The organism is Vibrio sp. 10N.247.310.23, assembly GCF_041467155.1.
Taxonomy (GTDB): Bacteria; Pseudomonadota; Gammaproteobacteria; order Enterobacterales; family Vibrionaceae; genus Vibrio; species Vibrio crassostreae_C.
Window position 1 is genome coordinate 57,672 of the sequence record NZ_JBFSTZ010000019.1, and the last position, 57,671, is coordinate 115,342.

The window sequence follows — 57,671 nt, forward strand, 5'->3', positions numbered from 1 at the left end:
AAGCGCATGTGGCGGTGGGGAAGGTGGAGGTGATAACACCCCGCCAGCAAGGAATACCGGAAGCATCTCAGGTAACGTTTTTGACGCTCCTGTGAGCGGTGCGAAAATTGAGGTGTTTGAATACAAGGATGGAAACCTAGGTAGGAAGTTAGCAAGTACGACTTCCGATGCTTTTGGTGACTACAAGGTTGAATTTGAATCTTCATCGATGCCACTTTTCATCGTAGCTAAAGAAGGCAGTTATACCGATCCCTTAACGAAAAATACAGTGTCTGTCAGTAACGGCAAAACACTGCGTTTAGAAGCCATGCTCAATTACAAAGAAGGGCGTGATCAAAACTTAGTGCTGACCCCTTTGACGAACATTGTTTCAGGCTTAACTCAATACAAAGTAGGCAGGGGAGTGTCAGACTCTACTGCTATATCGGAATCACTAAATAGCATTAACGATATGTATGGTTTCGATGTCAATGAAACTACTCCGATAGACATTACTAAAGGTGGTCAAAGTAGTTTTGCTACATCCGGTCACCAATATGGTGCATTGTTAACCGCTTATTCTTCTTATTCGTACGACCTAATTCAAAAATACGGTGATACTCAGAGTAATATTTACACATCGATGCATTTGGCTGATATCCAATATCGAGATGTCATTGCCGATGGTCTTCTTGATGGGCTGGAAATAAGTACTGTGTCGGGAGGGGTAACCCCTTTAACCTTCGGTCAACAAAAAGTCTCTAGTGATATTTACACTCACGATTTGGCACAGCATGTTCTAATTGTCGTCAATGATCCTAACTTAAATATTTCAGGAACAGACGCAGACGACTATGTTGAGTTTAGCCGTAAGATTAACGACCAAGGCACCAATAGCGGTACTGCCGGTGTGATCCCACCTCGCGACGAAACCGAAATTGATACCGAAGCGCCTACAGTGTCTAGAACAGACAGTGATGTATTGGTAAGCCTCGATAAAGTGGATATTAAGCTCAATGATGAAATTGGTGTTCAAGGTGTCTCAGCGTACCTTGAATACCAACTGGATGGTGTCTGGTCTCTCGAGAGTCAGTGTGACGATGAACAAACTGCGGGTAGTGAGTTTTGTTTCTTGGAATTCGACGGCTTTGAATCTGGTCTTAGAGAAACAAGTATTAAAGTAAGTGTAGACACAAAAGCCATTGACGCGGTAGAAGTTGATTCGGATACGGGACTCTCAAATGTAACTGCGGCACGTTTGGTTTTTTATACGACTGACGTCTTAGGTAACGAATTAGTTCAAGGGCGAGATGTTGGCCATTATGTAAACTTTGAATGGGACAACAATGCGCCGGTAATTGAAGTAACCTCGGCTAGTTCTATAAACAACAGTGCAAAAGAGTATGTGCTTAAAGGCACTGTAAAAGAAGACTCGCAAGAGATTGATTCGGTAACGGTTTCATTTAAAGGCGGTTTAGATGATAGCGTTTCTTGTGGTCATATAACTTTAGAGTCAGGCAGTGCCTGTGAATTCAGTAAGGGATATTCAACCGATGAATTCGTATCGATAACAACATTTGAAATTAAAGCCACCGATAGCAACGGGAATATTGGTAAGGAAGTTCACGAAGTCGTTCGTGATGATCAAGCGCCGGCGCAAGTGATTAGCTACCCAGAGAATGCTCCAATGAATTATGTCAACGTTAGTGTTGATGGGGAACGCGTAACTAAAGAAGATGTTTATACGCAAGACACCTACACATCAGAAACGGTTCAATCCACTCGTGATTATTTGAAGATTGATTACATTTACGCGAGCAAGGGGATTTTAAACTCAATTCCCGATGTCGATTTTAGTGACTTTAATGTCAACGACCTCAAAGATAACAAAATTCCATATGTTCGTGTCAGAGTCTCAGATGGCAACGGGGATATGGGGTTAGGATCTAGTGCCGACAAACTTAAGCTAGTTGTTAAGTATTTAGTAAGCGCAAACAATGATAATAACTACGTGCTTCAGAAGGTAACCGATACCGTAGCCTCTGCCGCTAACATACCCCACGAAACTATCTCTGATACTGAAGGACACGTAAATGAGGTTATCTATTATGTTCCTTTTGTAAAAGAAATACTTGGTGACAACTTCGCTTCGACGTCCGAGAACAGCAGTCAAAAACTAGTGATTCAAACTATTGACGAGTCTGAAAATGAAAGTGCTGAGCAAGAAGTTTATTTTCGTAGTAGCTTCGACTTGCCGACAATGACGATCGTTACTCCATTTATCGGGGCTAGTGTGCAATTGGAGGGATTAAACTCGAAGGGAGAGTTTACCTCGCTAGGAAGATGTACCACGATTCAGCACTTAGAAAGTGATGGAACAAATAAAGCACTCGATGTTGCTGGATGTGAAACAACAACTGATGTAGTTAACTACGACTTTATGCGAGTGCGGTTAATCGGTATTGATGGTAATACGCAACCGTATTACTACAAGTGGGAGAGTGATCCAGGTACACAATCAGAACAAGTGAACCTAAATAGCGCGAATATAGGTGCCTACTTTAAACTTAATGGTTCTAAGACTTTTTATATTACCGAGCTAGCAACATACCAAACCGGACTGTTTGACTCTCAATGGAATCAAGTTGAAGCTGGAAACAAGACTCCAGAGAATGCCGCACGAATTTTAGACGACGTACAATATGCTCTCGCTGGTGGAAGCGATTCATTCTTTGGTTTCGACCCAACGATCGTTTCGTATGCAACGAATGAAATATTGAAAGGTGCTATTCCGGAAAAACTGCCTAATAATTATATTCATCGGTTTTTAGTAGAAGCGATTTATGACATTACCCAAATAAACAATATGCTACTAAGTAACTCTGTTGATTTTGCTTCCGCTATCTATGATGACTTGCAGTACGATGGCCAAGCTAACGGTATTGGTAGTGGGGGTGAAAAAATAGTTCTAGATTCATATGAATTTAGCTCAAAGTCTTACCGTAATGACTTAGCGCAATCATACTATAACATTATGACTGAAAAGTATGGTGTAGCAGCTAACCTAGCTCAGCGATACGCCGATCAGATATCAATGGCGAACCCAAGCCTCGATGGCGAACAGATTATAGACGGTGATGGCGAAAGTATTGATAAATCACCGCCTCAACCTTCGCTAAGTATCGAAAATGGCCGAGAAACATGGGTTGGAAATAAACGGTACGTTGCTGGTGTTTTAGATTCACGGATTATTTTGGAAGATCCGTCAGGCATTGTCGTGGAAGAAGGCAGTCAGCCATTATTTGTTACAGTGTGGTATAAGAAAACTGAACCGAATACGGAAATCCCAATTGATCTGAATATTCGAGAGTCAGGTGGTGATAATTATAAAAAAGAGTATTTATTTACCCTTAATACCGAGTCTTCAAATCTCAAAGGGATTGTCGAGTTTGCACTTGTGACCAGTGCAATGGATGAGCATGGAAATAGCTATGGTTACAATGGAGAGGAACCACATACGGAAACTTTGTATGTGGATAATGATTATCCTTTAGCGACTTATATTCCCCCGAGCGATGGTAATGGTGATCCGATTGACGAAAATGTCTATTTGAACACCAATTATGTTCAAGAACTCACTTTCAACATTGACGATATTGTAGGAGACAAATTGGACGAGCGAGGGCTCACTTTCTACAACTCGGCAACCGGTGTTACTAATGATTATGACGCTAACTCACATTTTTCAAGTAATACAGAGGATCATTTTAAGGTAAAACTATGCTCTGGAGACAAATGTAGCAGTCAAGGTAATATTATTAGTCCAGAAGATGGTAATTGGGTGGTGTATGTTAATGCTGAAGACAATCTGTCTAATATAGTTAACCGCCAGACGACCAATGCCCCTCAATTTAGTGTATTACTTGATTCAAAAGGTCCGGTAGTAAACGGATCTAAAATTATTAACCACTTAGGTGGTAATACTAGCTGGGTACCTGATATTACTTGGAGCTTGAGTCCAGGGAGTTTGGTTGAAGTCGATATGAAGTCAGAGTCTGGCAGGCGTTTCACTTTGCAACATTACGAAACAGAACCTGAAGAGAGTACTGAGCCGTATCTATTAGGCATGCAGCCTAACGTAGAGGTGAGACTAGTTGCGGAGGCATTTAAATATAATGAGAAAAACTTCTTCTACGTAACAGCAACAGACAGTTCTTTTCCATCGGGAACACACAGTGGTGAATTTGAATTCTTGGTCGACAACAAGGGACCAGTAATTGAATTAGCTGACCCTTGGGTTTTAGACACTAATTCAGGTGAAAGCTATGTTCTTGGTACCGCATTTACTGTAAAGCTTACATCAGTATCTGACGACTCTGATGTATCTAAGGTTGAACTTTGGCAACAAGGTCAAAACGCTGCAATACGTTCAATTGACCCCAAAGATCCAACGCAGCCCTTTGATATCGAAATTACAGAAACGCAAAGTGACACTATAGTGATTGGCGAAGACAGAAAGGCTAACCTGTACCTCAAAGCCCTAGACGAATATGGGTTTGAATCTGAAACAGAAATTAGAACTGTTCTGCTAGATCGTGAAGGCCCATCACTAAAGTTAAATGCGTTTGATCCGGAAAGTTTCTATCTTGGTGATTATGTATTCAATCTTTCAGCCCAAGATTTAAATGATAGGGGAACACCATCATCAGACGGTGTTAACAATGAAACATTAGAGTATTGGACTTTCAAAGAAAACCCCTCTGATGCAAGCACCTTAGTTGGTGAAGATATGAAGATTCCTTTAAGAGGTGAAAACGATGGTGATAGTGCGATTCGCACTATCAGATTAGGTGGTTCCGACATTAGAGGGAATACGACAAGCATAGATTATGTGGTTAAAGTTCAAAACTCAAAGCCCACTATTAACTCGGTTACTTTCACATATGAAGATGGCACGCCAGTTTCTTCTGGTGGCCAGATACAAATTACTCGTGTTGAACCTGTAATTATAAGTATTGATGCTGAAGATGAGAGCGGGATCCCGCTAGTTGAAGGTACTTATAAATATGGGGAACAAACCAACAATATCTCATTTTCTCAGAAAGGTGGCCTTTGGGAAGCTAGGTTGACAGAGGCAGATCTAACGGAAGATGGTGCCTATCAGTTGGAATTCAAAGTATATAATAACGTTCGCTATAGCTCTGAACAAGAAAGGCCTGTTTCCGAACGGTCAGAAAGTATCAATGTGCAACGTCAAGGTGTTGCTCTGTCAATCGTAAAACCGACTGACTTCCAAAGTCATATATCGGGAAGTACCCTTAATGTTGAATTTGGCCCTGCGGGTGAGGTAAAAGCAAAAACATTAGAATGTTGGGTTAGAGAGAATTACACCTCAGACGGTGTGCCGGAAGATGGTTCGAACAATGCTTATTCAGGTGTTATAACTAATCCTCAAGAAAATTATAAGTGTAGCATTACAACTGATGTGAATATGTCTGTTTCACCTGTGGTTTTGATAACGAAAACAGTAGGAACGAATGATACTGAAACAGTCAATAAATTCAGCTTTAATATGATGGATATCGATGCCCCTACGGTTGAACAAGACACATATCAATTTACTGGCAATGACGTTGGTTTGAACGCCGAAGGTAAGAAAGTTCTGAGCTTAACATTGAGCTTCAAAGACAATCTTTCTGGTGTGGATATTAGTGATGGTAACGAACCGTTATTGGTAAGAAATCGATTAAATGTGTCTTTTGAACCAAATAGTTGTAGCTCTAAATTGGGTATAACGACATGTACGTATAGAGAGTTGTATGCCGATATCCTCTCTCCGGGGGCGTTACAGCACTTATACACGATTAAGAACTTGTCTGATGTCGCCGGAAACTTAGGTTCGGATCATGCGTTAGAATTATTGCTTCCAGCCCAAGGCGATTTAGAAATCGCTATTACCAGCCCTGCTGAAGATACTATTATTCGAGGTGAGACCCTTGAAATGAAATTCAAGGTGAAGGTTGGACAAAATTCTGATCTTGAAAATGTCGTCGCAACTCTAGATGGTGCGTCATATAATTTGAATGATAACCCAGAGAACTTTGGCCCTTTCACTAAGTGTGAGGATGACTATTCTTGCTCGACGTTTACCGCGCCATTAGATGACAAACTAGATGGTCAATTTATCAAGCCTAAAATTCAAATTATTGATGTATGGGGAGAGTCTATAAGCGATGAAGTCAGCGTAATGGTCGATAATAGCCTACCAAATGTTGACGACACTGTATCCCTCAATGAATCTCCGGATGATTCTAGCTTAGTTAGATTTCAGTTTTCTGTGTGGGATGAAGGTAGCGGTATAGCAAAGGTTAAGTACACAATAGTTAATCCTAAATATGTATTTGATAAAGATGACATTGGCGACAATTCACACCTTTATTTTGATCTTCCAAAAACTGAGTTAGAAGAGTTGAATTCGATACGAGTCAATGTCGAAGCAACTGACAATGTAGGTTGGACTCAAAATAAGACGATTGATATTGACATTAGGATACCAACTATTGATTTGGCTTTTGATGGAATAACGAGTTTACAAGGGGGTAAGCTTGCTTTTACTAATGATAGCCAAGCGTTCACCATTACCTCTGAAGAGGGAGAGGATGTAAAGGCTGCTTCCTATGCTATAGATTTGGTTCCAGTTTCAGGTAACACGATTAAGTTTTCTGGGAAAATAGCCTCTTCAACAGCTTCAGATACGATGACTTTTGATATCGATGCTCAAGCTGAGTATATGCAAAAAGTAACCGTAACCGATTCTATCGGGCGAGTTATTATTGACTTTAATGTGCTCAACAAGACTTACGATGCTGAAGGCATCGCATCCATTGTTGATTACCAAGCACCGGTCATTTCAAGTATCACCAGTACTCAGGATTCGATGATTCCAGAGGAAGGGCTATATTATTTGGATGTAAGAGCATACGTCTTCGATAAAAATCTAAGCAGTGTTGGTTCTACTGCGGAAAACGGTACCGATGCCCCGGTAAACCCACAATCAATTGAAGAACCGACCAAAGACGGTGACCCTTACTTGATACGTTATCTTTTATCTCCTGGCGATTATCTAATAAATGTAACGGCAGACGATTTAGTTGAACACCAGACCGAGAAGTCACTAAATACAAAAGTTGAAGCAGCAAGTATTCCAGAGCTAACAATATCAACGGCAGCATCAATGCCTTTGGCTGGTGGCGTTGAAATTCCACTTTTGTTTACCTTCACTGAAGAGGTTAATCAATTTGAATTTTCAGATGTAGAGATTTAAGCAAGTGATGGCAATGATACAGGCGAGTTGAAGCAAGCATCATGGAGTACAACAGACAATATAACTTGGTCGGTCAATTACATAACGCCTGAAAAAAAGAACAAAAACATAACCATACGAGTCGGTGATAATAGTTACGAAAGCGTAAATACTATCCCCGGTACAGGGGATAGTTTGGTTTTGGGGATTGAGGGTGTGTTACCAACCCTGTCTAGCGTGACATTTGATCCAATGCATCAGCAAGTAGGCAAAGATGTACAAGTAGCCCTTGAATTTGATAAGGAATTACAAGAAGTAACGGCCATGCTTGGTGGTAATCAAATCAACTCACTAACTGCTACGGCTGATAAGAAAGTTTGGAAGGGTAACGCTCGAGTGCCTGATACTAATGAATTAACAGTGGCTTTGATTACAGAGCAATACAAAGACCTAGTGGGTAATGTGGGCACGCAAGACAGCACACACTCGCTGCCTATCACGCCAACGTTGGACATCACACCGGTGGGCAGTGTGGACGGCAGCAATGCCGCGAACTTGGCCTTCTCAGGCACCTCGACCCGTTTTGATGGTCAAGAGCTTCGCCTGGCAGTGAAAGCGCAAGACAATGAGACGGTATTGAAAAATGGCGTTACGACCGTAGCAAGCGGTGGGGCTTGGAGCAGTACGGTGGATATCAGCGATCAACCGAACGGCAGCTACACCGTTATTGTGACGGACACCAACGCTGCAGGCGTGCAAGTAAGCGAAAGCGCAAGCTTTACGCTCGCGCAAGCGGTACCGACGTTAACGAGCGTGACGTTTAACCCAAAACACCAAGCGATAGGTCAGAGCGTATCGGTCAGTCTTAAGTTCGATAAAGCGCTGCAAGCGGCCAGTGCCGAGTTAGGTGGTACGGTCATCTCGCTGACGCAGAGTGCGGACGGGCAATGTCGATGTATTAGTCGCGACGTCGTCTGATTTGACGGTGGATTTGGTGGTGAAAGATTACCAAGACTTATTGGGTAACGTGGGGGCGCAAGACAGCACACATTCGCTGCCGATTACGCCAACTATTAGCATCTCTGCGATCAACAGCGGTAACGATGTTAACGAATCAGAGTCACCCACATTGATTCTCGATGGTACTACGGTTCGTTTTTCTGAAGGTGATAAGTTGAGCCTAAGTGTCACAGACAGTGGGGGAGTTAAAGTTTCAGATGCTGAGGTGCTGGTTAGTGAAAACGGAGTTTGGCAATATGAACTGACTCTTGATCCAATCGAAGGTGGGTCTGTGACGGTGTCACTACATGGTGCCAATGCACTTGGAGCCGATGCTACTTTGGTTGAATCTACATTTACATTAAATAAGGATGTGAACGCTGCAGTGGTCGTAGTGCCAAGTTTATTACGACAACTGCTTATTTACGACAAGGGCACAAAACTAGCAGCGTAACGCTAATCGTTATATGGAAGATTAGACAAAGGTCTGCCTATTCGGCAGACCTTTTTTGCAAATGTATCTCAGGTTGTAGGAATTTGATTATGCACAGTGGACTTAATCATTTTTATTACCCTCAATTTTATTAAGAAAATTATTGTATACCAGTGCCCAATATTGATTAGCTTAGTGATGCTGAGTCATTGAAATTAAAATTATTTTGTTTTTCCTATTTCATTATTTAGTCATATTTTCAGTCAGATAACCAATATAACTGGTGATGTAATCAGAATGGCAATTGTATAGATATTTTGCATGGTAGTTTTTGGTGTTATCCCTATAAAAGTGCCATCTTGATATTAAATGCATAATATATATAGTGTTTATATCACATCGTTATTTGATGTGGTGTTCTGCATTTTGGTACTTTAGTACCACCCTTTTAAGCCAATTTAGTGTTCCAAAATAAATCCTATTTATATTGGCTAAGTTTATGTGGGAATTTATTCCCACTTTTTTTCTCTTTTACAGATGAGAAAATGCTCAATATAACCTTCTAAATCGATGAAATGCTTCCACCAGATATGTGTGTTTAGTCTAGTTAGTATTTACTTAAGTACGCAATGAAATGATTGTTATGTGACATCCGTTCAAATTTATTTGCCTTTTTAGTTGGTCAGACGAAATGACTATTTATCCTGTTTAATTAGCTTTATTGCTAGTGTTATGGTTTTTGACGATACTCCTTCTAATCTATTGAAATTTATAACCATTACGCGTAGAATTTATTTAACCAAATCGTTTTTTAAGCCTTATCAGCTTAGTTATCACCGCAACTATATATACCTGTAGGTTGTGGAGAATCCAAATGCACTTAGTTTGCAAATTTATATCTAGTTCGTCTCTCAGTACGAACGACCTTCAATATGTCTTAACACCGGATGAGTGTGTCGGGCTATTTTCGCGCGTGCGCACCCCTAAAGACATCTTGGCTCAATTACCAAGCACTCTGCTTCAGCAGATTACTGCGTCGGCTAAAAAAAATGTCCACAGCCTGCTCAATGCTATTCGAGTAGAACTTGTAAAAGCGAACTGGGTTTGTCTTTCATCCAATGTGAGACGTCGTCCACTAACGAGTAAGCAGCTAGCAAATTTCCCCCGACTGAAATTACATGTCGATCGGGTGAGCAATAGTACTGCAGAGCGCGTTCACAAAGCTAACTACCAGCAAGTTGTCGATGATGTACCTTTGGCTCGTCACTACAACTTCTCGCCGGTTGAACCTTCCCCTGAACATAAAATCGTCGTTGAGTTTGCTGGTCAGTGGTCGAGTAATGCTGGCTGTCTGATGTTAGGAACTACCGATACTCAAAAAGAAAAAGTGACGGTAGGTAAGTCAGATCGAGAAAATAAACACCGAAGCCTCGCTACATTTAAAGATCTTGAATTAGAGCGTAAAACGCTATATATCAAAATCCCTTGTTCCGATCAGCCTCAGCCAATTTTGCTTAAACTCGCCGAAGACCTGCAGCCCGTTGATAAAGAAACGCAGATGGAAGAGTGGGATAACGTGTTGGTGCCGGTAGTTCCGCTATACAAATCGGGTTCTTCATGGGATGGCTACACGTCGGGGCGTGTTTACATTATTTGGAATGGGGAAGTTTGGCGCGAACTACAGGTAACAAATGATGGATATTTTGCTGATGTAGACATGAGCAATAGCCGAAAAAAAACAACGGAGACAAGACACGTCAATATTGATGGCTCTTCGTTGTTCCCCGGAGAGAATGTTGCTTTTGAACGGTTCACCATTTTGCAAGATGGAGTAGAAGTGTTTAGCGGCGAACTAGACATCAATGAGCAGGCAAGAGTGTTTAGTTTGGTCGCAGAGGAGGTCGAGATCAAGTTCGTTGGTTTTGAACATGAGCAATTGATGGTTCCGACACATCCTAGCCCTATGAAAGCCTCTTCTACACTGAGTGATGAGGTTCTGGGCTATCCGCTACCTCACATCTGGATACCATACAAAATCAAAGGTGAGTGCCAAGGCGTTTACCTGTATTACGCATCTCAAGCATTAAGTGATGCTGCTATTTCTGAATTAGAAAGCAATTATGAATCGATGGCTGTTTCACTAGCTGAAACGTCAGACTACAGCAGTAATCAAGAATTTACTCAACAAACCGTTTTTGCTTTGCCTGAGCTCTCTGAAAGTCAAAAAGTGAAGGCGGTTGTGAATGTACAGAACGATTGCAATGTCGCCGCAGTCAATATACCGCCTCCTGGAAGTGAGATCATATTACGCTATCGTGTTCTTAGCTCCACTGATCAACCCGATGACTATTTTATGTTACAAAACGACGAGCATAGTTGGTCGCAAAAAGCATATTTTCGTTGTGCCAAGGTCGATGAAGATGGCTATCTCAATTTACGATTTAGTGGCTGGCCTGAAAAGGTTAAAGAAGTCGATATTTTAAGGGGAGCTCATGCATCACGAGGGATTGAAACTCCCGAAACGTTTAAGTTGCGCGAAAAAGTAAAAGTTACGGATTTATTAGGCTAAAAAATGAAAAAAACACTACTAATAACGTTATTAGGCTTAGCAATCATTGGTTGTAATGATCAATCTCAACAGAGTGCTTCCCCTATTTCGAGTTCTGCGCAAACAGAGCAAGAAAAACACCCAGATCGCGTTTATGTCGGCGAGCAAAACTACTACGTAATGGAATCGGCAGTTACCAATGAGAATTGGGTATCCGATGACGAAATACAACCTATGCCGGGTCAGTTTCCTAAATACTATGTCTTTAATTCAGATGAATGGCCTAAGGAAGACATTAACGATGCTAGCTCTTATGATCTGCCGCGTTTTCAGTTTGCATGGGACAATGATGATGATGACAGGGTGAAACTGAAGATTTGGAGCATGAAGACGGATGGTACAGATTTACGTTTAGTGGTTCCAGATACCAAGGTTGATGGCATTGTACTTATTCGACGCTCTCCTAACTTGCGTTATGTTGCTTGGATAGATAGGGGAACTGGCAAGTATGTTTATGACTTACAAACGGGTGTAAAAACGCGAGTGATGGGAGGTGGCTCTCCTGGCATGGTTTGGTCAGAGGATAGCCGTTATTTATATTTTCATACCATGCCGGGACAGAATTTTGATGTTGATAACGCGCGTTGGAATTCTGAAACTGGCGAAATTGAAGCGATTGATTTTGGAGTTGGACCTTACGCTGTCCTGAAAAATAAGACGATAATGAATCTAAGTTACACAGGGGTGTTTAAGCGAGATTTAACGAACAATGCTCTGAAACATATAAGTATTAATCCAACAGGTAAGGTTCAGCAAAGAGAGTGGTTGAAATTTCGGGGTATGAGTCCAACGGGTCGATATGCTTGGGGCCAAAATAATCAGAATAGATTCATTTTTGATATTGAAAATGAAACTGTAAAAAAATACGACAAAACCGAATATGTGGGTTCAGGGATATTAGGAAAAGATGCTCGATTCAGTGCACATGACCGCGTATCTCGTATGACTGTCGTCGATCGCGAAACACATCGACGCTGGCAATGGTATGCGTTGGGTACTGGCGAAATAGGCGTTAACTCTAATATGAGCTTATACAATGGCTTGGTAAATGATGGTCTTTGGTTTAAGGAGAGTGAGTAATGGACGACGTATGTACTTACGATAAACCGATGTATTTACTGGGTGTGTATTTTCAAGGTGAAGCTACAGATGTGGGTAGCGAGTTCAGTAATTGGAATACAGTGTCAGACTTAACCAGCGTAGATCAAGTAAAGAATGTTCGGCCTATCCCATTTACCCCAATACTAATAGATGCTCTTGCCCAAGACTCTGTAACTTTGCCTAGGTTCTGGGGAAGTGACCAATATGGCAGGCTATGTAACCTATCGTACTTAGGTGAAGCTGAAGATAGTAAAAAGCAAGTACTTCTTCGCCATAATAGCCCCATCACAACGATTGATATTAATCAAAGCTATGAGATGTTGTTTCCGCCCACCAATTTAATTGGTCAATTAGCGCAAAAATCGTCATCTGTTGTTGAACTAAAAGAAACAATGAAATCACTGTATACGGAGATGAGTTGGAGAAACGTAGCGAAACGGTTTAGCCCTACCAAAATTTCTGTAAAACAACTTGCAAAGCCTTATATTCAGGAGCATGGGCAGCCCCTTTCTCAAGAAGAAGAAAACTACAACCAGTGGTATGCAGATATCCAGTTATCTGGCGTTGAGGTTATTGAGGGGTTTGTTGTACCCAGTGTTAATACTGTTAGTATCGTGTTTAGCAGCGATATTTACATAGGTGCGGAAGTCTCATTAATAAAATATTGCAGCACACTTGGCAATCAGCAAGAAACGTCAGAGGTCGTATTGGAAAGAGGCGTCGTGAGCCAGCCTTTTTATGATGATGAAGATCAAGAGTCGCAAGAATTTAATGACACTTTGCCATCTGTATCATTTAATCTACCTTCGGTTATTGAACCTGCGAATTCTGAGTCAACCTCAGAAGATGATCACATCGTGCTGGGTGATGGTTTCTACGGTCTGAGGGTTCAGTTCTTTGTTCAGGACTATCTTAAAGAAAACAAGCGTCTTCAAAATAAGTTTCCTGAAGTTATTCAGTCTGGACGACTAAGGTTTGAACGGAATAAATTGTCAGCAGTCACTGGCGTAGCAGATCAGGATTGTTATACCTACGAATTGAACGAAAAGGTAACGTTTAAATCAATCAGCGGTTACGGAAAACTCGCTATTGTGTGCGGCGACATGATCTCTCTTGAAGAGTGTTTGTTTTATCAGTACCCCCAAGCATTACCCTCCAATTACAGCGAGTTAATGACAAAAACCGGTAAATCGGTTCCTCTTAGCGGCACGGGTGTTAATACAATCGGTTTAGCTTCAGCAATCAAAAAGAACGCAGAAAGTCTGGCTGAAGGTTTTCTGATGGGAGGGAATCCATTTTCAGAAAACCTAAAAGCAACGATGTTCAGTGTAGCTAAAGGGATCTGGTCGGACATTGAGCATCAGAAATTGCCTGATTTAATGACCAGCAGTGTTGCACTCGCTTTTGGCTTTTCAGCATTTAAAGAAAGCCGTAAAGAATTGACCAAAGCGATAAGATTTGCCAATAAGGGGCTCGACTTTAATCAAGCGGCAGCCTTGGCGTTTCGCAAGAGCGGTATGAACATCTCTTTTATTAAGCGCGAACTCGATGTGATAAAAGCTAGCTTGATCACGGATACGTTCAGCGAGAACTCAACACGACTTGCGAGGTCATGGTTTAATGGCTCCGTTATGGAGAAGATGAACCGAGCATTTCCAATTCTTGAATCTGGCTCTAGCTTAGTTGACTTGTACGATTTGGTGCAAAAAGAAAACGAGCTTGAGAAGAAACCTCTTGAAGCCAAAGAAGATTTCGATGCTGTATCTCAAAGTTACCTTCAATCTATTTCAGTTATTAAAGCGTATCAACAATGGGCACAAGCGTTAGACGATGCTAAAAACGTCATCAATGGTAGCGATGGTGAGGAGATAGCCCACATAGTTGAGGACAGCCAAGGGTTAGCGATTCATATCAACTTTAAGTTCAACGAATGGCAACATGGCAATGAGCACGGCAAGCTGAGAACAGACATTAAACAAGTGTGTAAGAACTTGTCGCTATTGATGCTAGATAACCCAAGCTACAAGGTATCGATAGAAGGGCATGCTGGTAGGATTGGCTCTTCTGATGCGAACGATCTTGTTGCTGCTAATCGTGCAAAAACTGTTACCAACGCAATAACCTCCATTGACTCTAGCTTGGAAGAAAGGGTTTACACGGCGTCTTATGGAAATACTCAACCGCTTACGGCTGATAGTACCAAGAGCGATATGTCACAGACCGGAGACAGTGCCCCAGCAGCTTTAGATCGACGAGTTGAAGTTCGATTGATTATTCCTAACTATCAAGTTGTTTTACCACCGAGCCGCAGCGGAATGGTGGAATTAGAGAAAGCACGTCAGTTGAAGCAAGCATTGGATGTTGGCTTAGATGATACGCAGAAGGCGCAAGTCGCGGCGGTGTTAACCACTCTTAGCGGGTTTGCGATGTTTACTCCGCTAGCTCCGCTTGCTGCGGGTATTTTGTATCTAAAGTCCGGAGCAGAGCTAGCAGACTGTGGGTTATCTGTGTTGGACGAGCTCATTACTGAAAAAGCCTATTCTGACTTTAAAGGACGTTATCAGAATATCGACCAACTAAACCAGTTAGGTAAAATCCATATCCGAGTTCTTCAACAGTACAGAGATTTAAAAGTAACGATTGAGCGTAGTGAGATAAAGACACGTGATGAAGTTGAGTCTCATCTGAAGAATAAAGAAACGGTGCAAGAGCTGCAGAAACGATTTTTACTCCGTGCTCTTGCGCTTAATGGGCTCGTGGAACTGCTTGCTCGAATTTCGCTTTGGAACCCTAATGTTTCTAAGTTGCAAGGGCTGCTTGAGGAATATCGAGTTAAGGATTACATCGATGTTTACGTTATCAACGATAACTGGGAGGCCCCGTTAAGTAGCTACAACACCATGGCTCAGAATTGGATACAACGAGTTAGGGATGATAAGTCAGGAGCAAGTGCTGCCCGTGCTTTTGCGCAATCTTGGAAAAATGAACATTCGCCACAATTGTCACCTTTGTTGAAGAGAGCTCGTATTCAAGGGGAGTTCAATAAAGGCTTCCCTGTACAAGCCCGTCTATATCAGGGGGATGCGGACAATGGCTTTAACGATTTCGCAAACATGTTCGATAACAATGTGGAGTCTGTTAAATCGGACGATATCGGCTTCAGCCGTTTATTAGTTGATAGTAGAGGGGATGGGATTTCTTGGAAGCCATTTGACGAGTGGATTTCCCCAAACAAAACCAATCGAATTACGCCTTTTACACGTGTTAAGGTTCAGATTGTTTTATCAAGTAATGCCTCTAAATCTAAGAAAAAGATATTCAAGACAAAGCTGCAATACTGTTGTGAACGGTCGCTTTGGGACTTTAAAGGGCCAAGCTTTGAAGTTCTGATGGCGCCGCGAAAAGCGGATGATCTAACTTTGTGCGGGAGCAACGATAAGCTAAAAAGTTACTTTGACCAACACGCAGTTGAAGAGCATCTGACATGTGTTGAATTTGAGCCAACATATTGGTTCGGCGAATATGAAATCCCAGGTCTTAAGCCTTTATACTCAAATTACGAGATGCAAAGCTTCGATAAATGGAAACAAAGTGGAGAAGCTCGCTCAATGCAATACTATTTCACTGCTGATGGGAATACGTTGTCTCTAGCAGGTATTGAACAGCAGTTATTCAAGTTTAACTATGGTGTCGATGACAATAACACCTATGGTAAGCAGTGTTATCTGAATGACGATGGAGAAGTCGAGGTTGATGGTTTACCACTTGTTCTATACGACGGTCTGGCGAATAGGCAAGTAGTGATTAACGAATATGATTTACTAATCGAAGAGTTTGTTAAAAGTACTTCTGCTAAAAAATCTGAAGGTATTGCACCGTATCTAAAAGGTGATGTTTCGATCTTTAGTGCTGTTTCGAAAGGCAGTGGTTTTGAGTGGTTCGATGATAGAGCACCAAAATCCTCTGTACTTGATTGGTCTAATGATAAACCAGTTACTATATATGTCGCGTTTCTTTCCGAAGGAGGCGAAAAAGATGTGTACAGACGTATGATGGGAGAGAACTATCAGGTGCCAATGCGTTTATCTTTGTCGATTGAAGAGCAAGAGTCGATGTTTTCAAAAGACACGACTGAAGGGCCAAGTTTCTTCGGTTCACTGCTGGAAGTTGGTGAATACACTTATAAGAAAGATGTCCCTTCTCCTTATGCAAAAGTAGAAATCAAAGAGGTCAATTTCACTGATACTAACTCCGAACTTGCATCTGGGTTGGGAGCTTTTGTGGAGGAGTTTCAGTCGAAAGTTAATGTAGATCCCAATAGATACCTAGATCCATTTAGTGACCGTAGAACGCTACATATTGTTAAGTTTGAGCTTAGATACACCTCTCCTACTGGACGACGAGTGCCTACTTTGAGGCCATTTGGTCCTATTGTAGACAAGATAAAAGCAGAGTTCTTACCGGTGCATATTTCGGTATCATCGTTATCGCAAACGGGGCTTGCACCCGGCGTAGGGGAGTATCCTATAAAGCAGCCTCAGAAATTGTCTTTGCCTGGTGGTCAAAAATACAGTGTGCAAGGGATGCCTTGGATGGAGATTGAAGGCGATGCTTCTCGAATGAACGATTCAGCTTTTCTCTATTGGCAAAAAGAGTTAGCGAACAACCCGGTGAAACGAAAAGCGTGGATCGAGGATTGGATTGTGAAAGAACCGATGAATGTAAGCGTTCCGGAACAAAAATCAATATAAAAAAACCGCCTTCGGGCGGTTTTTTTGTTTCTATCGGACTGACTGAACACTCTGTTGTAATTGTTTTCTCTTTGCCTCAGCCCGCTGCAGAAATATCGTATTTCTTCATCTTGTGATTGAGTGTACTTAACGGGAGCGATAGTTGTTCAGCCGCTCGTTTCGTGTGCCAATTACAAGAGTTTAAGCAGTCGATAATCACAGTTCGTTCATATTGACTGACGACCTCTTTTAGGCCAACTGCGACATCGTCATCTCCTAGAGGTTCAGGTTCGAACGTGGTTTGAATTGCCGATGTAGTTGGAGCAACAACTTGACGGTGTTCTACCTCTTCAGGGATCTGTTCACCAAACTCAATCTGAGTAATAGTTTCGAAATCTGATAATAAAACCGATCGCTCAATGATGTTTTTAAGCTCACGCACGTTACCGGGGTAGGTATAAGTAAGTAGTTGGTTTCTCACATTAGCACTCAATCCCGGTGATTGAGGCAAGCCTAACATCGTCGTGGTGTGCTGAACAAAGTGCTCGGCAAGTGGGATAATGTCCGCTTGTCTGGATCTCAGTGGTGGTAAGGTGATGGGAAATACGTTCAAGCGGTAGAACAAATCGGCCCTAAAGCCTCCGTCTTTAATCTGTTGCATTAAGTTACAGTGTGTCGCAGCAATGACTCTAACATCCACTTCAATCTCTCTGCTGGCGCCTACAGGGCGAACTTTACGTTCTTGTAGCACACGTAGCAGTTTAGCTTGAAGTAGCATTGGCATATCGCCAATTTCATCTAGGAATAGGGTACCACCGTTTGCTGCTTCAAATAAGCCAACTTTGTCCTTGTCTGCACCGGTAAATGAGCCCTTTCTGTGCCCGAAAAGTTCGGATTCCAGAAGTTGTTCAGGAATTGCGGCACAGTTCTGAACGATTAATGCTTGGTCAGAACGATTCGAGTTTTCGTGAATGTATTTTGCAATGACTTCTTTACCCGCACCCGTCTCGCCTCTAAGTAAGACGTCGACAGGCAGAGAGAGCACCTTATCAAGTCGGCTCAATACATTGACCATCTCTTCACTTTCAGCGATCGGACCTTGATAGGTTTTCTTTGTCCGCTTTTTTAGCTGAGTATTTTCACGGACCAATGCTTGGTTATCGGCGCTTAAACTCTTAATCACTTGTCCATATTGCTCTAACCAAATGGCATGGCGAATATTACTTGCCGCCATTCGGCAAAACTCGGTAAGTGCGGTTTCGTTATCGATAACGCTTAAATCGAGCAAAACCAATAATCCAATGGTTTTGCCTTCATCATCAATCAATGGCCAAGCAAGTAAGTTGTTGCTTTTTAGACCTAACGTTTGCTCGGTTTGATAGATGCCTTCGCAGTCATAACCATTGTAAGTGTATAGCTCATTGATCAAGACAACTTCGCCGTTACGTACGGCGAAGTTGAATGGGTCGGCTTCACTTACTGTGTCTAACTGCAGAGGCTCCCAAGGATGTGAGGCAATGACTTTTTCATGGTGGTGTGCGGTGCTCGGAATCAAGGCTTGACCGGTTTGGTCAAGCACGTAAATGATGCCATGTTTCGCGAAAGTCATTTGCCTTGCTGCTGTGAGAACGGCATCCAAAGTTTGAGCTAACTGGCTGCGATCAGCCAGAGATTGGCTGATCGCAAGTAGGGCGTTACTAAGCTCACTATGGTTAGCTGAACGCATAGGTTAGAGTTCCTTGCTCGTCCACAGAAACTTCAATTTGAGTATGTGAATCATCCTTGTCATTCACCAGTAGTTGAGTCGAAAGCTGCGGCAATAGTTGACGGTTAATAACGGCATCAATATTTCGAGCTCCCGTCTCTGCAAGGCGGCAGTTGCCTAATACGAATTCCACTAAGTTATCACCATAGCAAAGTGCCAGTTTGTGGTGGCTTTGTAGGCGCTCAGACACTTTCTTCAGTTTATGATGGATGATATCAGTCATTGCTGCGTCTGAAAGTGGAAGGAATGGCAACACGGACATACGAGCCAACAAGGCTGGCTTGAAGTGTTGATTCAACGTTGGGCGAATGGCTTCAGCGACGATATTGGCATCAATGTCTTTCGCTTGGTGAACTAAAGACTCAATCTCATGAGTCGCAAGGTTACTTGTCATGATGATGAGTGTATTTTTGAAGTCGATGGTACGACCTTCGCCATCATTTAGCGTGCCTTTGTCGAACACTTGGTAGAACAGGTTGAGTACTTCTGGATCTGCTTTTTCAACTTCATCTAAAAGAACAACAGAGTAAGGGCGCTGACGAACTGCTTCGGTCAGCATACCGCCTTCACCAAAACCAACATAGCCAGGAGGAGAACCAATAAGACGAGAAACCGTGTGTTTCTCTTGGAACTCAGACATGTTGATGGTTGTCATGAAGCGTTCACCACCAAACATCTGATCAGCGATAGCGCGAGCGGTTTCTGTTTTACCTACACCACTTGGGCCAACCAATAAGAAAACACCCGTTGGTGCTTCTGGGTTACCTAATCCCGCTTTTGCGGTTTGAATACCTTCAGCAAGCGCATCAATGGCAAATTCTTGGCCTTTAATGTTTTGGATTAGGTTTTGTTTCAAGTTTAAGGTTGCTTGCGACTCATCTTGAAGCATCTTACCAATAGGGATGCCTGTCCAATCAGAAATTACATGACTAATTTCGTCGGGACCCACTTCATAGTGAACGAGTGGATTGGTACCGCGCACGTTATCTAAACGTTCGTTACAAGATTGAATAGCTTCGCGAGTCTGCTCTTCAGAATATTCATGACAATTTGGTTTGTCACTTGTTAGTGCGTCATCATCTTGAACCGTATTGTCAGCTATAGGAGCGCTGTCTTCTTCAGTCGAAGGAGTCGTAAGGCTATAAAGATGGCTACGCAGTTCAATGATTTCTTGAATAAGAGATTGTTCTTTCTTCCATTGAACTTGAAGGGTAGCTTGTTCTTCGGTGGCCTTTTCAATCTTCTCTTTTAGATCAGGAATTAAAGCGGCGCTGTGTTTGTCACCGGTTTGCTGCAGTTGGTCACGCTCAAGAGCTTCGAGCTCGCGATTCGCAGCTGCAATTTCTTGATGTAATGTTTCAACAGGTGCCGGTGTTGCATTAAGACTAATATTGACGCGAGCACAAGCCGTATCTAACACGTCGATTGCTTTATCTGGCAGTTGGCGTCCAGTGATGTAACGATCAGCTAAGTTTGCTGCGGCAGTGATTGCGTCGTCACGTACGTATACGTTATGTGACTTTTCATAGGCTGGTCTTAAGCCTCGGATGATCAATGCGGCTTGACTAGCCGATGGCTCATCGAGTTTTACTAGTTGGAAACGGCGCGCCAGAGCTGGATCTTTTTCGAAATATTTCTTGTATTCAGACCATGTGGTGGCAGCAATTGTTTTTACTTCACCACGTGCTAGAGCGGGTTTAAGTAGGTTGGCAGCATCGCTGCCTCCAGCTTGATTGCCTCCCCCAACTAGCGTGTGAGCTTCATCTATAAATAAAATGATTGGAGTCGGTGAATTCTTCACTTCATCTAGTACTGCGTTAAGGCGTTTTTCAAACTCACCTTTTACACTCGCTCCTGCTTGAAGTAAGCCCATGTCTAGGCCGTATAGTTCAACACCTTTGAGGCAGTCTGGAACATCTCCTTCGGTAATTTTTAATGCAAGACCCTCTACCACCGCTGTTTTACCAACTCCCGGCTCACCTACGGCGATTGGGTTATTTTTTCTGCGTCGCGCCAATATGTCGATTATTTGTCGGATTTCCTGATCACGGCAGAATACTGGGTCGATCTCGCCCTTTCTTGCTTTGCCGGTAAAGTCGGTGGTGAATTTACTTAATGCCGAACCATCTTCACGTGTGTCGGTTTTTTCTGATGTCGTTGCTAAAGATTCTAGAGAGTTTGTTGTGAGTTCAGAAAAGTTACGCTTTAAGGTATCTGGGTTTACACCGTCTAAGATTGAAGCGTAGCCGTGCTGACCATAGCGTAGTGGGTTACTCACGAGTGTAAGAAGTAGGGCGCCAGAGCGAATCTGAGTTTCGGATAGATCTAAAGATGAGACCAACCAACTTTCTTGAAGCCATTCGATTAAAAGCGAAGAAAAAACGGGCTTGCTGCCGTTGCCTGTTGTGTTGGTATCTAAAGTCGAACGAATGGATTGCCTTAAAATGGTCTCTGAGCAATCGAAATGACTTAATAAGATATCAAAATCACTATTTGGCCTTTCTAATAAGCTTAATAGATAGTGTTCAATTTGCACTTCATTGGCTTTTTCCGATACGGCTAATGCAGCGGCGTCCTCTAAAGCGACTTTTACAATAGGGTGCAGACGTTGTATTAAAGAGGAAAGGTTTATATTTATCATTTTAGTTCTATTAGTTATGTATATGGGATGCAGCAATTATACTAAAATTGATAACTGGTTTTTTATTCGGTGATGAATTTACTATTGTTTATTGGTTACTTTTATTGTTTGTTTTGGCTTTTTATCTGACTAATATTCAAAATCCCGTTCAAAATAATAAATAGTCTAGGCGTTATGATTTAATTGCTAGTTTTTTTGACTTTATTTCTAATCTTCGAGATGGTTATTTTGCCTTTGTTTTTTAAATTCAATTTATTAGTATCCACGTTCAATAAATCGTTTTTCTAAACAACAAATTGTTGTTAAATATAATATTTATAACGGATAATTTATTGTAACTATCTGTATTTATTGGTTTTATAAAGTTGGCATGATGTTTGTATTAGCTTAATCAGTCGCGGTGATAAGCGATTTGGTGAATTAATGAATTATAAATTTTAAAAAGGAAATATCGATGCCAACTCCAGCATATATGTCTATCAATGGTGAAACTCAAGGTCACATTACTAAAGATACTTACTCTGCAGATTCTGTAGGTAACACTTGGCAAGAAGCTCACGTTGATGAGTTCCTAGTTCAAGAACTTGATCACGTACTAACAGTTCCACGTGACCCACAAAGTGGTCAGCCAACAGGTCAACGTGTTCACCGTCCGGTAGTAGTAACTAAAGTACAAGACCGTTGTTCACCTCTGTTATTCAACGCATTAGTGTCTGGCGAAAAGCTTCCTGAGTGTGTAATCCGTTTTTACCGTACTTCAGTACAAGGTAAGCAAGAGCACTACTACTCAATCAAGTTAATTGATGCACTACTAGTAGATATTCAAACTCGTATGAATCACTGTCAAGACGCTGCAACTTCAGATCGTGTAACTGAAGAAGTACTTAAGCTGACTTACCGTGCAATCGAAGTTACTCACGAAAACTGTGGTACTGCTGGTAATGATGACTGGCGTGCTCCACGCGAAGCTTAATCGCTTTTCGTGAAAAACAAAGGGTCAACAACTGCTGTTGGCCCTATTTCTATTATTAGTATCAGGTAAAAGATATGGTGAATGACGTAGAATTTAAGTTTGAACTGCAAGGCTCTGAGCATGATTTTCGTGTGGAGAGCTTTCAGGTAATCGAAGAGCTTTCAAAGCCTTTTCAAATCAGCCTATCATTACTTTCACTTGATCCTGATATCTCATTTGATGCACTTATCCGTAAACCAGGTAGCTTGACTCTATATGGCCAAGGTGTCAGTTCAGCGAGATGCTTTCACGGCGTAGTTAATGAAGTTCGTTACCTTGGATCGGGTAGGAGATTCTCCCGTTACCAACTGACTCTTGTTCCGCAAGCTTGGTTTTTGAGCCAAAGACAAGACTGCCGAATATTTCAACAAAAATCAGCGTCGGCGATCATCTCTGAAGTTTTAGATGATGCGTCAGTAACTGATTATCGATTAGAGCTGTCAGGCGTATATCCTTCAAAAGAATACGTGCTCCAATATCGAGAGACAGACCTAGAGTTTGTTCAACGAATTTTGGCTGAGCATGGTATGTGGTACTACTTTGAGCATACAGAAGCTAACCACACAATGGTTATTGTCGACAGTAATGATGCAATCGCTGAGTTATTGAGCTCACCACTTAACGGGTCTTATTTGGGTCCTATTGTTTATCATGCTGATGGTGGTGGTGTTGCAGATCGCGAGCATATCTCTGATCTTGAACTTGTGAATCGAGTGAAAACCGGCCACGTTACTTACACTGACTATAACTACGAGTTTCCGAAGATCCCTCAGGAAATGAGCAGCTCCGGCGAACTCGATTTAGACCTTAAATTGTTCGATTTCCCAGGGCGTTACGTTGATCCAATGATGGGTCAAGTAAGATCAAATGAATGGATGTCTGAATATGTTGTTGATAATCAGCAAGTGGAGGCGACCAGTAATGTCATGAGGCTGGCGTCTGGATACAGTTTTAGTATCAGTGAGCATCCACGTTCAGCAATCAACCGTGATTATCTCATGTTATCGGTAATGCATAGTGGCCATGACCCTCAGGTTCATGAAGATGAAACTAATGGTCTGCCAACTACATATCACAATCAGTTTGCGTGCATTCCTAGGAATGTTGAGTTTAGAGCTCCAAAACTTGAGGCTCCTTTGGTTGAAGGTACACAAACAGCGGTCGTTGTGGGGCCTGCAGGCGAAGAAATCTATACTGATAAGCTTGGACGAATCAAAGTTCAGTTCCATTGGGACCGTTATGGCGAGAGCGATGAGCATTCCAGTTGTTGGATTCGAGTGAGTCAATCAATGGCAGCACCGACTTGGGGGGCGGTATACCTACCTCGCATCGGTCATGAGGTGGTTGTTACCTTCCTAGAGGGAGACCCTGATAGGCCTTTAGTTACTGGTGCAGTTTATAACGGACTTCATTATCCTCCTTATTCGTTACCAGAGAACAAAACGCGTACAACTTTCAGAACTCAAACGCATAAAGGGACAGGCTATAACGAGTTGAGCTTTGAAGACGAAGCTAACCAAGAAGAAGTCTACATTCATGCGCAAAAGGACATGTCGACTAAGGTTTTGAATAACCGCTACCGCGACATAGGCCAAGATGAGTTTTTAAAGGTTGCACGCCATCAGACAAATGATGTTCACGGTGATCACAAAGAGACCATTGACGGACACAAGGCCACCCAAGTTAACAGCACGTTTACTGAAACTGTCGAACAAGATGTATCCGTTACTTACAACGCTAATGAAACTCAATATGTTAAGAACAACTCTGACTTAGAAATTGGAGACAATCAAATTACCAAGATTGGTAAGAATGATGATTTGGATGTTGGTGAAAACAGTAATTTAACGGTAGGTGCATCAAAAAGTTCTGATATAGGGGCCGATGATAACCAGACGGTTGGTGGCAACTTAACGGTCTCTGTTAAAGGAAACACTTCATACAAAGCCGATGGCGCGACGCAGGTCATAAGCGGTGACAAGATAGTACTGAAGACGGGTGGATCTTCATTAGTGATGAATAGTGACGGTTCTATCAAGTTATCAGGTTCCTCAATAACCATCGAAGGAAGCGATAAAGTTGTAATCAAAGGTGGAAACGTGGCGATCAATTAATGATGGAAAAACAAACCCCAATTATACAAACCATCACCGAACAGCAAGCCGAATCAACGGCTTGCTTTTCGCGTTTTGGAACAATTGTATCGATTAACGAAACTAAGAGTGGTGTTCGCGTCGATTTTGAAGGAAACCCGTTGCAGCAGCCAATTAATGCGAGGTTGGGGAGAGGGTTTAAATTAGCTGAGTTGCAACTTGCTATTGATAACAACCTTTCATGTCGTATCGAGTTTCTTAATAACGACTTTAACCTTCCTTTAGTCACAGATATCTTTTTCTCCATTGTTGATGACTCGGATGAGTTTGTACTGAGAGCCAAGAAAATGGTTATTGAAACGGAACAAGAGTTAATTGTGAGAAGTGGCGAAACAGAGACTCGTTACAGCGGCCGTGATGGCCGAATTACCACCAAAGCCAAATATGTGACTTCTCAAGCTGAGAAGGCTCAAAAAATTCAAGGCGGCACCATAGCGATCAATTGATCGTGTTACTAGATTGGATTCACGGATGCGTCAAAAAATAGGTATAGATCAACTAAACCAGCCGATTACTAATGAAGATGTGGAACTGGCCATCGCTAATGCGGAAATTACGCTCACTTTATTGAACGAGCTTCCTATCAAATGGCTGGATATGTGTAATGAAAAGCTGTCACTGGCTTCGGAGACATTCGGTTTCTTGTTAAAGCAACGCTTACAAGTACATAAAAGGGGATACCCAAGCGTTAAACTGGAGTATTTAGCGCTGGCTGAGCGTCAGATTGAAGACCTAAAAAATGTTTATTTGTCTTTCTATCGATTGGCTCCGGGATTGATTCATCAATTAAAGCAGAGCGAACCAACCATTTATGCTTGGCTCATGTTGAATTCTGAAATTGGACAAGAGCACGAAAACCTACTTTGTGGTTTATCGATACTTGATGATTTGGATTACCAAACCGCAAAATTGCTAGTTGTTCAGTCATCATTATCAGACATCGACTCTGTGATCATCGGAATGGTTGAAGGTGGTTGTAAGCTTCCCTTACTTTTCCTTGAAAGCATACAGTTACGTCAGAGTATTACTGTCGGTTTATTAAAACGTTGGCTCAAAGATAAACGATTTTCCGATCATAAAACGCATTCGTTTTTATCTTTACAAAATGATTCAGAGAGCGTCATTTGGTTAGTTGAAAATACTGCGGGCAGTCAGAATTTGTTTGAACGATTACTTGCGAAGGAAGACAGGAATACATGGTTTCGTAAGGAGTTCGGTGTATCCGTCGATGGTGTCTTTGATCCTGAAGTCATTACTTTTGCCAAACTTTTAGAACTCAAAGAGTTTTCCAAGTTTGATACGAGCGGTGCGCTGGCGCCAATTGAGTTTGTTTTACATGGCCTGAATGAGCACGTTCCTGAAATAGTTGAATTGATGTTAAGCCTTGATGAGTTCGATGGCGAGCAATGGGTTCAGGCGCTCTATATTGTCTATGGACAACGTATGCCAGTGACACCAGAAAATTTTGGCCTCGACTTTGAGTGGCACGAAATACTCATAAAGTTAACAGAGTGGGTTGAAAGTGGTGCTTACATACAAGTATCACCAAGTCGAATGGGGCAACCTTTGACCTTAGAAACCAGTATACAAGCCATGTTCGATACTCAGGTTAGTACCGTATTTAGGGTTTGGATTTGGCGACAGGTTTGTCTTCACACTCGATCATACATTCCTTGGGATTTTACTATGCCTGCTCATCAACAAAACTGGAATATCACACGATTAACTCAGAATTCAACAGCCTCAGAAAGGTTTAATCTAAGGAATAATAATGCAGTTGTGGGATATTGAGAACCATCCAGAACTTTCAATCAAAGGCCGTTTTCAACGGGACCATAATGGCAATGAGGTGTGGGTTGTCGTTGGAAAACGCTCATGGCAACTCGTAGGTTCTGTTTGGAAGGAGCAAGAAGAGGCAGAGATCTATGACGATCCTGTCTATCTGGGTGAAGCAGGGCTTTCCGCGATGAAAGCTGACCAAGAGTTCTCAGTTGTTAAAACCAACACAGATGTACTGATTTTCGGTAAGGCCCGAAGCTACGCGAAAAAGGCAGTTACGTACCATGAGTGTCGGCTTTTGATTGATGGCCATATCGACAAAACCATATCGGTACTTGGTGATAGGCAATGGATTGAGCACGGAGGTAGCGTAACGCTAAGTAAACCACTCCCATTTGTGGAAAAAGAGATGGACTTCTCCTGTGCTATCGGAGGCGATTTAAGAAACCGGCTCGGCGGAGGTATTGCTGATACTAAAGGGGAACTATTGAAACAGAAGGTTCCTTCGGTTTTTTATCCTACGGAAGATTGGAGTGCGACACCCAAGAATACACGGGTTGCTGGATTTGGCCCGTTAGCCCCATTTTTCGGGGCTCGTCAGCAATATGCTGGCACTTTTGATGACGATTGGCTAGAGAATAGGAAACCTCTTTATCCCGTAGACTTTGACCAGCGTTTTTATCAGAGTGCGCCACTAGACCAACAATGCAAAGGCTTCATATCTGGCGGTGAACGATTGATGATGAGTGGCTTTTGCCATAATGATGCACTCTCTTTCCGTTTCCCCAAAGAGATGTATGTAGCAGAAGCTCAATTTAAAAATGCCAACTATCAAGTAGATATGCCTATTTCTACGGTTTTCATTGATACAGAGGCTCGCATACTTTCAATCAGTTACAGCGCTGCCTTTCCATGTCAAGGCGAGGAGCATCTTTTAGTGTCAACGAAGATCCATAAAAAACAGGAGTTGTCGGATAATGAATAACAATTCAGCACGATTCGTTATTGGTATGGAAGCCATGACACCAACGGGCATGAATCTTGATATTGCCACAACAGTTGCCAAAGCGGATTTGGGAAGGTTCGATCAGCAAGTGGCCGGTGATGGGATAGAAAGATTCACGTACGCTAGTATTGAATACATTTCCAGTACATCATTGTTTGACAAGTGTTCGGTGCTTATTGAGAGCTTGATCGACTCTCTTTTAAAGCAGTTACCTACATCATTAAAGCCTATTCCGTTACTCGTCAATGTACCGGGCTCTATTTCTGCTGTGGAGATGAGTCAGTGGTTAAGTGAATGTAAGCATTGTGATTCAATATCACGTTATGAAGTGGTTCAACAAAGTGGACCATCATACTTGACCACATCATTGGCTAAGTTGAACCAATTCGATGCAATAATGAGTATCTCAGTAGATTCACTTGTTGATGATCTCAGTGACTTAATCGAATCTGGAGATGTCATGAGTTCAACTAATCCATGGGGCATAATACCGAGTGAGGGCGGGGCGGGTTTACTGTTATGTCGGAATAACTTGGTGCAAACGTTAAAGCTTAAACCCAAAGCAAAGTTAGGTTATTTCGAAGTAGAACCTGCAAATACAACGCGAAGGTCAGTAATGAAGCTCGTCAGGAATGCGAGTCGCAATATCAAGAGTTTTGGGCCTGTATTCTCTGATATGACTAATCTGAGGTCTCATACTGAAGATTATGGGTTCGCGTTAGGTGCACGCGCCGAATGTTTTGATAACCCACAGCAGCCCACTTTAATTAATGATTTATGGGGTACATTGGGTAGTTGTTCTGCATTGGCATTAATGGCCTGCACTATCCAAGAGGTAACGCATAATAGCCCTGTAACCCTGTTAATGTTTGATGTTAAAGGAGAAAGGGCGTTGCTCCAACTCACTTGTATGAAACAGACCTGACTGCATAGCCGTGATACGAAACGCTTATATTATAATCATTATCACACGACAATTATCTGAAAGGCGATTCAGTAGACAAAGTTAGTCTTAGCGTTTATTTAGATCCACCTTATTCATCAAGCCGCTTTAGTTGCTGCACCGCTCTATCTCTAAATTTGTAACACCTTGATGAAACTGATGTGTATTTTTATCATCGTAATTAAGTATAGCGTTGTACATTCCAATGACGAACTCAAGCTTAGGAGCGGGGCTTGATGGTTTTATGATAAGTGAGCAGTATTTCAGTGCTTTACCATACTCACTTGATATCGAACTATTCCTAATTCCTATTTGGTGAATCCACTTCCCAAACACCTATTCCAATTATAGAGATAATCAATATTATTTCTGAACATTACTCAGATAAACGAACAATTCGTTTTTATTAGAATGAACTAAAAATGTGACTCAGTTAACAATGTATGTTTAGTTCGTTATTTACGTGGATAAGTACCCTAATTTTTAGCCAAAAATAGTTAGTTAAAGCGTTTGTCGTAATGTTCGGTTGTTTAGTAATAATAACTGAATTAATAGTCTTACCGATGGTTTTAAATACTGCTATTGAAAAGGGTATTGGACAGTAATTATTATCCAGCATTAATTTATTTCGTTTGATAAAGAGTTTAGTGTGCCAGAAAAGCAAGGGACAGCCAAAGGTTATCTAGATAAGTTGGTTGTGAAAGCGATCGAAAAGAAAAATCAGCAAGCTCAGAATATGGCTAATAAAAATAAGCCCAAGCTAGAGTATGTGATTTTCTCCCAATTTGACGTGTTAGATACATTACCTTCAAAAAATGGCAAAACGACTGTTTATCACCTGGCCAAGAAAGGGAACCCTGAAAAACAGGTTTGCTGTAAGGTTTTAAATGAAGGTTCATCTGAACTTGCGAATGAATTAATCATTAATGAAGCCAGTCGTCTTGAGATGTCTCAACATCCGAGTGTTGCTGATTTCATTAAAATAGGCAAAGAGTTCGATCGACCATACTTTATGTATCAGTGGATTCAGGGCGAATCTTTGGCTGAAAAAATGGCTCGTCATACTCCTAAAGGTTTTAGGCATGATCATATTGCGTGGCTGATATATCAATTATCTGGTGCGCTTGAGTTTATGCACACGAGAGGTGTCTGCCATTTAGATATTAAACCTTCAAACATTATTGTTACAGAGTCCGATTATGTAAAGTTGATCGACTTTGGTGCTGCTCGTTATGTTGGTGAATCTAATACTTACGCAGAAGCAAGCATGAGCTATGCGTCTCCTGCATTTATAAAGTCTGGCGTGGCTCAACCTCAAGATGACGTCTATTCATTGGCGTTATTAACTGGGCATCTATTTCTTGGTGCTGCATTTGGTGATGCTTGGACAACTCAATTACAAGCAAAAAAACGACCAGGTTTAATCCCTAACCATGTATGGAAGTTAATTAAAGATGTTGTCAACAACCCTCGACAGCACAGGTATACAGCGACTTCGTTTGCGCAGCAACTAGCTAAGATCGATACCCAAAAATTTGGTGCTGATGTAAGTGCTCCCTTATTTAGTAGTTTACGGAATGCTGATCTCGTTCTAACCAAACATCGAACTATTGACAGAATTCAAAGTGGTCGACTCCGATACTTAGAAGCGAGTTTGGTTCTGTGTGTCGTAATTATCACTGGCACATATTTATATAACCAAGGTCAGCCTGAATGGAAATCGATTGTTAAATCTACCAGCAGTTCAAGTAGCCTTGTGAGCACTATTAAACCTGCACAAACCGCGTCTTTTTTAGCGCAGTCTCCATGGGATATTGAATTCGCGTTACAAGATATGGAAAAAGATGTCGTCTCGACAGCTCCTTACCGAGAAGCTTATGAAGTCCAACAGAGCAAATTAGCTAAGTTGTATAAAAACTATGAATCGGACTTGAATGAATATGAAGGGGCGGTCGATCTACTTCCTAAAACTCTGATGTCGATCCGGCATGATCTCGTTGTTTTGCGAGAAAAACTGAACAGTGACGGCTCTCTATTTCCTTATGCAGATAAAGCGCTGACGGAAACGATGGCAAGTCTGAATAAGGCGACCATCAATTCACAAAATATTGCCGCCTTTGGTGGGAATCAAGAACAGCGTTTAGTCGAACTCATCTTAGATGGGAAATCAGATGTTGCAGACAGTGATATTGAAACTGCTTGGAAAGTAAACCAGTCAAGAGCCTACTTTTATAGTCATGTATTACCGCGAAAAGTGCTCAGCGGAATAGATGCCTCGATAGAGAAAAATGCAAAGCAGCATTATTACACCAAAGCAATTCTTGAGGCAGAAGCTGCGCAATCATTTTTTGGTAACACGCCAAAATTGAAAGCTAAAGTAAGAGCTCTAAAAGTAGCAAGAAGCGAATTTATCTTGTTCAGTACTGTAACTGAACAATCAGTATTTGGCCGACAGAAACTTCACGACTCGTTAGCTGATCTAGAGACTAATGCCCCTAAGAAATTCAGCGAAATAACGGAAATTCTTAATAGTATGGCAAGTGATTCTATAGACAAAAGTCATCAACTATCTAAACCAGCGCGAGGTGCTATAGCAATCGAGCGAGCAATTAGAAATTACAATTCTGAAAGCAGAGGTTAACTTGAGTCTGATCGATACTGAAACGCTATTAGCACCAATATCTGAACACTCACCAACTGGTGAGGATGCTAGGTACGAGTTTTGCTATGAAATGATGGAAGCCGAAGTGAAAAAATTTGGTTCATTATTTGGCGAGACTGTCGACTGGCATATTGTAAAAGTCCATTCAATAGAGGTGTTAAGTCAACATAGTAAGGATCTTAAAGCGCTTTGTTATCTGATTCGCTCTTTGGTGGAGGATAAAGGTGTGATAGGGCTTGAGGAAGGATTATCTTTGCTCAATGACTCAATCAGTCATTTTGGTCATGATCTATACCCGAAACGTAAAAGAGGTAGAGATGGGGCTGTTGAGTGGCTCAATCATCAATTCAAACTCGTCGCGACTAAATTGTCTACAGAATCTCTTGATTGGGAAGTTCTATCTCGATGTATCACATTAACTGAAGGTATCCAGCGTCAGTTTGACGAGATATTTAAAGACTCTGATGTGGACTTTTTCGAATTAAAAAGTCATTTGAATCAACTAAGGCAGAACGCATCTTTAAATGAAGAAACCTTGATTGAAGGCAGTGTGGCTGATTCAGACCCGCTCATTGATGTTGTTGCACTGTCCGAGAAAACTATCGTTCCACAAAGCCACGAAACTGACAGTCCTACGACGCAAGCCACATCTAATCAGAAACGAAGTAAACCTCGAGAGCACAGCACTGTAGACGTAGATACAGACTTTTCATCTCCGACTGCATCAAAGCGTACGTTAAAAAAAGTGTCTGAAATAATGGTGCATTCAAACCCGACTGAACCTTTAGGATATCGGATTTACCGTCACCTGACATGGGCCGATGTTGATGGTCTACCAGACCACCAAGACAATGTAACGCCTCTTAGCCTTGCTGTGTCATCAGACCAGCAGGCGGAATATAGAGATAAAGCAAATCAAGAAAGTGATATCGATACGATCAAGCGTCTAGAGCGAACACTTACTGATGCGCCATTTTGGCTGACTGGGCATTATTTCGTTTATTCAATGTTAGACAATCTTGGGTATGACGAAGCTGCGTTGGCTGTAAAGCAAGAAACAAAGAGATTTGTCGATTCTTTTGAGGGAATTGAGAACCTCTCTTTCAAAAATTCTATTCCATTTGCGGATGAAGCAACGATTACTTGGTTGTCTACAGGTAACGCTTGTCCTTCGGGTAAGTCGTCAATAATTCAAACTATTGTTGTAGCTGAAGATGATCTATCTGAGATGGAGGATATTGCCCTAGGTGACTTGGGTAAATATGTGGCTGAACTGTCAAACAAACTCGAGTTGGATAACTCCGGTCGTGGACAATTCATGTTGCACTTAAAGTTAGTGAAAGCCTACCAAAGTGTTGGTTTATACCCTTTGTGCTTGCCTTACTTGGAACAAAGTTGGGCGGTGGCTAAGGAACTAAATCTATCAATTTGGGAACCCCATTTGTTTTTTTCTTTAGAAAATCTAATTCAAAAAACTCTAAAGGAACTATATCGAACTAAGGATTTTTTACCTGTGAGATATAGCGAATGGCAAACAATTTATGACCAGCAATAAACTAGAAAGGACTAATTATGTCACGTGATGGCTCGGTGGCTCCGAAAGAGCGAATTAATATACGTTATGTTCCAGCAACAGGCGATGCGTCTGATGATGTTGAACTGCCCCTAAGTATGATGGTTGTCGGTGACTTCACTGCTCGTGCAGATGAAACTCCGATCGAAGAGCGTAATCCGATTAATATCGATAAAGATAACTTTAACGAAGTATTAGAAGGTTACGCACCGAATATCAAAGCAAATGTTGAAAACCGTCTTTCTGATGAAGAAGGTGCGCAAATTGGCGTTGATATTACATTCAAAAATATGAAGGACTTTACTCCAGAGTCGATTGCGAAGAGCGTTCCTGAGCTGAATGGTTTACTAGAACTTCGTGAAGCCTTGGTTGCATTGAAAGGCCCTCTAGGGAATGTACCTGCTTTCCGTAAGAAGATTGCAGCAGTTCTTCAAGATGAAGAAGCAAGAAAGAAACTTTTGGATGAACTAAGCATTGGTGCAGACCAAGGCGAAAAAGCAGAGTAAGGAAGATCATGTCGGCAGAAGCACAAGCACCAGAACAAGAAGCAGCTCTAGTTGAGTCAGGCTCTCTTCTGGATAGCATTTTAAATGAGACTCGCATTAAACCTAGTGATGAGGGTTTTGACGTTGCAAAGCGTGGCGTTGAAGCATTCATTGGTGAGTTATTAAGCAGCTCAACAGTAGAAAAAGTAGACCAGTCTTTAGTTGATTTGATGATCTCTGAGATTGATCAAAAGTTGTCTAAACAGGTTGATGCAATTCTTCACAACGAAGAAGTTCAAGCGATTGAATCAACATGGCGTGGTCTTAAATATCTTGTTGATCACACGGACTTCCGTGAAAACATTCAAATCGAACTTATTTCGGCTAAGAAAGACGAAGTTCTGGATGATTTTGAAGATGCTCCTGAAGTAGTGAAATCAGGTTTATATAAGCAGATTTATACTCGTGAATACGGTCAATTTGGTGGTAAGCCTGTAGGTGCCGTTATTTGTGATTACCAACTATCTGCGTCTTCGCCTGATATTAAACTAATGGAATATATGGGTAATGTAGGTGCTATGTCTCATGCACCATTTATTACTTCTGCATCTTCTCAATTCTTTGGTTTAGATTCTTATGAAGAATTACCAAACTTAAAAGACTTAAAGTCGGTATTTGAAGGTCCTCAGTATACTAAGTGGCGCGGATTCCGTGAGCACGAAGACGCACGTTATGTTGGGCTGTGTACATCACGTTTTATGCTGCGTACGCCATACTCAGTTGAAGACAACCCAATTAAGGCGTTTGACTACGATGAAATGGTTACGGACAGCCATGACAATTACCTTTGGGGTAACTCAGCTTATGCTATGGCTTCAAAGATCAGTGAGTCGTTTGCAAAATATCGCTGGTGTCCAAACATTATTGGCCCGCAAAGTGGTGGTGCGGTAACCGATTTACCGGTTTATAACTTTGAAGCGATGGGTCAGATCGAAACTAAGATCCCAACCGAAATTCTGGTTTCTGACCGCCGTGAGTATGAACTTGCAGAAGAAGGCTTTATGGCTTTAACAATGCGTAAAGGTTCTGATAACGCAGCGTTCTTCTCGGCAAACTCAGTTCAAAAACCAAAAGTGTTTGCGAATACACCTGAAGGCAAGCAAGCTGAGATGAACTACAAGTTGGGTACTCAGCTACCTTACATGTTCATTATTAACCGCTTAGCTCATTACATTAAAGTACTTCAACGTGAGCAAATTGGTTCTTGGAAAGAGCGTACCGATTTGGAAGTTGAGCTAAATAAATGGATCCGTCAATACGTATCTGATCAAGAGAACCCGCCAGCAGAAGTTCGTGGTCGTCGACCGTTACGAGCGGCTAAAGTCGAAGTGTCTGACGTTGAGGGTGACCCAGGTTGGTATAAAGTATCGATGTCTGTTCGTCCTCACTTCAAGTACATGGGCGCGAGCTTTGACTTATCTTTGGTTGGTAAGCTAGACCAATAATAAGTTTGGAAATAAATAAGCGGCCAGGTTTACTGGCTGCTTTTCTTCTTAGAGTGTTATATGGAAAAAGGTTACCGATTATTAGAACGAATTGAACTTGGTGAGCCGAAAAATTGTTATGAAAAAGTGGTTTCACATAGGCATTTAATTGAATCCATTCATCTGCACCTTGCTGATTTGCTTAATACTCATGCGGGTAATTCAATGATCGATCGGGAATATGGCTTACCTGATTTCAATGATGTTCTATCGAACAACACCAATTTAGTTCGTCACATCCAAAAGAACATCACTTCCACAATAGAAAGCTTCGAACCTCGGCTACGAAGTGTTGAAGTACATTACCGAGAAAATCACAACAACCCTCTTCAATTAGGCTTTGGCATATGCGGAGAAGTCTTACACAACGGTGGAAAAGTTCCGATGTCTATCGATGTCTATATGGGAACTGACGGCCAATTTAACGTTTAGTAGGTGCCCATTGAGTAACAGTAAATACTTTCAAGATGAACTCACATATCTACGAGAATCCGGCAGCGAATTTGCCAAGTACAATCCAAAACTGACCAACTTTTTGTCTGAAGGAACATTCGATCCTGATGTAGAACGTCTTCTTGAAGGTTTTGCGTTTCTTACTGGCCGTATTAGAGAAAAGATTGATGATGAACTCCCAGAGCTCACTCAGTCGTTAATGACGCTGTTGTGGCCACATTACATGCGCTCGATTCCTTCGTTATGCATTAGCGAACTAACGCCACACTCCGGAAGTGTCACTGAAAAAACAGTGGTAAAGCGCGGGGCTGAGATGGCTAGTGAACAAGTGGAAGGTACGCAATGTTTATTCAGAACCTGCTATGACGTAGAGCTTTTCCCCTTAAAAATCACAAGCATTGACCAAAGAAACAGTCGAACAAGCTCATCTGTTGATGTGACACTTGCGACTGAACATGGGCTAGAGTTATCTCGTATCGGGTTAGATAAATTAAGGTTTCATTTACATGGTGAGATCCATATAACTAGAATTCTTTTCTTATGGATATTTAGATACTTAGACTACGTCGAGTTAGACGTGGGCGGTGGGTATAAACGTAAACTTGGACCTGAATTTGTTAAACCGGTTGGGTACCAAGACGACGAAGCGATACTGCCATATAGCGACAATTCATTTGCAGGTTATCGTTTGTTGCAAGAATATTTTTCTTTACCAGACAAATTTATGTTTTTTGATATTACGGGTCTCGATTGGCTAAAAGGGATACCACAAAGAAGTACCGTGAACCTTAAATTCCATTTTAAGAGAGCATTACCTGCCGAAGTTGTCCTGAAAGATAAGCACTTAAGGTTACATTGCACGCCAGCTGTGAACCTATTCGAAAAAGATGGTGATCCAATTCGGCTTGAACATCGCCGAAATGAGTATAAAGTTCGGCCACAGAGTGACAACCAGGATCACTACGAAGTTTATTCAATAAACCAAGTAGAAAGTTGGAGCAAAAATGAAAGGCGACGAAAATCTCTTATTGAATTTGAGTCCTTTGAACACCAAATAAATCAAAGAGATAAACGTGATTTCTACAAGTCAAAAGTTTCAGAGCGAGTGAGTGGAAGAGGGCTTGAGCGTTATATATCTTTTCATACCCACAATGGGGATATTGCAGACCTAGGAACCGAAACGGTTTTGATGAAGTTATTGTGCAGTAATGCAGATTTGTCTGAAAGATTGTCTGTAGGAGACATCATATATACCACACATAAATCTCCAACTTACGCCACGTTTAGTAATATTACTAAACCTACGCAATCTGTTAGCCCGCAAGTGAATGGCGAACTCCAATGGCAACTGATTGCTAATATGTCATTGAATTATCTATCGCTCTCTAATATTGATGTACTCAAGGTTTTACTGTCTACATATGACTTCCATTCTAGAGTGGATAGGCAGGCTCATAGGGCTTCGTTGCACAGGCTTGACGGCATTATCTCATCAGAAATGAAACCTATCGATAGAGTGTTTAGAGGGGTATCCGTTCGTGGTAATCAATTTAAGCTTAAGATGAACTCTAGTTTTTTTGTCAATGAAGGGGACATGTTTTTGATGGCAAATGTATTGAATGAGTTCATACGCTTATATTCAAGTGTTAACTCATTTACAGAGTTAGAAGTCTACGATGAACGCAGTGGCGAAAGCTACCAATGGGCAAGTTTAACTGGACAGCAAACAATCTTATGATTGATGAATTATCAGAAAAAATAAACGAATTTAGCTTTTTTCAAGCAGTTTTGTTGTTAGAGAAGCACTACCAACTATTACCGGGCAGTGATTTTGTAGCGGTTGGTGAAAACAAATATTTTTATCAAGAGAGAATTGCGTTTAGTGTCTCACCAAACCTCTGTTTCCCCAAAAGTGATATGGAATTCATCAGTCATATGGAAAGGTCTGGTGAGCACTATTCGAGAATTGAAACTAACTTTTTAGGATTACACGGTTCAAGTTCACCTTTGCCCGCGAACTATACAGAAAAATTAGTAGGTAGAGATGATGATGATAATCCAGTTAGAGACTTCTTTGATTTCTTTCATAATAGATATACCAGTTTAATCTATCGTGTTTGGAAAAAGTACCGTTATCATGTTCAGTATCAAAGCGATGCAACAGATGACTTTTCTGGGCGTATGCTGCACCTAGCAGGGTTGTCTAATGTTATTCAAGAGTCTGATACGATCGGGCTTGATCGTGCAAAGATTTTGTCTTACGTCAATCAGCTATCTACCAGGACACGCTCTCCGAAACTGATTTCTGGCATTGTTGCGCACTATTTTTCATTACCAAGTGTTCGAATCGAAGAGTGGGTCTTTCGAAGAGTAAAAATTGCCGAATGCCAAAGGAATCAATTAAATAGAACGAATTGTATTTTGGGTTCAAATTTACATTTAGGTAAGAGCATCCCAGATCTAAACGGTAAGTTTAATCTTTGTATTGATAACATTGATTTCGAGACGTTCCGAAAGTTCTCCTATGGAGGAGATTTCCATAAAACTTTAGTGGGGTTGATGCGTTTTATTCTTCGTGACCCCATGTCTTGGGATTTAAAGCTAACCGTTGATTTAGACTCAGTTCCAAAGAACCAACTCGGTCAAGGTGATGGGACGAGTTTGGGGCAAACTTTTTGGTTGGGTCAAGCAGGTACGAAAGATGCGAAGATTAGAGTAATTGGAGGCATTTAAAAAAGCCGCTCATAAGAGCGGCTTTATTTTTAACGACTGATTGGCTGGTGTAGCACTACTGTTGTATTGAGAGAGCGAATGCCATTGAAAGACTCTATCTCATTACATAAATGGTGTATTGATTGCAGATCAGGAGCTTCAATCAAAGAAATAATGTCGTAGGTCCCCCCAACAATGCTTGTAAGTCTGACTTCAGGTAGTTCTTTTAATGCATTACTTACATCATTTTTCTTACCTTTTTCACAAGAAATTAGCAAATAACTTGCCGCTTTTCTCCCGTCATTTTCTACTCTTATTTGTGCCGTATACCCTTTGATAATACCGGTCTTTTCAAGCCTGTTGATGCGTTCAGCGACCGCTGTTCGCGACAAGCCGATGTTGCGAGAAAGATTAGCAATCGATTCTCGCCCATTGGAGAGTAGATTCGAAAGAATTTTACGATCTAGTTTGTCTAAGCCTTGTAAACTAATGTTGGACATGATGTGTTCTGCCTTTTCTGAATTATTATTGTATTTGTATTTGTATTTGTATTTTTACTATATAGCTTCGGGTAGAGTGAAGTTATACAGCTCCGCTAACGTAAACGGGTTTTTCTGAGTCAAAGGAGTGATTCGCAAGCTCAGATCTCTGCCTGATACTTTTATATCACTCACGAAGCTACCGTTATGGGTATTTGTTAACGTTGAGTCACCAAATAACCGATAGATAGCCCATTGACCATTCTTGCTTAGTACATGTTGTTTACCTTCGTCTGTTACATCTTGAATTGTTATACTGATATTGAAATCTCCATTTTGAGGAGGCCACTCAAGTTCGCGAATTCTGCTGGGACCATGGTAATAGTTGATATTTGAGTCCGCTATTTTTAAGCTTGCTCTGATCGCACTAGAATCAAGATCAAGTACCTTCGCACTAAATGGAAGGTACAAACGGTTTGTACTCTTGTTGATTAGTGTATCTCTGATGACATTGTAATTTCGTAACTGAACAAGCAGTTCTGGTGAGAGAGGCATAATTTCACCTTCTACTTGTTTTGGCGTCCATAGGTTTGTGTCATAAAAAGGAGCGAAATTTCTATCGATAAATGCATCAAGCAAGCCTCCCGATGCGAAAAGCAGCTCAAAGTCTTCGATCGAAATTTCTTCTGTTGCACTTAGATCAAAAGGGTACCTTCCTAAACCTAACTCTTTGAACTTAGAATAGATTTCACTATACCAAAGAGTCTGTATTCCTTTTGATGATTCAGAAATCATCACGGACCAGCTCTGGTTAACTACGTCTAAAAGCCAACTTCTTACTGGCTCAGGAGATTTTTGTGCAATTTGTTTTAAACGAATCAGAGGATCGGCATCCGTACTACTCATCCGGTGTTGTGCTGCATACAACGCTGCCATTTGAGGGGCCGGTGCGTCTGCTATATCTTTCATATACGTACGAACTCTGCTCAGTGCAGTTATCGTTTCATCCCATGGTGTAGGGGAGTTAGGGGTTTCGTTAATTTGTAATTGATTCAAGATGTGGAAAGCTTGTTCAACTCTTTTCATCAACAAGTAGTCAGGTTGAACAAGTTCTTCAACGAGTTCTGGTGCTGCATTTACGGCACCAGCAAGTTTAGGGTTAACCTGGGCCATTAATGCATTCTGTTGTCCAACCGGGGAAAACTGAGTGTTTGTATAAACTTGTTTTAGAACGGTTGTCATAGGAGAAGAGGGACCAGAGATCAGATCAATGGCGTTAGTAATCTCCCCTATATTGTTATAACGCTTTACTTTTAGTTCGCTTAAAGCATTTCGCCAATAACTGATGTAGTCATCCGTATATTTTTTTCTTACTTGCTTCTTGAATGTCTCTTGTTCTTTGTCTGTTGGGATTACGTGGTTTGACAAACCCAATACCCAGTTGTCGGTGATGACTTGTTGCGACATTAAATCGACGCGAGGGCGGTAAAACGTACTGAAGCCTGTAGATGTGTAAACTTTATCGATTTCTAATCGTTGAGGATCCAAGTTGTCGTTGAAGACATTATTAAAGTCGAAACCGACTGCTCGCTGTAAATTCAAAGTGCCTAAATCAATGTCACCTGCTTGTTGTAACAAGCTGGCGTACACAAGATCTACATTTGAACTAGAGAGTAGAGAACGTCTTGTCGCACGCACCATATTCATGTTGATCGATACAGTTTCAAAATCAGTGCGGAAATATGCGTCCAAATATTTCATCACTGTCGTGATCGTGTCTGGTTGATCACTGAGTTTTTGGAGCGTTGACATCGTTTGCTGACGTAGAAATTTTATCTCGCGTTTTGTAGGATCATTCAACATTAAGTAACCTTTTAGTAAAGGCAGTGCATTATTAACGTTGTCTTGATTTTGTGTTAGTTGCAAACGATAACCTTGCTCAATTACTGGCATTAAGTGGTTTCTAATTTGCATTATGAGGGCGTTATAAGCGATTTTCGTACTTTCATCGAGACGACTTACATTCATATTCACAAGTTCATTATCTAGCGCTTGTGAGCCACTAAGCCATGCTTGATAAGATGGTTGTACAGTTTGGATCGCACTTGAAAGAGAACTTTCAAAAGAATTGCCTTTTGGGTAAGACGATTGTGAATCATCTATACCAATAAGCTGACTAATCACTCTCAGGTTGTCATCTAAAGTCGTTGAAAACAGGTAAGCACCACTACCTAGTAAAATAATGGAAGCTGCAACGGCTAGACGGCTCTGCCTCTGGATCATCCTAAGGTAAGTCTTGTTTTCACCTGCGAAATCAGATTCAGGCAGGATCTGAGAGTCCATTAAGAAACGCGTAAAATAGGGCGTTTCTGTTAACTGAGTATGTTCCGACGCAATGATAGGCAAGTTAAAGTAGTTGCTGCAACTCTTAGCTAATAGGTTGTATTTTCTACCACCTTGGATATTCGATATAAAAAACACTTCACGGATATCAAGAGAGTAAGACCCAGTATTGAGTTCTGAAAGTCGTTCTATCACAGAAGCAATTTCAGACTGACACAATTCGAATTGTTTAGGGAATGCTAATATGGCTTGCTTCTCGTTAACTTCATTAGAGTGAGACGACGAATCTAACGCATTGCTCTCCATTACTTTTACTAAATTACGGAAGCTATCATGGTAGTACTCAACAAATACACCTTTAGCTTCCTTTAATGGAATTGATAGAAATTCAACCGAGGTCTTTAAAGAACTAAAGTGTATGTATTCCTTAAATCCTTCTAGCTTGTCGAGCTTAGACATCATTAAATATAAAGGGATCGCTGAAGCTGTTTTTTCACTTACTGATTCTAATCGATGGTTAAGCGCGGTTAACGTGTAATCGATTTGTTCGGTTTCAGAGACAATTAGAAATTCAAAATCGATAAAAAACAAGCAACCAGAAAATGGCTTTCTAGGCTTGTGTTTAATGACCTCATCTACAAATGTGTTCCACAGAGCGCTATCGTTACTTGATACTTCTTGAAACAATAGGCGTTGATCCGGTTTGATATACACGGCGGAGTCTGACTCATACCATTCGAAAAAATCATTCTTTGCAGTACGAGTCTGATCCATTGGCTTGATTGCACTGGAGTTAAGTAGAAACTGAGTTCGACCCGCGTATTTATTGCCAATCATTAAATAGATTGGCTTTTTATTGGAACCAGAAAGAAGCGGACGGATGACCATGGCTAATGCTTCTTCTTCTGTTTCCAGCTTTAGGGCTTTAGTGTTGTTTTTCTTTTTTAGCCACAACGTTACCTGAAACAACGAATAGAAAATTGTTATAGCACCTAAAGCAATCCATAGGTAAAACTTGTCTGTTATATCTAGCCAAAGGATATAGATTGCAGCGATCGTAGCAGCAAGAAAGAGGAAAATGGCCGTTGATATAACAACAGGGTTCCTCATTAGTTTGTGTTTTAACATAAGCCTATTTCGTTGTTTTGAGTTTGTTGTAATACCGAGTCTTAAGACGGTTTTATGAGTTTTACGGTTTATTTGCTGACAGATCTGATTCTAAGGTTTTTATTTTGTGTAAATAGACGTTCAGTATCCGAAGAGATTTCTGTAGTTCTTTTTGTTGTTGTTCTTTTTCTGCATATTCAATGCGGCCAATCAATGGAAAAAGAGAGTTACTGTACTCATAAGCTCGTGCTGTCTTTTTACTTTCACTTCCTCTAATTACATTCGCAAATACAGTCCTGGCGTTAGAAAAGCGTCGGTGAAGTTGGGCGTAATCTGTGTTTAACTTTTCTTGTTCATTGGTGAACTCTTGGCGTAATCGTAGAATAGAAGACGAGTCCGGATACAGCTTGGTCAAATCAAGCGTCAATCGGTCTAAAATATCGATCTGATACACTTTGATTGGATCGGCAACCCAACCTTTCATTAGTGTGTCTAATTGGTTTACGACATTAGGTCTAACATCTTGAGAAATAGGAGCATATTCATATCTTAATGAATGTGCTATTTCATTAAGTTGTGAGATATCAGATGTGATGATTTGTTTAGTCAGATCTTTTAGTTGGTATTGCTTATAAAAGAAGTGAGAGGACAATGCTAAAGCAAGAAATCCGGCTAACAGGTAGACGACTAAATACTTAGAGGGTGTTTTATCGTCGACTTTCGATGTTGTTGCAGATTGCTTATTTGACACATCAATTTTAATGGTTGATGGTTGAGCCACTGGTGTTGGTTGTTTATTTTCTTCTGGAGCTCGGTACTTTCGTTGATTCTCTGCTTCGCGCAGGTTTGCTTCGGTCTCTTTATGTTCATCAACCCATTGCTTTAAGATTCGACGTACCCCACCCAATGAAGGTGCTTTTATACCGTAATGTAGTCTTAGTTCTTCTTCAATTCTCATACATAAGCGATGGCAAGTTTCGATCAGCAGTACGTCGTCGGGGTTTGTTTTAATCGACTTTATTCGTTTTTCTGTGTGTTCAACCATCCAGTCTATCGCCCCAATCCTTGCGTTTGATTTTGTAACTTCTGGATATGCGGTAAACCAATAAACGACGCATAAGTCCAGAATAGAACTGAGTCCTTCAGCTAAACCTTTTAAGCCATCATTATGTGTTGCTGCGACAGTAAAGTAGCAACTACAACGGAAATCTTTGCTGTTTTTCGAAAGTATCGTTTTTGAAAGAGACTGAACCTTTTTCCAAGAGACTCTCCCTGTCACCTTATTAAGGTTATTAATTTGACGTTTTATCTCTGTAAAATCATCTAATGCGTTTGGGTTAGTTCCGCTAGGCTTTTCTTCGTCAATAGGCCGTCTTGTGAAATCTGAGGAGAACATAATCTTGATATCCAACTGTATATATAACGAAATCGAAATTTAGCGATAACTAATAAATTTAGCCTCGCTTGTTTTTTATTTATATTCCCGAATTCAACTCCGAACTGCGACATTCTTAATTTTAGCACTATGTGACGTTATTCACAAAAAGATCAAAAAATGTAACAATTTACGACTAGGCTTTATAAAATTTCAGTGATGAAGGTCACATTTATGGTCTTTTTGGGGAGAAATAATATGAATCTAACTATTCCTACGTGTGGTGCTTTATTGATTAATAATTACTCTTGTCAATGATTGCATAAATATTAACTAACACTAAATTAGAAAAATGCTTTAAATGATTATGCCATAGGTTAAAGATAAAAAAGTGGCATTTTAGGTTTTTTGAATTTTGTAAATGCTAATTTTCTTGTATTGAACAACCTTCTTTCTTTGGATGGTTGTTGGTCGTTTGATTTTTCAATTATTGATAGTTTTGATTTTATAAATGAATTTTATTTGTAATTATTCGTAATGCATTTTCTTGTAGATATATCGTTTTTTTTGCTAGTTATAATGTCGTAAATGGCGGGTGTGACCGTCTCCTTATTGTAAAAGACATAATACTTGCTATCTTGCGCATCTAGTTAATATATGGATGAACTCAGAGGGAAGCATGCGAAACCTAAGTCAAATCGGTCTAATATCCACAATGTGTCTTTTTTCGTCCATCGCAATCGCGAAGGGTGAAAGATATGGTGGTTCAGTAAATATGCTGAGCATAGACACTATAGAATATGATGAAGGGCCGAGTGGACAAGTAGATGCTCTACGTTACGGGTTCGTCCATACACGTCCAATTGATGAAAGCAACAACCGATGGCGTTGGTGGTTAGGGTTCAATTATTTAGCAGAAGATGATATCGAAGCTCCAAAGAATGGCGTTTATAACGAGGTAACCAATTACGAATTTCGTATTGTGCCTCAGTATGCTTTAGGTAGCTGGTCGGTGTTCACACCTTATATAGGTGCAGGCTTGTCTTTAGGTTACTCGCAATACTCAAACCGTTGGAAAGTTGACGACCAAGGCTTTCGTTACGGCGAACAACTTGAAGATATCGATCAATTTGAAGCTGGCGCTGTTGTGACTTTTGGTAGTGTGATCAAGTTAGGAAGTAACCCAGACGCTCATTTACAAATAATCCCGCAAGCTTCATACATCTTACCTTTTTATAACGAAGGTCTAGGTGGTGTCGAGTTTAGTGTTTCTCTTCTGTTTTAAAGGCTATTCATGCGTATAAATCAATTGGTTTTGGTGATCTCGAAGTGCCCTGAAGAATATGTTGGAGCTAAAAGTATCGAGATGCCTGAAGAAGGTGGATCTCTAGGGCGAGAAGCAGGTTGTACAGTGACTTTAACGGATCACAACCGATTCATATCTGGTACGCACTGTCTATTGAGTATATATGGAGACACTTATTACATTAGTGATGTGAGTACAAATGGCACATTGGTTAATGGTAATAAGATCCTAAAGAATCAACCAGTTTCGTTGTGCGATGGTGACAGAGTTTCTCTCGGACAATATGAAGTGAGTATTTCTCTTGAGTTGGTAACGACTTCATACGACATAGCTTCTGAAATAGCGCCAGAAAGAGATTCAACAGACCCTTTAATGAACTTGGAAGAATCCGTTGTTGAGGAAGAAGCAGAGACAGGCGCGCTTGAAGATCTCTTCATGGAAACGAAACCTGATGGAGTAGATACTCATGATCCCGTCGAGCACTTAAAATTCTCAATGCAGAGAGATGATGATTATTTGGTCCGAGACGAAAGTAACAAAAAAAATCTTATGAAGTCATCGATAGAACCACAAAGGCAAGTTGTTGATGACAGTTTAAGCATCCATTCTGAGTTCGACCTCCCTAGTCTGATTCCTGAAGATTGGATGGGGATGGAAGAAGAACAGCAGGCGAACCTGAATGCTCAAGACATCGCTGATGATCAAACTAAGATACCGAACCGTTTAAAACCAACAAACATTGAAGGTACCGATTTTAAGTCAGATACGCTTACCGGCAGTTCAGATGTTCCCAAGCGTAAACCGACAAAAGTACCGCCTGTTACTATTATCCCTAATTCCGCAAATATACAAAGCCACAAGTGGGAAGAGGTGACACAAGAGTTTGTCCCTCATACCGAACCACAAGAGCAGCCTGTTGAAAGTGAGAGTAGAACTCAGAGTAATACCGCATTGAGTGAAACTTCTTACGAACATGAAAATGTAACACATGCATTCTTTGAAGGACTGGGTGTTGATTTAGAGTCTGACACGAAACATGACGCTTTATTTTTTAAACAAATGGGCGCTTGTTTGCGATTGTGTATCGATAATTTGTACAAAGATTTACAGAGTGTTGAAGAGCTTACTGACGAAAGCTCCTTTGCTCACAATGATCTTAGCCTAACTACATTGATGTTAACGCTAAATAGTCAAAATCTATTGGCTCCAAATGAGCTAATTGAACAGATACTGGATGAACTTAGCGAGCACGATACCTTATATGCCAAGGCAATTAACGATTTGGTATTGGAGCAACTAAAAGCGAATGATCCTCAGCAGTTTGCAAACACTTTAAGCCAGGAAACGCGCTTCCTTAGTAAGTCAAAGCTATGGCAAAAGTACAGCGAACATTATGAGCAGAATACTCGACAATTCAATGAGTCGACATTTAAAGCGTTGATGAAAGACAGATACAGTAAGGTTGCAAAAGCTGATCATGCGTAAACTTATAATCCCCATTACCTTGTTTCTATTATCAGGTTGCTCTATGTGGGAGCAATTTAAAGAATCATCTGGAATTACACCAGAAACATCTTCAATTGAACTCGTGATAGAAGCGTCAGAACTTCTCAATGTACGAGAGCAGGGACAATCTTCGCCGGTCATTCTGAGAGTTCATGAACTCACTTCACCTGTTTTATTTCGTAGTTTGGATTTCTTTGCTCTATTCGAAAATGATAAAGCGTCCTTAGGTGATGAGTATATTAAACGATATGAATACCAACTGCAGCCGGGCGATGAGCTACATGAGATTTTAGAGTTAGATCCAACGACGCGTGCATTAGGTTTTTCTGTGGCATTCAGAGATATTGATGGCTCGTCTTGGCGGAAGGTTGAAGTGATCGAAGAAAAAAGTGAGTACTTTCTGAGATTAAAAGTAGAGGGTAGTGAATTATCTTCGAACAATACTCGCGGTATTGAACAGACGTATTTTTAAGGAACTGACGAATGTCTTTATATAATCCAGTTGTTTGGCAAGATGGTATGTTCATGAAGCCTCAACATTTCCAACAACTAGACCGATCTCAAAGTAAGTTATCTAACATGCTTAGCTCTAATAGCTCTCCATTACATTGGGGAGTAAAAAAAATTGAGATTAATACTGAGCTATTGGCATTAGGAAAAATCGGAATCACACGAGCAGAAGGTATATTACAAGACCGCACGCCATTTGATTTACCGCTTCTTGCTGAACTTCCAGAAGTAAGAGATGTTGACCCATCTATTGCGGATAAAGTGGTGTACTTATGTTGCCCACTACCATCAGAGCGTTCGGAACTCTTTGGAGGTAATGGTGACGGTGCTCGTTATAACATGGAGACCCAAGAAGCCGTCGATGCATGTTATGAATCAGAAGATATGGCAAGTATTGTGGTGGGTAAACTTAACTTCTTCTTAATGTACGACCACGAAGATAAGAGTTCTTATACATCGATACCCATTTTAAAAATTTCCGAAGTGAAGCCAGACGGAAGCATCATTTTGGATGAGAACTATATCCCGACGTGTATTGATATTCATGCTTCTACCGTTTTAAGCAAGTTCGCGACTGAATTCGCGTCAATGCTCAAACATAGAGCAGAATCTATAGTTCAGCGTTTGGGGGTGGTTGACCAACAGGGCGTATCATCTGTTGCTGACTTTATGTTGTTACAAGCCTTAAATCGCTACGAACCGTTGTTCTGGCATTTTGCAAGCGTAGAGGGTGTTCACCCAGAGTCGTTTTACCGAATCCTATTACAAGCTGAGGGTGAATTATCCACATTGTGTTCTGCATCTCGCAGACCACAAGAGTTCACCAAATATAACCACAGCCAACTTACTGATTGTTTATCTCGGACACTTGATAGCGCGAAAATGACACTCAGTGTGATGTCAGAGCAACGCGCAATACCTCTAACATTGAGAGAGCAAAGCTACGGAATTCGAACAGCAGCAATTCCAGACAGTAAAATTGTCGAATCTACGACGTTTATTCTTGCTGTTAAAGCAGACGTACCGCTTGATATTTTACATACACAATTTGTGAGCCAAACTAAGATTGGTTCGATCGACAATATTCGCGATCTAATTAACTTACAATTGCCGGGCATTGAAATGAAACCAATGCCAGTGGTACCTCGAGCGTTGCCTTATCATGCAGGTTATACCTATTTTGAGCTCGATAAAGCGAGTGACGAATGGAATGCATTGAATAACACAGCTGCCATCGCTGTCCATATTGCAGGTGACTTCGCGAACTTGTCACTACAGCTTTGGGCTGTACGCCTATGAGTTACGCCGAAAACGATGTCACAGTAGTACTATTTCAACCAGAGCCAGGCAAGCCAATGGAGGTTATGCCTGCACCTGATTTATCTAGAAATATTGCGGTAAGAGACCTAAATGTTGAGAGTATGGGTGTTAATCCTTTGGTCGATCAGTTTACTTGGTTAATCGCCAGTCTCTCATGCATGTCTTCGATTCCTTGGTTGGACGACCCTGGCCCTTTTAGAGAACAAGTTGCACGAGAAATTCGCAAAGGTGAGCGAAAGCTCAATGAAATGGAGTTGGATCGAGCATCAATATTGGTCATACGCTATTGCTTATGTGCTGCGATAGACGAATCTGTATGTCGACAAGAGTGGGGGGCGAACAGTCATTGGAGTACAAATAGTTTGTTGTCTGAGTTTCATAACGAAACATCGGGTGGCGACAAGTTCTTCACCATCTTAGAGCGCTTAAAAGCTGACCCTCGAAAATATAGACACGTAATAGAATTCCTCTATTTGTTGCTGCAGCTAGGGTTCCAAGGCAAGTATGGTCGAGAAGAGCGTGGCAACGAAAAGCTTTCAGAGATAGGAAATACTATCTATCGCTTAGTTAGAGACGAGCGTTTAGCTGAGCAGGAAAAAGTAACGTTAGTTAACTTAAAGGCGAAGTACTTAAAAAAACCGCTCAAACGGGTTATTTCCCCTAAGTTAATTCTTGGCGTCAGTACTGTCATCTTTGGCGTTATGTATGCTGCGACTTACTTGGTTATTGACCTAAAATTTCAGCAGCTTTTGGATGTGTATCAGTAGCATCAGATTTAATTGTGAGATCTTCTGTCCGTTTTTAAAAATAGACTCGAAGTAACAGTCTCATCCTTCATTTTCACTACGTACTTAGAGAGATTGCAGCCTGCGATCTCTTTTATCATACATCTATTGGAATTTAATTGGATTTACTATGGGCGTAACAGTTTGTGCGAATGGACTCAGCGTAGTTCATCAAGGCTCAGGAGGAGAAGCGAACGCAACACTCCCTGATGTTTGTTTAACAACAGTCGGCAAACCTGTTGTTCCTATCCCTTATGGTAACAATGCAAAGTCCGCCGATTTAGTAGGCGGCACCACGACCGTCTCTATGGATGGCGGTAACAGCATTGCTATTAAAGGCAGTAAATTCAGCGCCAGTACTGGCGATGCAGGTGGTGATAAAAAGGGCGTAGCCTCAGGCACTATTGAAGCCGAGGCCGAATTCATATCAGCTTCTCCTACCGTTAAGTTCGAAGGTGTCGGTGTATGCCGCCTTTCTGATCAAATGACCATGAATAAAGCCAACACCATGTGTTTAGGCGGTGCTCAAAACCCTTCGGTTTCTGTGACAGAAGAGCAAGAAGGGACGTATACGGTAGACCTGTTTCTTTCTTATTCTGATGGAGAACCTGTTCAAGGGGCTACATATAAACTGATTGATCAAACCGGCGCTTCCTTTGAAGGTACATTAGATAATGTAGGCAAAGCTTCGGTGAGTGGGGTTGCACCTGGTGAATTTAACATTGACTATGGTGAAGATAGTCGCGAATTCATGCCAAACATCCCAACTAAAACCAACCCTAATTTCAACCCAAATGCGAATGCCCAATTAATTATTGAAGAAGCCAAACGAGGTGAGGTTGGTTTCTGGGAAAATTCTTGGAAGAGAATGTCTGGCGCTGCCAGCTGGATCTGGGGGGTAATTTTAGGTGACTTTAATGATGATGCATCGGTAGAGCAAATCATTGCAAACACAGCGCTGACAATGATCCCCGTCGTAGACCAAGCAGCGGATGTACGAGACCTCTCAGCAAATATCATGACACTATTAAGTGAAGAAGAGCGAGATAAGCCAGAAAATTGGTTGGCACTCTCTTTGACTTTGATTGGCTGTGTTCCAACGTTTGGTAGTGCAGTTAAAGGTACATGTAAAGTCGCTTTGAAAGGTGGTAAGGGCACATCGAAAGACACTTTACTCGCGGTACTTCGGGGGATGGGCAAAGGTGATCCAGAAAAGTTCTTGCGTACATTAAAATGGGTTGATTACGCCAAGCAGGCGAGCAATATTGTATCGGATGTTCTAAAACCTTGTATTGAAGTGGCGAGTGAGCTTGCTTCTTACGCTAATCGCATGGGAGCTGATGAACTAGCAGAGTACTTCTTAAAGTTAGCCGACGAAGTGAAAACAATCGATAAAATGGTGCCAGATAAACTAAAAGAAGCGATGGGTGAGTTTGACCAGTTATTCGCTCGAATTTTGGGTAAAGGCGAGCGAGCTTATCCTGCAAAAGTTAAGCACAACACTGGTAAATCTGCTCAGTCAGGAAAGAGTAACGATAACACCAATGAGAAAAAGGATAAAAAAGAGTTTGTTTGTCCTGTTTGCAAGAAGAAACCAGAGAAATGTGACGCTTATTGAGGAGGAGCAGCTGTGTCTAAAAAGCCGTCAGATAGCAAAATATCAGAACATAAATTGATAATAGGAAGCGGTTCCAAGCTAGCTAAAGCTATAGCAAAAAATAAATGGTCGAGTGATCTAAAAAACCATCCTTGGTATGACTCTAAGTACAATACTGAAAAAGGTGGCTTGCAAGCGCACCATATTGTTACCACTGAATCATTGGATGGTCATTTGTGGAAATTATGGAGAGAGGCTTATGAGTATGACATTAACAGGGCAAATAATGGTGTGATGCTGCCAAGTAGCACTATTATTGCTTGCCAAGTAGAAACACATGTTCATCGCTCCAATCACAATCGAGGTCTTGATTACGACACCGTTTTAGATAAGTACTGGGGAGGCAAGGCTAAGCCCGAAGAAATCCCGGATGAAGAGTGCGAGAAGCTATATAGTGAATTACGCACCTACTTGAAAGGAGTATACAAACAAATAAGCGAGATTAAAAAAAGAGCCGAGAAAAAATATTACTGTAAAAGCTCCAAGAAAAAAGAGTTTACCGAGGATCTCGATGACGCAGCGGAAGATATAGTGGACAAACTAAATAGCTTTCATTGGACTCTGTCCAGATTTGGTAAAGACTATGCTCCGAGCTCAAAAATTGGATGTGGAGGTGGTCACATTGAAAGCGAGAAAAAAAGTAGAGAAGAATGTCCTCATAGGCTTAATATTACTCGAACTGGGCACGCAATTCGGAATAAACTAGGCAAGGTAATGGAACCTAAAAAGTTAGAGGCAGGCTCATGAGTGATTATTTTTTCGTAAAAGAAAACCAAATTACACCAATTTATGCAGTTCCTGATGAATATGAAGAAGCGGCATACAGCACAATATTTACTTTTCCATGTGGCCCTGTGCCTGTTTTAGCAAAATATAAGCCAGACGAAAAGTATATAATACCAGATGTTATAATGGAGCCTGATTTTTCCATATCTAGAAATATATATGATAGATTGAATATTGCAAACTTGTATGGTTCTAACTGGATACATATCAAATTAATTGATAAAGGTGAACATGATTTCATGATGTTGCAGTTAGCAAATGAACAAGATGTCATCTGTCATGAACAGAGTAATTTCAAAAGGTTCAAACGCGGAAATATCTCAGGTATGAAAAAAATCGTCATTGATCCTCAGAAAATTTTATCAATTCCTCTTCAAAAAAGACTAGTATTTAGAGACTCGGCTTGGGGATTTCACACATTCTTTCACAAAATTATAGTAAAAGAAATTGAATCAACAACTCCCAATGGTGTTGAATTTATACCAATAGAACACTTTAATGAAGCGTGGGCCGGTTGATATGTATATCAAGTTTAATAAAGATAATATTAGTAAATTATTACCTGAAAAAAGACCAGGTATGATTTTTTCGAACCCTGATTTGTTTGTTATTTTCAATGATAATATCCGGTTTGTAATTTGGGAAGAAATTTTAGACAAGTTAAATAAAATTTGGCTAGAAGGAAAAGATACTTGGGATAGTAATTTTGATTTTGGTAGTCACCCTGATGATTATGACAGACAGTTTGATGACTATAAAACAATTGAATTATTGCAATTTCCTACAATCACGAACTTAGACACCGAAGAAAAACATGCTTTTGCTTTTAACGAAAATAATGAGTTGTATATTAGTGAAGACTTCGTTAAAGACTTAAAGTCAGCAGGTTGTGTTGATGTTTGGTACGATACAACAGCGCCATACGGTCGATATTAGATTGTTACCATGAAAGATAACAAAGCGCCAAAAGGCGCTTTGTTAGTAATTGTCGAGAGATATTTTGTCCCTATGTTCGATGTCAACTTCTCCAAAATCAAAGCCTGAGAATAAGTTAATAAAAAGGATAGTTGATGAAGTTTGCAATAATTTCAGAAAATTTCAACCGAAGCACAACACAATTTCAATGTGTTGATAACAGAGAACCACTATATAGCAAATCCGAATATGAACCTACGAGCTCGAAATCACCAATAGTGTGGGAAGCTCTGAACGGTTCGACTAAGCAAGTTGGAAATATAGCCGATAATGGGGATCTTTGTGTTACCAAGGAGTTTGCTGAGATCGTGATGAGCTTTGACCCTTATGGTATAGAGTGCTACCCAGCGACACTAAAATTAAGTGATGGCTCGTTGACTGATAGATATTTACTTGCTCTTAACAATGTTATTGATGTTATTGACGATGTTAAGTCTCGAACTAGAAAATCTCCTAAGAGAAACAAAATCCTTGTTATGGAGTTGTATTTGTCAAAAGATAAGCTAGTACAAATACCTTTCCAAAAACGTATTTTGTTTAGGGTGCAAGGCGCTGATACTGCGACAGTGTTTTGTGAGGAAATTTACGATCTAGTAGCTAAAGATGACCGTTATTCTGATTTGAGGATGTTTAAGCTAGATTGCAATCAAGAAGTACCGAAATATTGAGGCGATAATGAAAAATCAATATAGTGTTTTATCAAAGCAAAACTTAACAGAGTTTCCATTTCAACAAACTCCAAAGCCAATTGTACCTGTCGAACCAGACTTATTACTGGAAATGACTTTTTCACCAAAGCTTTTTGTTATTGGTGATATCGCAGAAAAAGTTGAAAATTTAGTGGTGCATGGTGTGGAATGGTTAGATGCTCGTGTTGATTGCTCTCCAAGTCAGCCATCGGGCGATCAAATTAAGGTGTATGAAGACTATCGGATGCCTTACATTCACCAAACTTACAAATTGACCAATCAAGAAAAGCAATTTGGTAAGTTAAATTGGATCGATGCTGAAAATACTGAGTTTGATTTTTCTAAGTTAGAGAGCATTCCACTAGAAGAAAGGCTGATCTTCAAACTAGAAGAAGATTATGGTTTGGTTTTTATTCACCAAAGCGTGATTGATTTACTTAAGCAACATGTTAATGATGTTTGGGTTCGAGATGTATAAAATGAAAGCGCCTGAGGCGCTTTTTTTTAAGTCATACTGGTTACGTTAACTTCTGATACATAGCAATAGTTAAGCACTTAGATCTTTTCAATCTCGGGCAGGGTGTATACCTTCATTGATTCAACGTTAGGTTGATAGACACGTAATAAGAAAGACCAGTTGTCTTTAGGGGTGTAAGCAAAGTTTACGTTATTACCATCCGCATGTTTTTTACAGTCTAAACCACCGAATACCACCGTGAATGTACCGTCTTCGTTTTGCGTCAGTCCTTGATTGGTCGAAACGATGTTATTCTCGTTCGACATGAGATAACCTTTTGAATCGTAGACAGTGATTGAGTAATAACCTAGGTCACTAGCTAATTTAGGTGCTTCGTATGTCGCTTGGTAACATTGTTCACCTTTGGCATTCTCTAGTGCGTAAGGTGCATACATTGCGGTGTCAGCTGTCGATAGGCCGAACGCTCCAGCAATTGTGTAAGTAGTCTTTTCCCAGTCAGTCACATCTTGCGCTCGGTATTGAACTGTATCGTATGTGTCATTTAACTTATCGTATTCTGGCATTAATGCAGTACGAACTGCTTCCATAGCCTCAGTGTTTGGCTTTGGCAATCCTTCAAGATCTTGACCACCACCGATAATTTTCACTTTCGGCTGAAGCTCTTCTGTAATCCGTTTAACGTTTTGTTTTGTTCCATCTGTCGCAAAACGCAAGCCTATCAGCACATATTTTGTATCGAACATTTCAGGAGTGAACTCGTAAGTTCCTGCGCCAACCTTATAAAATGGTTGAGTGTGGTTCATATCTTGAAGGTGAAGTGTAACCAATTTCCCATCGTTCTCAGGTACAACGACTGTAAATGGTTTGGAGGTATCGATAACGCCCATTGAGTACAAGTGATCAATGGATGGTGATACAACCCAGCGAGTGTCTTTGTTCGCCAGTTCTTTGAAGTGATGAAGGTTGTTTAAGCCTAACTTAAAGTTGCGAGCAAAATTGTCAGCAAACCAAATGCCTTCTTGGTTTATGTACTCATGCACCGTCATACCATGATCTTCTGGGTTTACCGCCCACGAAGAAGAGTCAATGTTAGCAAAGACGTCTTCAATTGATTTATCTTCATTGTTAAAGCTGGTTGTGGACGTTCCTGCAACCGTAGAGAAAGACGTGACCACTAATAAAGAAAGTAGAGTTTTTTTCATTTTTAAATACCATATTCTGTTTTATTAAGTTGAGGTAATGGTAAGTAAAAGTTTGGTATTTATGAAATGACTATATAGAATCACAGGTATGACAAATATGTTATACCTGTGAGGTTGGTACTTTGAAAGCTGCGCTAAACAAGATCGATTTGAACCTACTTAAGGTTCTACATGTTTTGATAGAAGAGCAAAATGTTACCCATGCTGCGGAGCGACTTTTTCTTGCTCAGCCTTCTGTGAGTCGGAAGTTACGGAAACTTCGAGAGCAGCTTGATGATGAGCTCTTTGTTTCGACTCCACAAGGAATGAAACCTACCTACAGGTGTAATCAAATCGCAGAGTCACTCCCTGACTTAATTGCGCTGCTAGAGAAAACATTAACTCCGGTAAAGAAGTTCGACGCGTACAGCCACGCTGGGCATATCTCTTTGGCCATTAATCCGCTTTTAGGACAGTCATTGCCTCATATCTTGTTTCTATTCCTTGCCAAGCATGCGCCGAACGTGACATTTTCTTGCCACATATGGAACCAGAATACGCTTGATAATTTAGCGAAAGATAACATTCAGTTAGGCATTAATTACGACGTCCCAATAGGCAGCAAGGCCATATTGCATAAACATTTGGCCGAAGATCACTTTAAGTTGTATGCGAATAAATCCCATCCTATTCATCTGAAGAAGATTGTAGAATTTGAATATCTTTCAGAATGTCGATTTGCAATTGCACAGTTGGCTGAGTGGAATGAAAAAGAGGGGATGATGGAAAACATGTTGGTGCAAAGAGGATTGAATTATAACGAAGTCTTTCGTTCCGAAATAATCTCAAATGTCGCAGCTGTGGCAGCGCAAACCGAGGCTCTATTTCCAACTTCAGAACTGTATATCGATAATACACATAACCTAGTTGAAGTTAGTCATGCGAGGCTCCCATCATTCAATAGCAAGCAGATTTTGCTTTATCAACACAAAAAAAGGGAGTCAGATCCTTTCTACTTGTGGCTACATGAAAACATAGTCCAGTTGGTTGATGGGTTAGGTTAGTTGTCCTCCTGGCAACTGTTTAACTCGATACATCGCTTTTTCTTAGAGTGAGCGCCATCACCAGGTACTTCAAGGATATTTCAACGAGTTTGTTTCAGTAAGTTCGGGGGTAATTCTCTATCTGTAACCGTTGATAAACTTAGCTCGGCGGCAACGAGCTCATGTGTGTTTGTATTGACTGCAATATGAAGCTTTCGCCAGACTCTACGCTTCCCATCCGTCCCGTGTTTTTTGACTTTCCATTCACATTCACCATAAACCTTAAGGCCAGTAGCATCGATGGCTAGGTGCCGTATTGCTCCTCTAGCTTTAGTCTTAAATGAGGCCTCAACTTGCTTGGCTCTACGAATGATGTAGGTGTAATGCGGACAACTTAACGGCACATGGGCTAACCAAAATATCGAGACTACAAATCCTTGCAGCGCTGTCAGTGGCATAGAGAAAACTCGTTTCACCATGAGTGCTGTCGTGATAGCTAAATCATTGAACCGACATGGCCTAAACGAGCGCTTATTCTGTTTGCTCTGCGTCCACCCGACTATTGTCTCTTTATCAATCCAAAAGGTCAGAAAGCCTCGATTAATAAATGATTGGTTGTATTGTAACGAGGTTTAGGCACAGAGCTACGAGAGGGGGTGGGCGTAGCTGAACAGGTCGTAGGTTCTAGGTTTAGTTCGATTGAATTACACAACAAAGCCAACTCTCGATATGGAATAGAACGCTATCTAGATAATGAAGAATAATAGGCAGCAATATCTTTTAAATCTTGTTCAGAAAGTCGACTTAATTGAGCCTTCATCATGTCAGCGTAGGCACCTTCACGTTGGTCGTTCTTATACATTGTCATAGTATTGAACAAATAGAGGCGGTCTTGCCCTTTAAGGTCTGGGGAGTTTTTATTCGTGTTGTCGCCAGCAACTGAATGGCAAAAAACACAACTCGGGGATTTCAGTTTACCGAGTTCTGGATCACCAAAGTTGTCTGCGTGAAGTGTGAAAGAGAGGGAAGCAGTTAGTAAGATTAGATACTTGTTGTACACGTATATACTCCTGTGAAAACAAAAGTATAAAGGTTCCCCTTAGGGGAAGCTCAAGTATTAATAGCGATAGATGAGAACTTTGCTGAGAGTTACAGCGCTTTTTCTAATTCCGTTAGGAATCGAGCAATGTCTTCTGTACTAATATCACGGTGAGTAACAAAGCGAACAGGATTACCTGGTGACATAGTAATACCTTGTTCACCTAGCTCTCGTGCGATGCGGTTGATATCTACTGATTCATCTAATTTAGCAAACACAATGTTAGTTTGGATGAAATTAGGGTTAACAGAAAAGCCTTCTAGCTTGTTTAAACCAATCGCTAGATTTTTTGCATTGTCGTGGTCAGCTTTAAGTTGAGCCACGTTCTCCGTGAGCGCCATTTTCCCTGCTGCGGCAAGAATACCTGCCTGACGCATACCGCCACCCACCATTTTACGTAGGCGGCGTGCTTTGGCGATGTACTCTTTACTACCAAGAAGTAGTGAACCGATTGGAGCGCCTAAACCTTTCGATAAGCAAATCGTCATAGAATCGAAGTGTTGTGCGATCTCTTTAATGTGAACATCTAACGCGACTGCCGCATTGTAGACGCGCGCTCCATCTAGGTGCATTTGCAAGCCATGTTGGTTTACGAACTCACGAGCTTCCGCTAAATAAGACATTGGAAGTACTTTACCATTAATCGTATTTTCTAAACTAAGCAGCTTAGTACGTGCAAAGTGGCTGTCGTCTGGCTTAATCGCAGCAGCAAGTTTTTTAAAATCTAACGTGCCATTTGGGTTGTTTTCAATTGGCTGAGGTTGAATAGAACCAAGTACCGCAGCGCCGCCAGCTTCGTACTTATAGTTGTGCGCCTGTTGGCCACAAAGGTATTCGTCACCACGCTCACAGTGCGCCATTAAACCAAGTAGGTTAGCTTGCGTGCCAGAAGACGTGAACATAGCGGCTTCAAAGCCTGTTTCGTCTGCTGCCCACTGCTCAAGCTCGTTTACTGTTGGATCGTCACCATATACATCATCGCCGACTTCTGCGTTTGCCATTACATCGCGCATTGCTTGTGAGGGTTTAGTTACGGTATCAGAACGAAAGTCCATGTTTCTCTCCTAGAGTATTATAGGTAGCCGCAGAGTTGGGCTTTACTTAAACAAGCGATAGTTTTTGTATCGGTGATTTGATCGTGTCGTATTTTG

The 57,671-nt window shown here is 41.0% G+C and carries 39 protein-coding genes and 3 pseudogenes (2 of these 42 cut by a window edge); 31 read left to right on the top strand and 11 right to left on the bottom strand.

The features are described from left to right. The 6 genes from AB6D93_RS15290 to AB6D93_RS15315 all read left to right on the top strand — a co-directional run. Positions 1-7,303, top strand: partial view of a hypothetical protein gene (locus AB6D93_RS15290; RefSeq protein ID WP_102333571.1) — the 3' portion only. It extends 59 nt beyond the left edge of the window; the window shows 7,303 of its 7,362 coding nt (coding positions 60-7,362); its start codon lies beyond the left edge, outside the window; it ends in the stop codon at positions 7,301-7,303. Positions 7,304-7,498: 195 nt separating this feature from the next. Beyond that, entirely contained in the window at positions 7,499-8,260 is a 762-nt protein-coding gene (locus AB6D93_RS15295) for a hypothetical protein (RefSeq protein ID WP_240799510.1), read from the top strand. After that, positions 8,217-8,735, top strand: a complete 519-nt coding sequence (locus AB6D93_RS15300) for a hypothetical protein (protein WP_240799509.1) — start codon at positions 8,217-8,219, stop codon at positions 8,733-8,735. The genes AB6D93_RS15295 and AB6D93_RS15300 overlap by 44 nt, the downstream gene beginning before the upstream one ends. Before the next feature lie 853 nt (positions 8,736-9,588). After that, complete coding sequence (locus tag AB6D93_RS15305; protein ID WP_102333572.1) at positions 9,589-11,283, top strand: hypothetical protein; 1,695 nt, start codon at positions 9,589-9,591, stop codon at positions 11,281-11,283. Between the two features lie 3 nt (positions 11,284-11,286). Continuing rightward, entirely contained in the window at positions 11,287-12,402 is a 1,116-nt protein-coding gene (locus AB6D93_RS15310; RefSeq protein WP_102333573.1) for a hypothetical protein, read from the top strand. Further along, positions 12,402-17,174 carry an OmpA family protein gene (locus tag AB6D93_RS15315; RefSeq protein ID WP_102333574.1) on the top strand — a complete coding sequence of 1,591 codons (4,773 nt, stop codon included), beginning with the start codon at positions 12,402-12,404 and terminating at the stop codon, positions 17,172-17,174. The genes AB6D93_RS15310 and AB6D93_RS15315 overlap by 1 nt, the downstream gene beginning before the upstream one ends. 76 nt (positions 17,175-17,250) lie before the next feature. On the opposite strand, the pseudogene AB6D93_RS15320 reads toward AB6D93_RS15315, so the two are convergent. The 3 genes and pseudogenes from AB6D93_RS15320 to tssH form a co-directional block, all read right to left on the bottom strand. Further along, positions 17,251-17,415 (bottom strand): annotated as a pseudogene (locus tag AB6D93_RS15320) (helix-turn-helix domain-containing protein); the annotation flags it as partial. Positions 17,416-17,498: 83 nt separating this feature from the next. Further along, positions 17,499-18,879: pseudogene (locus AB6D93_RS15325) on the bottom strand (sigma 54-interacting transcriptional regulator); the annotation flags it as partial. Further along, entirely contained in the window at positions 18,866-21,559 is a 2,694-nt protein-coding gene (tssH, locus tag AB6D93_RS15330) for a type VI secretion system ATPase TssH (protein WP_102333576.1), read from the bottom strand. The pseudogene AB6D93_RS15325 and the gene tssH, both read right to left, overlap by 14 nt. A 454-nt stretch (positions 21,560-22,013) precedes the next feature. Between tssH and AB6D93_RS15335 the strand changes: the two genes are divergently transcribed. The 13 genes from AB6D93_RS15335 (at position 22,014) to tssG (ending at position 37,902) form a co-directional block, all read left to right on the top strand. Beyond that, on the top strand, positions 22,014-22,532 hold the full coding sequence (locus AB6D93_RS15335) for an Hcp family type VI secretion system effector (RefSeq protein WP_012600867.1): 519 nt from the start codon (positions 22,014-22,016) through the stop codon (positions 22,530-22,532). A gap of 74 nt (positions 22,533-22,606) precedes the next feature. Then, the gene (gene tssI / locus AB6D93_RS15340; RefSeq protein ID WP_102333577.1) at positions 22,607-24,685 is read left to right on the top strand and encodes a type VI secretion system tip protein VgrG; all 2,079 of its coding nucleotides are present in this window, start codon (positions 22,607-22,609) and stop codon (positions 24,683-24,685) included. Further along, positions 24,685-25,170, top strand: a complete 486-nt coding sequence (locus AB6D93_RS15345) for a hypothetical protein (protein ID WP_102333578.1) — start codon at positions 24,685-24,687, stop codon at positions 25,168-25,170. Before tssI ends, AB6D93_RS15345 begins: the two co-directional genes overlap by 1 nt. A 25-nt stretch (positions 25,171-25,195) precedes the next feature. Further along, entirely contained in the window at positions 25,196-26,515 is a 1,320-nt protein-coding gene (locus AB6D93_RS15350; RefSeq protein ID WP_102333579.1) for a hypothetical protein, read from the top strand. Then, a complete protein-coding gene (locus tag AB6D93_RS15355) occupies positions 26,496-27,488 on the top strand; it encodes a DUF2169 domain-containing protein (protein ID WP_102333580.1) in 993 nt (330 codons plus the stop codon). Before AB6D93_RS15350 ends, AB6D93_RS15355 begins: the two co-directional genes overlap by 20 nt. Further along, entirely contained in the window at positions 27,481-28,434 is a 954-nt protein-coding gene (locus AB6D93_RS15360; RefSeq protein ID WP_102333581.1) for a hypothetical protein, read from the top strand. Before AB6D93_RS15355 ends, AB6D93_RS15360 begins: the two co-directional genes overlap by 8 nt. 667 nt (positions 28,435-29,101) lie before the next feature. Next, on the top strand, positions 29,102-31,093 hold the full coding sequence (locus AB6D93_RS15365; RefSeq protein WP_102333582.1) for a protein kinase domain-containing protein: 1,992 nt from the start codon (positions 29,102-29,104) through the stop codon (positions 31,091-31,093). 1 nt (position 31,094) lies between these two features. Beyond that, positions 31,095-32,669, top strand: coding sequence for a type VI secretion system protein TssA (gene tssA, locus AB6D93_RS15370; protein WP_102333583.1), 1,575 nt, complete (start codon positions 31,095-31,097; stop codon positions 32,667-32,669). A 17-nt stretch (positions 32,670-32,686) separates the two neighbouring features. After that, positions 32,687-33,193, top strand: coding sequence for a type VI secretion system contractile sheath small subunit (gene tssB / locus AB6D93_RS15375; protein ID WP_017064520.1), 507 nt, complete (start codon positions 32,687-32,689; stop codon positions 33,191-33,193). An 8-nt stretch (positions 33,194-33,201) separates the two neighbouring features. Beyond that, entirely contained in the window at positions 33,202-34,677 is a 1,476-nt protein-coding gene (gene tssC, locus AB6D93_RS15380; protein ID WP_017067544.1) for a type VI secretion system contractile sheath large subunit, read from the top strand. A gap of 60 nt (positions 34,678-34,737) precedes the next feature. Further along, on the top strand, positions 34,738-35,148 hold the full coding sequence (tssE, locus tag AB6D93_RS15385; RefSeq protein ID WP_017064522.1) for a type VI secretion system baseplate subunit TssE: 411 nt from the start codon (positions 34,738-34,740) through the stop codon (positions 35,146-35,148). A 10-nt stretch (positions 35,149-35,158) separates the two neighbouring features. Further along, positions 35,159-36,907 carry a type VI secretion system baseplate subunit TssF gene (tssF, locus tag AB6D93_RS15390; protein ID WP_102333584.1) on the top strand — a complete coding sequence of 583 codons (1,749 nt, stop codon included), beginning with the start codon at positions 35,159-35,161 and terminating at the stop codon, positions 36,905-36,907. After that, positions 36,904-37,902 carry a type VI secretion system baseplate subunit TssG gene (tssG, locus tag AB6D93_RS15395; protein ID WP_029235222.1) on the top strand — a complete coding sequence of 333 codons (999 nt, stop codon included), beginning with the start codon at positions 36,904-36,906 and terminating at the stop codon, positions 37,900-37,902. The genes tssF and tssG overlap by 4 nt, the downstream gene beginning before the upstream one ends. 29 nt (positions 37,903-37,931) lie before the next feature. Here tssG and AB6D93_RS15400 read toward each other — a convergent pair whose 3' ends face one another. The 3 genes from AB6D93_RS15400 to AB6D93_RS15410 form a co-directional block, all read right to left on the bottom strand. After that, positions 37,932-38,384 carry an Lrp/AsnC family transcriptional regulator gene (locus AB6D93_RS15400; RefSeq protein ID WP_017062578.1) on the bottom strand — a complete coding sequence of 151 codons (453 nt, stop codon included), beginning with the start codon at positions 38,382-38,384 and terminating at the stop codon, positions 37,932-37,934. 54 nt (positions 38,385-38,438) lie between these two features. After that, complete coding sequence (gene tssM, locus AB6D93_RS15405) at positions 38,439-41,831, bottom strand: type VI secretion system membrane subunit TssM (protein ID WP_102333585.1); 3,393 nt, start codon at positions 41,829-41,831, stop codon at positions 38,439-38,441. A 61-nt stretch (positions 41,832-41,892) separates the two neighbouring features. Beyond that, positions 41,893-43,206 carry a type VI secretion system ImpA family N-terminal domain-containing protein gene (locus AB6D93_RS15410; RefSeq protein ID WP_102333586.1) on the bottom strand — a complete coding sequence of 438 codons (1,314 nt, stop codon included), beginning with the start codon at positions 43,204-43,206 and terminating at the stop codon, positions 41,893-41,895. Between the two features lie 658 nt (positions 43,207-43,864). On the opposite strand from AB6D93_RS15410, the gene AB6D93_RS15415 reads away from it, so the two are divergent. The 11 genes from AB6D93_RS15415 (at position 43,865) to AB6D93_RS15465 (ending at position 53,197) form a co-directional block, all read left to right on the top strand. After that, positions 43,865-44,470 (top strand): hypothetical protein, encoded by a 606-nt coding sequence (locus AB6D93_RS15415; protein ID WP_102333587.1) that lies wholly within the window; start codon positions 43,865-43,867, stop codon positions 44,468-44,470. Positions 44,471-44,479: 9 nt separating this feature from the next. Continuing rightward, the gene (gene tagH, locus AB6D93_RS15420; protein WP_102333588.1) at positions 44,480-45,976 is read left to right on the top strand and encodes a type VI secretion system-associated FHA domain protein TagH; all 1,497 of its coding nucleotides are present in this window, start codon (positions 44,480-44,482) and stop codon (positions 45,974-45,976) included. Beyond that, on the top strand, positions 45,969-46,469 hold the full coding sequence (gene tssJ, locus AB6D93_RS15425) for a type VI secretion system lipoprotein TssJ (protein WP_029222546.1): 501 nt from the start codon (positions 45,969-45,971) through the stop codon (positions 46,467-46,469). The genes tagH and tssJ overlap by 8 nt, the downstream gene beginning before the upstream one ends. Positions 46,470-46,480: 11 nt before the next feature. Then, positions 46,481-47,806: a type VI secretion system baseplate subunit TssK gene (gene tssK / locus AB6D93_RS15430; protein WP_102333589.1), complete on the top strand. Its 1,326-nt coding sequence runs from the start codon at positions 46,481-46,483 to the stop codon at positions 47,804-47,806. After that, a complete protein-coding gene (gene icmH, locus AB6D93_RS15435) occupies positions 47,803-48,594 on the top strand; it encodes a type IVB secretion system protein IcmH/DotU (protein WP_017064531.1) in 792 nt (263 codons plus the stop codon). Before tssK ends, icmH begins: the two co-directional genes overlap by 4 nt. Before the next feature lie 148 nt (positions 48,595-48,742). Continuing rightward, positions 48,743-50,230, top strand: coding sequence for a PAAR-like domain-containing protein (locus AB6D93_RS15440; RefSeq protein ID WP_102333591.1), 1,488 nt, complete (start codon positions 48,743-48,745; stop codon positions 50,228-50,230). 12 nt (positions 50,231-50,242) lie between these two features. Further along, positions 50,243-51,016, top strand: a complete 774-nt coding sequence (locus tag AB6D93_RS15445; RefSeq protein WP_102333592.1) for an AHH domain-containing protein — start codon at positions 50,243-50,245, stop codon at positions 51,014-51,016. Further along, complete coding sequence (locus tag AB6D93_RS15450) at positions 51,013-51,573, top strand: hypothetical protein (RefSeq protein ID WP_102333593.1); 561 nt, start codon at positions 51,013-51,015, stop codon at positions 51,571-51,573. The genes AB6D93_RS15445 and AB6D93_RS15450 overlap by 4 nt, the downstream gene beginning before the upstream one ends. Further along, the gene (locus tag AB6D93_RS15455; protein WP_102333594.1) at positions 51,554-51,991 is read left to right on the top strand and encodes a hypothetical protein; all 438 of its coding nucleotides are present in this window, start codon (positions 51,554-51,556) and stop codon (positions 51,989-51,991) included. The genes AB6D93_RS15450 and AB6D93_RS15455 overlap by 20 nt, the downstream gene beginning before the upstream one ends. Before the next feature lie 134 nt (positions 51,992-52,125). Continuing rightward, positions 52,126-52,698 carry a hypothetical protein gene (locus AB6D93_RS15460; protein WP_102333595.1) on the top strand — a complete coding sequence of 191 codons (573 nt, stop codon included), beginning with the start codon at positions 52,126-52,128 and terminating at the stop codon, positions 52,696-52,698. A 7-nt stretch (positions 52,699-52,705) separates the two neighbouring features. Continuing rightward, on the top strand, positions 52,706-53,197 hold the full coding sequence (locus AB6D93_RS15465) for a hypothetical protein (RefSeq protein ID WP_102333596.1): 492 nt from the start codon (positions 52,706-52,708) through the stop codon (positions 53,195-53,197). A 77-nt stretch (positions 53,198-53,274) separates the two neighbouring features. Here AB6D93_RS15465 and AB6D93_RS15470 read toward each other — a convergent pair whose 3' ends face one another. After that, complete coding sequence (locus AB6D93_RS15470) at positions 53,275-54,399, bottom strand: DUF1254 domain-containing protein (RefSeq protein WP_017064536.1); 1,125 nt, start codon at positions 54,397-54,399, stop codon at positions 53,275-53,277. Positions 54,400-54,521: 122 nt separating this feature from the next. Here AB6D93_RS15470 and AB6D93_RS15475 point away from each other — a divergent pair, with 122 nt between their 5' ends. Next, entirely contained in the window at positions 54,522-55,442 is a 921-nt protein-coding gene (locus AB6D93_RS15475; RefSeq protein ID WP_076668635.1) for a LysR family transcriptional regulator, read from the top strand. 83 nt (positions 55,443-55,525) lie between these two features. Here AB6D93_RS15475 and AB6D93_RS15480 read toward each other — a convergent pair. From AB6D93_RS15480 to AB6D93_RS15495, 4 genes and pseudogenes are all read right to left on the bottom strand, one after another. After that, a pseudogene (locus AB6D93_RS15480) lies at positions 55,526-56,044 on the bottom strand (IS5 family transposase); the annotation flags it as partial. Between the two features lie 119 nt (positions 56,045-56,163). After that, a complete protein-coding gene (locus tag AB6D93_RS15485; protein ID WP_017064539.1) occupies positions 56,164-56,481 on the bottom strand; it encodes a cytochrome c in 318 nt (105 codons plus the stop codon). Positions 56,482-56,570: 89 nt separating this feature from the next. After that, positions 56,571-57,575: a low-specificity L-threonine aldolase gene (gene ltaE / locus AB6D93_RS15490; RefSeq protein WP_102333597.1), complete on the bottom strand. Its 1,005-nt coding sequence runs from the start codon at positions 57,573-57,575 to the stop codon at positions 56,571-56,573. Positions 57,576-57,592: 17 nt separating this feature from the next. Next, on the bottom strand, positions 57,593-57,671 hold the 3' end of the coding sequence (locus AB6D93_RS15495) for an NUDIX hydrolase (RefSeq protein WP_102333598.1). 437 nt of this gene lie beyond the right edge of the window; only the last 79 of its 516 coding nucleotides appear in the window; its start codon lies off the right edge, out of view; the stop codon is at positions 57,593-57,595.

Excerpts from the sequence above, each read along its gene's own strand:
- AB6D93_RS15305 (WP_102333572.1), top strand. The coding sequence starts at position 9,589 with ATGCACTTAGTTTGCAAATTTATATCTAGTTCGTCTCTCAGTACGAAC.
- AB6D93_RS15310 (WP_102333573.1), top strand. The coding sequence starts at position 11,287 with ATGAAAAAAACACTACTAATAACGTTATTAGGCTTAGCAATCATTGGT.
- AB6D93_RS15315 (WP_102333574.1), top strand. The coding sequence starts at position 12,402 with ATGGACGACGTATGTACTTACGATAAACCGATGTATTTACTGGGTGTG.
- tssH (WP_102333576.1), bottom strand. The coding sequence starts at position 21,559 with ATGATAAATATAAACCTTTCCTCTTTAATACAACGTCTGCACCCTATT.
- AB6D93_RS15335 (WP_012600867.1), top strand. The coding sequence starts at position 22,014 with ATGCCAACTCCAGCATATATGTCTATCAATGGTGAAACTCAAGGTCAC.
- tssI (WP_102333577.1), top strand. The coding sequence starts at position 22,607 with ATGGTGAATGACGTAGAATTTAAGTTTGAACTGCAAGGCTCTGAGCAT.
- AB6D93_RS15345 (WP_102333578.1), top strand. The coding sequence starts at position 24,685 with ATGATGGAAAAACAAACCCCAATTATACAAACCATCACCGAACAGCAA.
- AB6D93_RS15350 (WP_102333579.1), top strand. The coding sequence starts at position 25,196 with ATGCGTCAAAAAATAGGTATAGATCAACTAAACCAGCCGATTACTAAT.
- AB6D93_RS15355 (WP_102333580.1), top strand. The coding sequence starts at position 26,496 with ATGCAGTTGTGGGATATTGAGAACCATCCAGAACTTTCAATCAAAGGC.
- AB6D93_RS15360 (WP_102333581.1), top strand. The coding sequence starts at position 27,481 with ATGAATAACAATTCAGCACGATTCGTTATTGGTATGGAAGCCATGACA.
- tssB (WP_017064520.1), top strand. The coding sequence starts at position 32,687 with ATGTCACGTGATGGCTCGGTGGCTCCGAAAGAGCGAATTAATATACGT.
- tssC (WP_017067544.1), top strand. The coding sequence starts at position 33,202 with ATGTCGGCAGAAGCACAAGCACCAGAACAAGAAGCAGCTCTAGTTGAG.
- tssE (WP_017064522.1), top strand. The coding sequence starts at position 34,738 with ATGGAAAAAGGTTACCGATTATTAGAACGAATTGAACTTGGTGAGCCG.
- tssG (WP_029235222.1), top strand. The coding sequence starts at position 36,904 with ATGATTGATGAATTATCAGAAAAAATAAACGAATTTAGCTTTTTTCAA.
- tssM (WP_102333585.1), bottom strand. The coding sequence starts at position 41,831 with ATGTTAAAACACAAACTAATGAGGAACCCTGTTGTTATATCAACGGCC.
- AB6D93_RS15410 (WP_102333586.1), bottom strand. The coding sequence starts at position 43,206 with ATGTTCTCCTCAGATTTCACAAGACGGCCTATTGACGAAGAAAAGCCT.
- AB6D93_RS15415 (WP_102333587.1), top strand. The coding sequence starts at position 43,865 with ATGCGAAACCTAAGTCAAATCGGTCTAATATCCACAATGTGTCTTTTT.
- tagH (WP_102333588.1), top strand. The coding sequence starts at position 44,480 with ATGCGTATAAATCAATTGGTTTTGGTGATCTCGAAGTGCCCTGAAGAA.
- tssJ (WP_029222546.1), top strand. The coding sequence starts at position 45,969 with ATGCGTAAACTTATAATCCCCATTACCTTGTTTCTATTATCAGGTTGC.
- tssK (WP_102333589.1), top strand. The coding sequence starts at position 46,481 with ATGTCTTTATATAATCCAGTTGTTTGGCAAGATGGTATGTTCATGAAG.
- icmH (WP_017064531.1), top strand. The coding sequence starts at position 47,803 with ATGAGTTACGCCGAAAACGATGTCACAGTAGTACTATTTCAACCAGAG.
- AB6D93_RS15440 (WP_102333591.1), top strand. The coding sequence starts at position 48,743 with ATGGGCGTAACAGTTTGTGCGAATGGACTCAGCGTAGTTCATCAAGGC.
- AB6D93_RS15450 (WP_102333593.1), top strand. The coding sequence starts at position 51,013 with ATGAGTGATTATTTTTTCGTAAAAGAAAACCAAATTACACCAATTTAT.
- AB6D93_RS15455 (WP_102333594.1), top strand. The coding sequence starts at position 51,554 with ATGAAGCGTGGGCCGGTTGATATGTATATCAAGTTTAATAAAGATAAT.
- AB6D93_RS15460 (WP_102333595.1), top strand. The coding sequence starts at position 52,126 with ATGAAGTTTGCAATAATTTCAGAAAATTTCAACCGAAGCACAACACAA.
- AB6D93_RS15465 (WP_102333596.1), top strand. The coding sequence starts at position 52,706 with ATGAAAAATCAATATAGTGTTTTATCAAAGCAAAACTTAACAGAGTTT.
- AB6D93_RS15470 (WP_017064536.1), bottom strand. The coding sequence starts at position 54,399 with ATGAAAAAAACTCTACTTTCTTTATTAGTGGTCACGTCTTTCTCTACG.
- ltaE (WP_102333597.1), bottom strand. The coding sequence starts at position 57,575 with ATGGACTTTCGTTCTGATACCGTAACTAAACCCTCACAAGCAATGCGC.